This is a genomic window from Bythopirellula superficialaquae (assembly GCF_059632245.1).
Map to the genome: position 1 here is coordinate 4035649 of NZ_CP197426.1, position 57671 is coordinate 4093319.

The 57671-nt window shown below is 54.6% G+C and carries 44 protein-coding genes (2 of these 44 only partly in view); 11 read left to right on the forward strand and 33 right to left on the reverse strand.

Translation table 11 applies throughout. The features are described 5' to 3' along the window. The 4 genes from SH678x_RS16645 to cls all read left to right on the forward strand — a co-directional run. Positions 1 to 176: the final stretch of a cation-translocating P-type ATPase gene (locus SH678x_RS16645; RefSeq protein ID WP_496919580.1), read on the forward strand. 2671 nt of this gene lie to the left of the window's left edge; 176 of the gene's 2847 nt are visible here — the last part of the coding sequence; its start codon lies off the left edge, out of view; its stop codon occupies positions 174 to 176. Between the two features lie 130 nt (positions 177 to 306). Further along, a complete protein-coding gene (locus tag SH678x_RS16650) occupies positions 307 to 1662 on the forward strand; it encodes a serine/threonine-protein kinase (RefSeq protein ID WP_496919581.1) in 1356 nt (451 codons plus the stop codon). Between the two features lie 107 nt (positions 1663 to 1769). Further along, complete coding sequence (locus SH678x_RS16655) at positions 1770 to 3833, forward strand: pyruvate kinase (RefSeq protein ID WP_496919582.1); 2064 nt, start codon at positions 1770 to 1772, stop codon at positions 3831 to 3833. A gap of 427 nt (positions 3834 to 4260) precedes the next feature. Next, entirely contained in the window at positions 4261 to 5676 is a 1416-nt protein-coding gene (gene cls, locus SH678x_RS16660; RefSeq protein ID WP_496919583.1) for a cardiolipin synthase, read from the forward strand. Positions 5677 to 5821: 145 nt separating this feature from the next. Here cls and SH678x_RS16665 read toward each other — a convergent pair whose 3' ends face one another. The 5 genes from SH678x_RS16665 to SH678x_RS16685 all read right to left on the reverse strand — a co-directional run bounded on the left by SH678x_RS16665 (position 5822) and on the right by SH678x_RS16685 (position 12562). Next, positions 5822 to 6106, reverse strand: coding sequence for a histidine kinase (locus SH678x_RS16665; RefSeq protein WP_496919584.1), 285 nt, complete (start codon positions 6104 to 6106; stop codon positions 5822 to 5824). A gap of 313 nt (positions 6107 to 6419) precedes the next feature. Next, on the reverse strand, positions 6420 to 9974 hold the full coding sequence (locus SH678x_RS16670; protein WP_496919585.1) for a PQQ-dependent sugar dehydrogenase: 3555 nt from the start codon (positions 9972 to 9974) through the stop codon (positions 6420 to 6422). A gap of 203 nt (positions 9975 to 10177) precedes the next feature. Further along, positions 10178 to 11650 carry a cryptochrome/photolyase family protein gene (locus SH678x_RS16675; protein ID WP_496919586.1) on the reverse strand — a complete coding sequence of 491 codons (1473 nt, stop codon included), beginning with the start codon at positions 11648 to 11650 and terminating at the stop codon, positions 10178 to 10180. 49 nt (positions 11651 to 11699) lie between these two features. After that, complete coding sequence (locus SH678x_RS16680; protein WP_496919587.1) at positions 11700 to 12152, reverse strand: hypothetical protein; 453 nt, start codon at positions 12150 to 12152, stop codon at positions 11700 to 11702. Beyond that, positions 12149 to 12562, reverse strand: a complete 414-nt coding sequence (locus SH678x_RS16685; protein ID WP_496919588.1) for a thiol-disulfide oxidoreductase DCC family protein — start codon at positions 12560 to 12562, stop codon at positions 12149 to 12151. The genes SH678x_RS16680 and SH678x_RS16685 overlap by 4 nt, the downstream gene beginning before the upstream one ends. A gap of 68 nt (positions 12563 to 12630) precedes the next feature. Here SH678x_RS16685 and SH678x_RS16690 point away from each other — a divergent pair, with 68 nt between their 5' ends. Continuing rightward, a complete protein-coding gene (locus tag SH678x_RS16690; RefSeq protein ID WP_496919589.1) occupies positions 12631 to 13041 on the forward strand; it encodes a hypothetical protein in 411 nt (136 codons plus the stop codon). Between the two features lie 40 nt (positions 13042 to 13081). On the opposite strand, the gene SH678x_RS16695 is transcribed toward SH678x_RS16690, so the two are convergent. From SH678x_RS16695 to SH678x_RS16705, 3 genes are all read right to left on the reverse strand, one after another. Continuing rightward, the gene (locus tag SH678x_RS16695) at positions 13082 to 13897 is read right to left on the reverse strand and encodes an efflux permease Rv1217c-related protein (RefSeq protein ID WP_496919590.1); all 816 of its coding nucleotides are present in this window, start codon (positions 13895 to 13897) and stop codon (positions 13082 to 13084) included. Next, positions 13894 to 14793 (reverse strand): ABC transporter ATP-binding protein, encoded by a 900-nt coding sequence (locus SH678x_RS16700; RefSeq protein ID WP_496919591.1) that lies wholly within the window; start codon positions 14791 to 14793, stop codon positions 13894 to 13896. The genes SH678x_RS16695 and SH678x_RS16700 overlap by 4 nt, the downstream gene beginning before the upstream one ends. A 110-nt stretch (positions 14794 to 14903) precedes the next feature. Next, positions 14904 to 15914 carry an inositol monophosphatase family protein gene (locus SH678x_RS16705; RefSeq protein WP_496919592.1) on the reverse strand — a complete coding sequence of 337 codons (1011 nt, stop codon included), beginning with the start codon at positions 15912 to 15914 and terminating at the stop codon, positions 14904 to 14906. A 251-nt stretch (positions 15915 to 16165) separates the two neighbouring features. Here SH678x_RS16705 and SH678x_RS16710 point away from each other — a divergent pair, with 251 nt between their 5' ends. Genes SH678x_RS16710 through SH678x_RS16720 form a run of 3 tightly spaced genes read left to right on the forward strand, consistent with a single transcriptional unit; the run spans position 16166 to position 19147 of the window. Beyond that, positions 16166 to 17614, forward strand: a complete 1449-nt coding sequence (locus tag SH678x_RS16710) for a PQQ-binding-like beta-propeller repeat protein (RefSeq protein ID WP_496919593.1) — start codon at positions 16166 to 16168, stop codon at positions 17612 to 17614. Between the two features lie 12 nt (positions 17615 to 17626). Continuing rightward, the gene (locus SH678x_RS16715; RefSeq protein ID WP_496919594.1) at positions 17627 to 18319 is read left to right on the forward strand and encodes a methyltransferase domain-containing protein; all 693 of its coding nucleotides are present in this window, start codon (positions 17627 to 17629) and stop codon (positions 18317 to 18319) included. 24 nt (positions 18320 to 18343) lie between these two features. Next, positions 18344 to 19147, forward strand: coding sequence for an ABC transporter ATP-binding protein (locus SH678x_RS16720; protein ID WP_496919595.1), 804 nt, complete (start codon positions 18344 to 18346; stop codon positions 19145 to 19147). An 18-nt stretch (positions 19148 to 19165) separates the two neighbouring features. On the opposite strand, the gene SH678x_RS16725 is transcribed toward SH678x_RS16720, so the two are convergent. The 10 genes from SH678x_RS16725 to SH678x_RS16770 all read right to left on the reverse strand — a co-directional run bounded on the left by SH678x_RS16725 (position 19166) and on the right by SH678x_RS16770 (position 29576). Next, entirely contained in the window at positions 19166 to 20854 is a 1689-nt protein-coding gene (locus SH678x_RS16725; RefSeq protein WP_496919596.1) for a glycosyl hydrolase, read from the reverse strand. A 100-nt stretch (positions 20855 to 20954) separates the two neighbouring features. Next, positions 20955 to 21416, reverse strand: a complete 462-nt coding sequence (locus SH678x_RS16730) for a YraN family protein (protein ID WP_496919597.1) — start codon at positions 21414 to 21416, stop codon at positions 20955 to 20957. Between the two features lie 466 nt (positions 21417 to 21882). Continuing rightward, on the reverse strand, positions 21883 to 23016 hold the full coding sequence (locus SH678x_RS16735) for a hypothetical protein (RefSeq protein ID WP_496919598.1): 1134 nt from the start codon (positions 23014 to 23016) through the stop codon (positions 21883 to 21885). Positions 23017 to 23390: 374 nt separating this feature from the next. After that, a complete protein-coding gene (rplS, locus tag SH678x_RS16740; RefSeq protein WP_496919599.1) occupies positions 23391 to 23789 on the reverse strand; it encodes a 50S ribosomal protein L19 in 399 nt (132 codons plus the stop codon). A gap of 38 nt (positions 23790 to 23827) precedes the next feature. Continuing rightward, positions 23828 to 24508 (reverse strand): tRNA (guanosine(37)-N1)-methyltransferase TrmD, encoded by a 681-nt coding sequence (gene trmD, locus SH678x_RS16745; RefSeq protein ID WP_496919600.1) that lies wholly within the window; start codon positions 24506 to 24508, stop codon positions 23828 to 23830. A 16-nt stretch (positions 24509 to 24524) separates the two neighbouring features. Further along, positions 24525 to 24983, reverse strand: a complete 459-nt coding sequence (gene rpsP / locus SH678x_RS16750; RefSeq protein ID WP_496919601.1) for a 30S ribosomal protein S16 — start codon at positions 24981 to 24983, stop codon at positions 24525 to 24527. Positions 24984 to 25178: 195 nt separating this feature from the next. Continuing rightward, positions 25179 to 26663 carry a signal recognition particle protein gene (gene ffh / locus SH678x_RS16755; protein ID WP_496919602.1) on the reverse strand — a complete coding sequence of 495 codons (1485 nt, stop codon included), beginning with the start codon at positions 26661 to 26663 and terminating at the stop codon, positions 25179 to 25181. 139 nt (positions 26664 to 26802) lie between these two features. Further along, positions 26803 to 27702 (reverse strand): aminotransferase class IV, encoded by a 900-nt coding sequence (locus SH678x_RS16760; RefSeq protein WP_496919603.1) that lies wholly within the window; start codon positions 27700 to 27702, stop codon positions 26803 to 26805. A 40-nt stretch (positions 27703 to 27742) separates the two neighbouring features. Further along, positions 27743 to 28810, reverse strand: coding sequence for a hypothetical protein (locus SH678x_RS16765; protein WP_496919604.1), 1068 nt, complete (start codon positions 28808 to 28810; stop codon positions 27743 to 27745). Between the two features lie 298 nt (positions 28811 to 29108). Beyond that, a complete protein-coding gene (locus SH678x_RS16770) occupies positions 29109 to 29576 on the reverse strand; it encodes a hypothetical protein (protein ID WP_496919605.1) in 468 nt (155 codons plus the stop codon). A 58-nt stretch (positions 29577 to 29634) separates the two neighbouring features. Here SH678x_RS16770 and SH678x_RS16775 point away from each other — a divergent pair, with 58 nt between their 5' ends. Continuing rightward, positions 29635 to 29778, forward strand: coding sequence for a hypothetical protein (locus SH678x_RS16775; RefSeq protein ID WP_496919606.1), 144 nt, complete (start codon positions 29635 to 29637; stop codon positions 29776 to 29778). 319 nt (positions 29779 to 30097) lie between these two features. After that, on the forward strand, positions 30098 to 31222 hold the full coding sequence (locus SH678x_RS16780; RefSeq protein ID WP_496919607.1) for a transglutaminase-like domain-containing protein: 1125 nt from the start codon (positions 30098 to 30100) through the stop codon (positions 31220 to 31222). Positions 31223 to 31306: 84 nt separating this feature from the next. Here the strand turns inward: SH678x_RS16780 and SH678x_RS16785 are convergent, their stop codons facing one another. The 13 genes from SH678x_RS16785 to SH678x_RS16845 form a co-directional block, all read right to left on the reverse strand. Next, on the reverse strand, positions 31307 to 31840 hold the full coding sequence (locus SH678x_RS16785) for a TlpA family protein disulfide reductase (RefSeq protein WP_496919608.1): 534 nt from the start codon (positions 31838 to 31840) through the stop codon (positions 31307 to 31309). Positions 31841 to 31966: 126 nt separating this feature from the next. Continuing rightward, the gene (locus SH678x_RS16790) at positions 31967 to 33871 is read right to left on the reverse strand and encodes a PEP-CTERM sorting domain-containing protein (protein ID WP_496919609.1); all 1905 of its coding nucleotides are present in this window, start codon (positions 33869 to 33871) and stop codon (positions 31967 to 31969) included. 277 nt (positions 33872 to 34148) lie between these two features. After that, positions 34149 to 41264, reverse strand: a complete 7116-nt coding sequence (locus SH678x_RS16795; protein WP_496919610.1) for a hypothetical protein — start codon at positions 41262 to 41264, stop codon at positions 34149 to 34151. Between the two features lie 130 nt (positions 41265 to 41394). Continuing rightward, positions 41395 to 42687: a type IV pilus modification PilV family protein gene (locus tag SH678x_RS16800; RefSeq protein ID WP_496919611.1), complete on the reverse strand. Its 1293-nt coding sequence runs from the start codon at positions 42685 to 42687 to the stop codon at positions 41395 to 41397. Further along, on the reverse strand, positions 42687 to 44120 hold the full coding sequence (locus SH678x_RS16805) for a hypothetical protein (RefSeq protein ID WP_496919612.1): 1434 nt from the start codon (positions 44118 to 44120) through the stop codon (positions 42687 to 42689). Before SH678x_RS16805 ends, SH678x_RS16800 begins: the two co-directional genes overlap by 1 nt. A gap of 130 nt (positions 44121 to 44250) precedes the next feature. Beyond that, complete coding sequence (locus tag SH678x_RS16810) at positions 44251 to 45276, reverse strand: type II secretion system protein (RefSeq protein WP_496919613.1); 1026 nt, start codon at positions 45274 to 45276, stop codon at positions 44251 to 44253. Continuing rightward, a complete protein-coding gene (locus SH678x_RS16815) occupies positions 45273 to 46427 on the reverse strand; it encodes a type II secretion system protein (RefSeq protein WP_496919614.1) in 1155 nt (384 codons plus the stop codon). Before SH678x_RS16815 ends, SH678x_RS16810 begins: the two co-directional genes overlap by 4 nt. Positions 46428 to 46723: 296 nt before the next feature. After that, positions 46724 to 48052, reverse strand: coding sequence for a type II secretion system F family protein (locus tag SH678x_RS16820; RefSeq protein WP_496919615.1), 1329 nt, complete (start codon positions 48050 to 48052; stop codon positions 46724 to 46726). A 134-nt stretch (positions 48053 to 48186) separates the two neighbouring features. Beyond that, positions 48187 to 49902: a GspE/PulE family protein gene (locus SH678x_RS16825; RefSeq protein WP_496919616.1), complete on the reverse strand. Its 1716-nt coding sequence runs from the start codon at positions 49900 to 49902 to the stop codon at positions 48187 to 48189. 71 nt (positions 49903 to 49973) lie between these two features. Next, on the reverse strand, positions 49974 to 51077 hold the full coding sequence (locus tag SH678x_RS16830; protein WP_496919617.1) for a type IV pilus twitching motility protein PilT: 1104 nt from the start codon (positions 51075 to 51077) through the stop codon (positions 49974 to 49976). A gap of 98 nt (positions 51078 to 51175) precedes the next feature. Beyond that, positions 51176 to 52882 carry a GspE/PulE family protein gene (locus SH678x_RS16835; protein ID WP_496919618.1) on the reverse strand — a complete coding sequence of 569 codons (1707 nt, stop codon included), beginning with the start codon at positions 52880 to 52882 and terminating at the stop codon, positions 51176 to 51178. 356 nt (positions 52883 to 53238) lie between these two features. Beyond that, complete coding sequence (locus SH678x_RS16840; protein ID WP_496919619.1) at positions 53239 to 53697, reverse strand: hypothetical protein; 459 nt, start codon at positions 53695 to 53697, stop codon at positions 53239 to 53241. A gap of 129 nt (positions 53698 to 53826) precedes the next feature. Next, positions 53827 to 55047: a ZIP family metal transporter gene (locus SH678x_RS16845; RefSeq protein ID WP_496919620.1), complete on the reverse strand. Its 1221-nt coding sequence runs from the start codon at positions 55045 to 55047 to the stop codon at positions 53827 to 53829. A 167-nt stretch (positions 55048 to 55214) separates the two neighbouring features. Here SH678x_RS16845 and SH678x_RS16850 point away from each other — a divergent pair, with 167 nt between their 5' ends. After that, the gene (locus SH678x_RS16850; RefSeq protein ID WP_496919621.1) at positions 55215 to 55565 is read left to right on the forward strand and encodes a hypothetical protein; all 351 of its coding nucleotides are present in this window, start codon (positions 55215 to 55217) and stop codon (positions 55563 to 55565) included. A 642-nt stretch (positions 55566 to 56207) separates the two neighbouring features. On the opposite strand, the gene zigA is transcribed toward SH678x_RS16850, so the two are convergent. Continuing rightward, positions 56208 to 57446, reverse strand: a complete 1239-nt coding sequence (gene zigA, locus SH678x_RS16855) for a zinc metallochaperone GTPase ZigA (RefSeq protein ID WP_496919622.1) — start codon at positions 57444 to 57446, stop codon at positions 56208 to 56210. A gap of 62 nt (positions 57447 to 57508) precedes the next feature. Further along, positions 57509 to 57671, reverse strand: the 3' portion of a protein-coding gene (locus SH678x_RS16860) for an all3515 family Zur-repressed PEP-CTERM protein (protein WP_496919623.1). The gene runs 647 nt beyond the window's last position; 163 of the gene's 810 nt are visible here — the last part of the coding sequence; its start codon lies off the right edge, out of view; it ends in the stop codon at positions 57509 to 57511.

Below are 57671 nucleotides of genomic sequence, written 5' to 3' on the forward strand. Positions count from 1 at the left end.
CGATGTCGTGTGTCGAATTGTCGAAACTGGTCTTGGGCTGCCGCTACGTTGGAGATATGAAGTGGAGGAAGCTCATTATGCCTCGGTCCCTTTCCATGCCTGATGGATGCGGAGTTCCAGACGGTGAAGATTCGAAATCCGTTGAGGAACTTATGATAAAGAACAGATCGGTCTAGGCCTTTAAAGAAATGGCCGTTTCCACATGTTATCAATTCTCATATTTAGCGTGCTACTCGCGAGGCAACCTTGAATAACTTTGAGCGATTTTGTACGCGGTGCAGGAGACTCTTCGTCGCAGAAGTCGCGATGCACGCTTGCCCAGGTTGTGGATGTTTAACATCGGTGGTGGACTCTGCCCCTACCTTAGATTTGACGAATTTCTCTTCGATCGGCAACAGCGCAGCCCCTCTTCCTGGCGCCGAGGGTTTCCCTGAAAGTTTACTTGACCGAAGAATAGGACTATACGATATCGAATCGCTCTTGGGAAAAGGTGGAATGGCATGGGTATTTCTTGCTCGACACAACACTTTGCACCGGCTCTGTGCGATCAAAGTGCTGTGCCCCGAACTTTTTGGTCGCAAAGCCGATTCACTAGACTCTTTCATGGCGGAAGCCCGTGCAGCCGCATCCCTGGTGCATCCCCACATCGTCGCGATCCACAACCTAGGCGAATTAGAATCACACCACTTCATCGAGATGGAGTACGTACCCGGCTGCTCGCTGGAGCAACTCATTTCCGAACGACCCTCGCTGCCGCTCCTCGATGCTACCAGCTATCTACTGCAATCCTGTTCGGCCTTGACTGCTGCGCACCGACAGGGTCTGGCGCATCGTGATTTTAAGCCCGCCAACATCTTGGTAAGTTCGGATGGAACCGCGAAGCTTGCCGACTTTGGGCTCGCCAAGCAACTTTCCAGGCAACCTGAGACGTTAGACGGCGGCCTGGCGGGCACTCCCCACTTCATGGCGCCGGAACTCTTTCAGGGCGAGCAGGCCAATCAGCAGAGCGATGTTTATGCCGTCGGCGTTTCGTACTTCCGCTCCTTAACCGGGCAGTTTCCCTTTGTCCACAAAACGATTGCGGGACTAGCCCAAGCGCATGCCGATCAGCCGATTCCAGATCCCCGATCATTTCGCGATGACATTCCCGCAGAGGCGGCGGAGATAATCGCCCGTTGCCTGGCCAAGAATCCGCAGGATCGTTTCCAGGACAGCGCTGCCCTATTGAGTGAAATGCAACGAGTATTCAGTGGAATGCGAGACTTTCCCGCGCTTGTTGCTAAGGCGCTTGCCGACCTGAGCGTGAATCTTAAATCCAGTGCCGGCCGAATCATTGCCACGATGCGACTCGCGGGGGGCCGAAGCCAACGCGTCCACATCGAATTTTGTCCTGCACAATTGGGCGAATCGAGTCTGATTCGCATCTATAGCGTTTGCGCGCCGATCGACGAGACTTATTTCCGGCGGGCATTGGAGTTCAATGCCGCGATGCCGCATGGGGCACTAGCGATTCAGGATATCGACGGCGAGCCTCATTTTGTGATGCTCAACAGCTGTTTGCAGGCCACTTGTGAGGCTGAAGACATTCGCCGGAGTGTTCAGGAGGTTGCCCAATGGGCGGATGACATGGAGCAGATGTTGACAGGCAGAGATGAGCGTTAGCTTTCGCTGTGGTGCATCGCGATTGCTAGGAGTATTCCGTTCGTGCCGGCCGTGGAACGTACAAGTGACGGTAGGCAAAGCGAACAAGTCTATGCGAGAAATCAACTATGAAGCGTAAGAGAAGAAAAAGCGTGACGAAACACATTCTCAATGTCCAAACAAACTCAGGAAGTTCGGCGGACGCTTCCCGCACAGACCTAAATGCGATGGTAACGTTGCCCGGAGAACAGGGGTACGAAGCTGCGTGCCCGTCGAACCAGCAACAGTCGGTACACCATTCCATTGCAGGGGCCGCAGGGACCCATCAATCGGCCGAACTGGAGAGTCTGATCCTCGAGCTTAGCGCAATCCGCCGGCAAATGCTCGATCTGGAGGCATTGGGGCTGCAGAAAGCCACGCAAATTCATCCAGCGTACCTACAGAGCGTGCGCAACTTATTTCATTACCTTGCTCTGCGGCGTTGTGAAATGCGTCCTATTCAGGAACGTCTATCTGCACTTGGACTTTCGTCGCTGGGACGAACTGAGTCACACGTTTTGACAAGCGTCAACAAGGTGCTGGAGGCCTTGCACCGCTTAGCTCAGATCCCTATCCCCGAGTGCCCCGTTTCGGCTCCAATCAACGGTTTTGAAGAGGGCAGGATGTTGCTCTATCAGCACACCGAAGCGTTGCTGGGACCTCCCCCAGCGAAGCGAAATGCTCGCATTATGGTGACCATGCCGAGTGAAGCGGCCGACGATCCTAGGCTAATCGAGCAATTGCTGGCAAACGGCATGGACTGTATGCGCATCAACTGCGCGCACGACGATGCTTCCGCATGGAAACGCATGATCAGACATCTGCGAGATGCCGAACAGTCCCTCGGACGGAAATGTCGCATACTTATGGATCTCGCCGGCCCCAAGTTGCGGACGGGACCCATTGAAGCCGGTGCTCAGGTCATTAAGTGGCGCCCTCGACGAAATCTACTTGGCCAGATAACGGCGCCCGCGAGAATTTGGTTGTTTCCTGAAGACCAGCCGACCGCCGCTCCAGTACCGGCAGATGCCTGCTTGCCGGTACTGGGTGCTTGGTTAGACCGCTTGAGCATCGGCGATCGAATCTTTTTTAACGACCAGCGAGGATCACGCCGCAAGCTTTGCGTAATTGAGTCAGTCGGTCGTTGCCATTGGGTGGAAGCCTTTCGTACGGCTTATGTCACCCCCGGGACAAAACTTCGGCTAATAGCGGGCAATAAAAAGCAGCGAGATAACAAAGGGGACCTAGAAGTGAAATTGGGGCCGCTGCCGGCGCGAGAGCAGGTATTGATTCTCAGGGCAGGCGACACACTCAACCTGACGCACGATCAGGTCGCGGGTAGGCCGGCGCAATTGGATCTCGAATTAAAGGTGGTTGCTCCTGCCCAAATCGGCTGTACGCTGCCGGCCATCTTTGCGGATGTTCGGGTAGGAGAGACCATCTGGTTCAATGACGGAAAAATTGGAGGTATTATCGAGTTGGTGGAGTCTCAGCAAGTAACTGTCCGGATCACCCAGGCACGGGAGTGCGGGGAGAAACTGAGGGCAGACAAGGGGATCAACTTGCCCGACAGTGCTCTGCGACTGCCCGCCTTGACAGAGAAAGATATTAGAGACCTTCCGTTTGTCGCAACTCATGCTGATATGGTCGGATTTTCGTTTGTGCGGGACGCTGCTGACGTCGATGAATTGGAGACTCGGCTCCTTGCTTTGGGTGGAGAGCACGTTGGTATCGTTCTAAAGATTGAAACTCGTAGAGCATTCGAACAACTTCCGTCCTTATTGGTGGCATCTATGCGAACGCCGTGTGACGGTGTGATGATCGCTCGCGGCGACCTAGCCATTGAGTGCGGTTTTGAGCGACTGGCTGAGGTTCAGGAACAGATTCTATGGATTTGCGAGGCTGCTCATGTGCCGGTGATTTGGGCCACCCAGGTCCTGGAGAGCGTAGCGAAAGACGGATTGGCATCCCGTGCCGAAGTTTCCGATGCCGCGAGCAGCCAGCGCGCAGAGTGCGTGATGCTGAATAAAGGGGAGCATATTGTGAAGGCATTGCAAACCCTGGACAACATCCTCCAACGGATGCAATCGCATCAGCACAAGAAACGCTCAATGCTGCGCCCGCTTGAAATTGCAAGCTGCTTCCCTCAATAGCAATCAGCTACAAAATCTTAGAGTGCATATGCGAATTGCCCAAAACCCTTTGTGATTCTAAAACTTAGAGAATAGTGGCTGCGATATGCTAAAACTCTTGTCAATGCGACAGCTGCGCTACGCTTCGCCAAAATTGAGTGAGCAAATCTGTGTATTGGCGCAACTACATCGTCGCGCCAGCCAAATCACCTTTCCAGCCCGCGTTCTTGTCCACGAACGCGCAATGAAGCCGGCCGGAAATCGCGTGTCTTTGTGCCGTGCAATCGCTCACAGAGTCGGCCGAGAGAAGGAGTGTATTCCACGATACAATCAAAAGTCGCAGAAATTGGATTTGTGATGCTCTAAAAGACGGGCGTGCTGGTCAGAGTACCTGCACGTCGTGTCTCGTCCGTCGCTCACTTTCTCACAGAACGATCGGAAACGGTTTATGGCCGCGTGGATATTTTTTGTTCTCGAGTGGGGGATACGATTGGCCATGCTGTTGGTGGTTCCCTTTCGACGGACGCCGGCTGCCGCTAAAGGCTGGCTTCTGTTGATATTCTTCGAGCCCTTCATTGGCATGCTCACGTACCTGCTAATCGGCCGGGCGAAGTTGCCACGCTGGCAAGTGCAGCAACTAGCCGGACTGCCGAAGGCGATGGCAAGCGTCGTCGAGCGGCTCGCGGTTCATCCGCGTATTTCTCATCTTCAACTATCGCCTACCCTTTCCCAAGCCGTAACGCTTGCGGAAAACCTCGGTCAAAGCCCCATTCTCGGCGGCAACTCCCTGGAAATGGTCGTCGATTACGACGTTCTGTTCACTGAACTTGTCGCCGACATCGACCAAGCCAAGCAGCATGTTCATCTGCTGTTTTACATTTTCTCAAATGACTCAGCGACCGCGCCGGTGATTGCCGCCTTGGGTCGAGCCGCAGCGCGGGGAGTTCAATGTCGCGTCTTGGTCGACGCGTATGGATCTCGGTCAGGCTTGCGATCTTTGCGGCGCAAGTTGACGACGATGGGGGTTATCGTCCATGTCATGCTGCCGATTCGCCTGTGGCCATGGCGAAAAACTCGCTTAGACCTTCGCAATCACCGTAAAATCGCCGTTATTGACGGAAAGGTTGGCTACACTGGGTCGCAAAACCTCGTGTGCGCTCAGTTCAAACGTGGGCTCGCCTACGAGGATTTGATGGTCCGCGTGGCCGGACCAGTTGTTTTGGAACTGCAGTACATCTTCGCCTCTGACTGGTTCCTCGAAACCGGTGAGATTCTTGACGGAAAGACAGAGTTCCCGGATCCCGCATCTGCGGGACTAGTTCCGGCTCAGGCGCTTCCCAGCGGACCTGCTTTCCCGACGCAAAACAATCAGCGGCTCTTCGTAGCCTTAGTTCACGGCGCACGCGAACAGCTCGTGTTGACCACTCCATATTTCATTCCCGATGAGCCGCTGCTGCAGGCGATGCAAACAGCCGTTCTTCGCGGCGTTGACGTGCATCTGGTCGTCTCCAAGTTCGGCGATCATCGGCTCGTCCTCTTGGCGCAGGAATCTTATTATGAAGAACTGCTCGAAGCTGGAATTCAGGTACACATCTACGACAAGAACTTCCTACACGCCAAGCATATGCGCGTCGACAAATCGGTCGCCGTCATTGGAACCAGTAATTTAGATATCCGCTCGTTTTCCTTGAACGCTGAGCTAATGCTGATCGTCTACGACGAGGGCGTGACGTCCGAACTCGCAGCCGAGCAGGAACGGTACTTCGAGCATTCCCACTTGCTCGATCTCGCTACTTGGGAGAAGCGACCGTTCCATCAGCAACTTGTTCAAAACCTAGCTCGGCTGCTTAGCCCCCTCCTTTAATGAGAAGCTTCTTTAAGGTCGGATCGATAAAGTTTCATCTGTCTGCGCTAGATGCGCAGCTTTGATCACAAAACGCAGGTCATCACTATCGAGCCGCTACGCGCGTTACTTCAAGCAAGCACTTCGGAAGAATTGTCAGAGGAAATCAATGGTCATGGGCCGCCTCGATCGTTCCAAGTCCCACTAGCAAGGCAGTCAATTGTTGGCCGATTTCGTCATGTAAATCACGAGCGATACGCATGCGCTCTAATTCATGAGCCCCAAATAATGCGTGCAGTAACTCGCGACGGGACTTCGACAATCGTTGAAGCGGCTTCACAACCACCCACCAAATGACTGGTGCAATCACAAAAGTTAGGATCGAGGCATCGATAAACCCCTGCAATAGTTGTGTATTCGACCAATCAGGAAGATACTGCAAAAGGTACATGATGCATCCTTCGACAGTAAATGTCGTTAGGAGCACAAATACGAAAACCTTGAGTGGAGCCTGGGGAGTCCATGTAGTAGCTGGAAATCTATTCATAGAACATACTTCTACTCCTACTGACTGATGGACACTATCATCTCAAATTTGCGTTGGTATTTCTATTTTTTTCAGTGCCTAGATAGTGACAAATTGCCTCGGCATTCCGCAATAGAGGTTTGCTGAACAACGAAGATCAAGACCGCAGGTCGCAGGTTCGAATCCTGCCTGGGGCACTCTTAATTAGTTGCGGGTATGAGCATTATTGGTGGTCGCGTTAGATCGCGTCGACCAATTCCTCCCAGTCGGCATACAAATCGTCAATTAGCTGCGACTCCTTTTGATCGTCACTGTACGCCAGTGGATCGCTCTCGACGCGGTAGCTTGCCGTGACCGGCCCTTCTTCAAAGACCGCATCGACGATTTGTTCGAGTGGTACGAATTCATCGTTAATAGGAATTTCGGAAGAAGAACCTTCAATCGTCACTGGAATTTCGACCCAAAAATATGGAAGCGATGCAGAGATACTTTCCTCCTCCACATCGACATCTGCTTCGGCGTCACTCTCGGCATGTGTTGACAACGGTGCGGTTGATGCAGAATAAGCGCTCACGAGCGAACTGACCGCCGACAAGTTTGCATTGCCATACTCGGCTTGCCATATGGCTAAATCGGCACTGTTGACGACATCGTCGTTATTGGCGTCCCCAGAAGCCTTCGTGGGATTGGCACTCCCCGCGCCGCGTTGCCAGGCGAGAAAGTCACGGCCATCGACGTCGCCATCCAAGTCGAAATCGGCATCGCCACCAGCCGTGAAGCGAACTCGAAAGATGCGTGCGCCAAAATCAATCGGCGACACGGGATCAAGGTCTTTATACAACTCCGTGAAATAAAGACCATCGGGTCCGGCGATCAATCCCGACACTGTGCCACGCCCTATACCCACATATTCCACCAGCGTGGTCGGCGAGCCAACGACGTTACCGTTGGCATCGAAAACAAACTCGATGATGCGTTTGCCAGCCGTCTGTTGACCCAAGGCGTAGGTTGGTCCCGATTCGCTGACAAATGCGTGGCCCTGTTTGGAACCAGGAAATTGACTGCCACCAAAAGTCTCGGGCTCGACAAATGTTATATTGACTGGGGCATGGGCGGGATTCCACACGTACCGTGCTTGCGGCAATAACGACGAGTCTGATCCATTCCAACCATAGTTTCCACCACTATCAACACGGGCTAAACGGTCGAGGGCATTGCCGTTCTCCACTGTATAGTGTTTGCCGTCGGCTGCGCGCCAGGCTCCACCAAACGGATTGCGGAATCCGTAGGCATACACATAGTCACGGGCATTAATGCCATTCGATGCATTATAGAAGGGATTATCACTCGGTGCCGTGCCATCGAGATTCATTCGCAGAACTTTTCCGCGGTAGGAATCCAAGTTCAGCGCCGTAGAAGCTGTGAATCCATCCCCATTGTGCACATACAGTTTGCCATCGGGGCCAATCGTTAGATTGGAGATTTGATGGGATTGGCCTTGGCTCTCGCCGACCATATCGCGAATCACCGTGATCGTCGAAGCGGTTCGCCCACCATTGGTGCTGCTCAATCGGACAACCTGCGGATGATGAACGCCACCTTCGATGCCATCGGTATCCGTCACTCGTGTGACGAAGACGTCTCCTGTGAGCGGATCGACAACCAGTCCCGCTAAGCCTTGTTCCCCTGAGCCTGGAAACGCCCCCGTCGGATTAAAGTTCAATAAATTCGTCGCATAGGTGCTCACAGTGAAATCGTTGCTCACCACTTTGATCGTGCCGTAGAGCTCGTTGACGTAGAACAAAGGATCATCGGGATCGGAACCAGGATTAGGCACAAACGCGATGTTCACTGGCAATTGCAAACCGCCAGCCACTTCGTCGATTTGATAGCCGGGCTCAAATGCAATGAATGGCACGGGCAGTTCCGCTTGTCGCGCCAAACTGGTAAAGACTGGCTCGGTTTGCGATTCGATGCCGTAGTAGGTCGAGCCATCAGCGGCGATCCACAAGTCGAGTCGCCCGTTGGCGCCCAAATTGATCGCTGGTAAATAGACGGCCCGTTGTTGACCTGCATCATCAGCGAACCGAATTTCTGTCGGTCCCAGGTTCAAGCCATTCGAGCCCGCAACAATGACCGCACGGGGGTTCACGTGTTCGTCGAGCGTACCCGGATTCATGATCGTGTTCGATACGCCATTGTTTCCGGTAAAGGAAAGTAACAGATCGCTGAGCGGACCTTCCAGACGTAGCTGCGATTGATTGGGGCCCGCAACGGGCAAGATGATCGGATTGTCATTGGCAGTGGTCCACGTGGGAGTAGGTGAAGCAGCTATTCCCTCCAATTCGAGCGGGAACGTCGTTGAGGCCTCGTCCACAATGAAATTGCGCGTGGCATACGCACTCACAGCTCCAACGGCATCGCGGAATCGAACTCGCAGTTGGTATTCCGGCGCAAAGGAATTCAGTAAATCGATAGTCTTCATGCCACCCGAACCGCTGGACGCGATACTTGTGCGAAACGCACCTACCGACGTAGGAAAATTCTGCTCAATCTTAGCGGCAAACGTGAGTGTGTAATCTCCTGAAGTTGGCGCAGTCACTACCTGAGTTACCGACGCATCGACCGGAACTCCAGGAGTGCCGCGGTAACCTTTGAACCAAACGCCTGTGTTGCCCGATGCGGCGGCCCAGGTTGCAGTTTGAAAAGCGCCGGCAGGTTCGACGCCATCCGATTGAGCCGTCATCACCCAAGCACTATTACTGGTTTGCGTGTTGTTCGTGGCCAACTCAAAACTGCCATCGCTAAGCAAATTGCCACTGGCGTTTGTCGTCAACACAAACGAATCGACCATGGCCGAGCGATTCGCTCCCCCTCCGCCGATCGCGTTAAGCATATCCGTAGAGATCGTCAATTGATCTCCGGCGGACACGCCAGGTATGGTGATCGAATATGTGTTGAAATTGAAATTGGGGATCGGCGTTGAAATGAGATCGGTTCGGCCTGCGTGGGAATTCTCAAAAATGCCATCGCCTAAATGAGTATGCAGTCGCTCGACGCCTGTAATCCCCAACGTATGCCACACACGCTGCGGGGAAGGACCCGTGGTCCAGATTTCCCAATCCGTAGAATAATGCTCATCTCCTTCGGCATCGACATAATCGACTGCTTCCATGTGTACGTCGGCAGGATTGACGATGTCACCTTCGACAACCGGCTCCATGATTGTCGGTGCGGCGGGGCCGCTGTTGGGGCCACTAGGCAAACCCACAACATGAATAAAATTAATGCGTGTCGCCATCTCTGCGGCAGAACCTTGATTTAATGTGAGCCGGCCGTCGTTGACCGTCACGGTCCGCGTGTCGGTAAGGAATGCGCCCGATCCGAGTGCGACGGAGTTCCAAACATTCACGCCTTCGACGTTTAGCGTGTGAGTGCTGCCAAACGACGGATCACCTATCGAGACAGTGACCTGATACTGCCCGTTGGGTAGCTGCAGTTCCCAAGACTGGTTTTGATGAAAGTGAATTAGTGTATCCAAACGTTGATCGGCATGGGTGTTGCGTTCGCGAGCTACGCCCGTGTGATCGGTCGACCAACCATAGCTCCAACCATTATTGCGCAACCCAAAAACTTCGCCCGTATCAGCCGCATACCGCGTCGGAGTCAATGCCGCTTCAAGCTGAAAATTGATAAGGTACGTATCTGCCGCCAACAGTTCGCGTTCTTCCAAACACTCAAAATTTAATCGACGGCTTCCCAGTGATTGTGAACGAGTTCGATAGCCCAACATGCGCGCACCCTCGAATGAAAAAAATCGCAGTACGTGAACTTCCCGCGATAATTCATGAAGCAAATAGCGTATTGGGTAGCTCACCAGAGAAGAAGCTCGGCTGGCACACTCAAACGCCTGAAAAGACAGCGTTCATTGTAGCCCTGTTAGAAATGGTTGCACAATGTTTGGACAGTGAGAAACATGTTTCCAAGAGTGATCGACTAGGACGGATCACAGTGGATTTTGCGTAAGAATTTGTCGGCGATCTCCTGGTGTTTGCAAAGTTTGTCGCCCATCTTATCGAGTTGACCCACCAGCACACTCATACGGTGATTCGACGCAAAAAAATCCCTGTGCTTTGCCATAAAGCGCCAAAAGAGGGCGTCCCAAATTTCGCACCAAGGCCCTTTGCGAAAGTCGCTCATGCGTAGTACATAGCTCGAGCCACTGATGTAGGGCTTGGTTGTGATCAGCCCGCCGTCGGCATGTTGGCTCATACCATAAACATTCGGCACCATGACCCAGTCATACGAATCGATGAAGAACTCCATAAACCATTGATAGATAGCATCGGGATCAATCTCGCAAAGGAGCATGAAGTTGCCGAGGATCATTAGCCGCTCAATATGATGGCAATAGGCATGACGCAAAACACGCTGAATCACGATGTCGACGGGTTCGATGCCTGTTGTACCCTCGTAAAATACGTTCGGCATGGGCTGAGTGTGTTGCCAGAAGTTACGCGTGCGCTGTCGGCGACCATGAGTGACATACACTCCCCGGATGTATTCCCGCCAACCGATGACCTGTCGCACGAATCCTTCAAGAGAATTGAGTGGCACTTCGCTAGCTCGGTCAAGTGCGGCGTCAATCACCTGCCGTGGCGACAACAAACCTATGTTGAGCGCCGGCGTTAGAACCGAATGAAACAAGAACGTATCAGTTGCGCTGATCGCGTCTTCGTACTGGCCAAAGTATTTGAGGCGTTGGTTGAGAAAATCGTTGAGAGAAGCCGCCGCGTCTGCGTGATTTGTGGGATAACAAAAACCCTCAGCTTCGCCTATCGTGCGCGAAAAATTCGTTGTCACGTATTCTCGGGCTTCCCGGACTGCGGTCGATAACTGTGGCCAAGTTATATCTGGCGGCTTTAAACCGCGGGGCAGTTTTTTGCGGTTCTCCGTGTCGAAGCTCCACTTCCCACCCGCCGGTCCGCCATCTTCATCCAAGAGCACACCGAGTCGTCTACGTTGGCACGCATAAAAATCGGCGAAGAACAACTTCTTCCGATCGTGGGCGAATTCCTCAAAGTCCTCGATAGATGTCAGACAACAAGGATCGGCAAGCATTCGGTAGCCAATGCCACCCTGATCTAAAGCCGTTGTCAGTCGCTGCTGGAGCCAATCGTCAGCCGTCTCGACGAACTGCACTTCCTTGATAGCGAGTTCTCTTAGTACCTTGATAATCGAGCCGGTGGTGGTTAGTTCGTGGCATTCGACATAACGGACCTGTTCACCCTGAAGCCGCAGCATGTCAGCATATTGGCACAGCGATGCCCGGTGAAGCGTCAATTTTTGTTGATGGAAACGATACTGCGTAAAAAATAACGGTTCTTCAATCAACACGCAAAAATCCACGCCACGGATGGCTGGATGATCGATGAAGAGTTGGTGTGGATATATCAGTGCAGCGCGCATGGTATTAACCACTGCCATATTCCATTTTTCCAAATTTCACAAACACGAACTACCACAAAAGTTGCCGTGCAGTGAATAGGCAACACAAGATGATTGAACGCAACGTCCAGGCAAACGTACGAATCCAATTCGAGCGGACCAAGCGCTCTATGCACTGCGGGTTGTGGCCGAGCAAGAGTTGGCGGTGCAAGGGCATCTGTCGGAGCGCTGTTGAGATCCAGATTGCAATGAGCAAAATCACGCTCGCTTGATAGACCAGCGACTGTCTTAGCATCGTGCTACTCACAGCTAACCCCAGCGAGGTGGCTAATTCTAACAACATCGGGCCAGCGACAACCCAAGTGGTTCGGTTCTGATGAGCTGCCGAAAAAGTAGGAAACTGGTCAGAGGCCGCTAGTTTCATCAATGGATAGTGGACCAATTGCACAAACCAGATTAGTCCCGTCATAAACAGCGTGCTTGCGAGTTGCAACAACAAAAAAAGTTCATTGTTGGCGGTCATGGCTGTAAACCACCCACGCGTTTTTCAGGCACTCGGCAGGTCTCGGTCGTGCAGCGCCCGGTGAGTGCGAGTCTGTACTTAGCGAAGATCACATATCCAAGGTCCATTAACTGAGAAACCACTGGCAAGCGAGTCAGCGCGACCAGTTTGTTGAAGCCGATGGCTCGGTATAAATGGCGAAATGTCTCGACGCCTCTAACCCAACTTCCGTCAGGTAACCGCCCATGGATCTGAGCCATCAGTTGATCGTAGCTTTTGCCGACCTCAGCGGGATCAAAACTAGCATCGTCGATATTGGTGAGGCGAACTCGGCTATGCTTATCACGACGGCGGATCATGTCGATCTCGCGGCGACACAAGGGACAACCCCCGTCGAAAAATACTTCAATGTCGTACGATGATGTGGTCACGATAGGGATATGCGTATGAGTTAAGTTGAGTCAGCTTGTGCGGTTCTACACTTCGAGGACCGTATAAAATGTCGCATGTTAACTCTACTCCACCCCGCTGGATGAAGGCCACGCTCTTCCTGGCGGCCATTTATAATCTGCTTTGGGGGAGTTTTATCGTTTTTCTGCCGGTTTCGCCCTTTCTCTGGGCGGGGATGACACCGCCCAATTACCCCTCGCTCGCCCAATGCATTGGCATGATCGTCGGCGTTTACGGCGTTGGCTATGCCATTGCCGCAACCAACCCGTTGCGGCATTGGCCAATCGTGTTGGTCGGGCTACTGGGGAAAATCTTTGGCCCCATTGGTTTTGTCTGGGCAGCCAGCCATGGAGAACTCCCTTGGATCGCCGGTCTCACAATTCTCTCGAATGATCTTGTCTGGTGGGTGCCCTTCGCGCTGATTCTTCATGGCGCATGGAAGCAGTCTGGACACAAATAGCAAGGAGTGGTGGAAAGACTGATTTTCATACCATGAGGCCTCAAACCGTGCAAATATTTCGCCGGGCAAAAATCTCACAGGCCGAGACCCACGCAACCCCACCGACGCTCAACAGAATTGCCATGTCTGTGAGCGGCATTGCACCGGTCGCCAGAATCGCAGCGGGGCGGTAGTAGTGCAGAATTCCAAACGGTGCGAGGCCAGAGATAGCTTGCCAAAACTGCACCACGAAATTCAAGAGAAACGATGCCAACAAAATTGTAAAAATCACGGCAATCGCACGACCCCGGTGACTGCTCATGGCCGATACGAAAAATGCCAAGCCTCCCACGGCCAGATACAGGCAATAAAGGTTGGCCAAGATGATAAGCACACGCTGAGGTGATGTTGGCACACTGGAGGGGGCAAACTGGCGGGCCAGATAATGACCCGTGAACATCATCACGCAGAGGCCTACGCCGGTCGCCAACCAGATCAGCGACTCAGCACAATACAGTTTCCTGCGTGAAACAGGCCAACTTAATAAAACATCAATCGTACCACGATCAATTTCCCCCGGCGGTAGACGCGTGCAGAACACAATTTCTTGCGCCCAGATCAATGCCAAGACCGAGGGATGGACCCAGATGATCGCTTGCAAATTCTGTGGACTTAGGTTCGCTCCCAAATCCTCTCCGAGCAATGCTTGAATAAAGTCACTGACAAACGGAAATGCCGACAATACCTGGGTCAGCCCTTGCTCTAACTGTGGTAACAACATTGTAAGCACAGCAGGCACAATCAGCAGCGCCACGCCAAATAACATTAACTGCACCCAAGTCTCATGGAGCGTTTTGCGCAATATCCCACGAATCATGCAGGCTCCTGTTCGTGCTGGTAGTAGGCGTGGAACAAACTTTCCAAACTCGGCGGGCTCAATTCGAGATCGTCCAGCGGCTGTGCAGCGGCCCATGCCACCAACTCAGAAACCGTGCCGGTAAGCTCTCCACTCCAAACATAATTGGTCCGCTGCTCGATTTTCAGGAAATTTGGCAGCTGCATTCCAGCCATGCTTGCGTTTGAGCGGAACCGTAGCATCACCGTCCGGTGGGCGTTTTGTCGTAAGGCCTCTATCTTTTCATCGGCAACAATTTGCCCAGCCCTGACGATCGCCACGCGCTCACAGAGGGACTCGACTTCACTCAAAGTGTGGCTGGAAAAGAAAACGGTTGTCCCTGTCGCGGCTGCCTCACGCAATGTCCGATACAATTCGTCACACATCAAGGGGTCAAGGCCCGACGTGGGTTCATCCAGAATCAACAGCTTTGGCCGATGCGCCAAGGCCAGCACGATCCCCAACTTTTGTCGCATGCCGCGCGACATTCTTCGCACTGGCACATTTTCGTCGAGTTGAAATTGCTCCAAAAGTGCGCTTCCGCGCTGCCTCACCTCGCTCTGGCCGCGAATTTCGCTGACAATTTTGAGTGCGTTTTTGCCTGTAAACCAGGGATAGAGTCGCAGGTCGCCGGGGAGATAACCGATGTGCTGCTTGATGAGGGCGCTTTGCGACCAGCAATCGTGGCCCAATATTTTCGCCGTGCCCTGGCTGGGTCGCAACAGTCCGAGCAATATCCGGATCGTGGTTGTCTTGCCCGCACCGTTGGGACCTAGAAAGCCAAAAATCTCTTCCGCGTTCACCGAGAGATTGATTCCCTCAATTCCGCGTCGCTGCCCATAACTCTTGGAAACCCCTTGTAGCTCGAGAACTTCCACATCATGCCTCAAATTGCTTGCAAAGATTGACCACGAATTCACAGTCTCCACGTCGGATATGTGTTTCGTCTGAATTGTGGTTTCGCTTCCAGGCTTCTACAAAGCGCAGTTCAATCCAATATATCACGGAGGACAGTGAGGAGAACCGGCTCGATCAGCGTTTGTAGGTTGCCATTGGCATAGCCCACCCAAATCACGTCGGTGTGAGTATCCAAAGGCACATCCACCGGCTGGCCATCGGGCAAGCAGACAGTTATGCCTGCTTCTTCGGCGATGAGTTTCGTGCAAAGATCATACGGGTGGCAGCAGTGTCCTAATGTCCCGCCACGCTTCTTGACTGCATCAGCCAAAAGCGGCCGCACATCGGCGACAAAACGATCTTGCCCCAGCATCAGTCCGGCGATTTGTCCGGCCGTGGAGGCGTATTGATCTTCAAAGATGCGCGCCTCGCTTTGCTGATTGCCTCCCAATAGTCGATGCGAAAGCTCGTCGGCGATCGCCCCCAACAAATCACGACCACCGGCAAAAAAGTTGCAGACAGTTGCATAGCCGTGGGCCACTTGAGTTGCTGTCGAGGGCTGCAATGGGAATGGCTTCGCTTTATTAGTAAATCGATCAAAACGCTCCGCGTGTGCCCCTTGTCCTTGGATGGCCCAGAAGTTGTCACACAGATGCTGTTTCACCAACGGCAGTTCCGTCTGCACGGCGAGTTCAATGTCTGACAAACTCGTGCCCGGACCGAGATTTTTAGCCACACCGGTGAGTATCCAAGCCGACCGCTTTTGAAACATCAGACCGCGTGTACCATCGATGGGGTCAACAATCATTCGCCACTTGGCGTCGGCTCCCTTGGTACCTGTTGGCAAAACAATTTGTCCATCAGGAACTCCTTCGCCAATGAGAACGACTGGAGTATTCGTGGCAATCTTTTTTTCGATACCGGCTAATAGAGCTTCCTCGGCAGTGCGGTCGATGGCATAAACGGTGTCCCCCGCGGCGGCTGTTGCTTCACCACACAGTTCTTCAAACGTGTGGGATTCACAAGCGGCAACGACCTGCTCACGAACATCGTCGTGTACTTCACGAATTGCTTGAAGAAGTTCTTCCAGGGAGAGTGTCATAGTTGCCTGCATACGCCATATTGAAGGATGAATTGGGCATATTCTACGAGCCTTTTGCATACAAACGCAAATCCAATAGCTCGCGGCAAGAAAAACTCACGCAAGATTTTTTGCTGCATTTTTCGCCCGCCTGTTGGAGACTGCTGGCCGATATGCGATGATTCTCAAGTAGACCCACCTCATGGCCGCGGCTAGCTCCTACCTCGCCGACGGCGTTGCTCTTGTCACTACCAGTTTACGGAGAACAGGTTATGTGGAGACATCTTTGCTTGACGATTGCCTTGTTGGCAACGACGCATCCTCTGCTGGCTGAGGAAACCGCCACCAACTGGCCTAACTTCCGCGGCCCCGAATTCACCGGCATCTCTTCCACGGCCAAGCCTCCTACCACTTGGAGTGAATCCGAAAACATCAAATGGAAGGTCGAACTCCCCGGCCAAGGAAGTGGTTCTCCGATCGTGTGGGGTGATCGAATTTATTTGCAAACCGCCATCAAAACCGATTATACGGCTGAAAACCCACCTGAAGGCCTGTCGTTGAATAGCAAGCGACGATTCCACTTGGTGGCGAACGAACGATTACTCGCGCAAGCTGAATCGACGCCTGTACCACAACCCGAACCACCTGCTGACAGACCTCGGGAAGGCCGTCGCGGTGGCCGAGGCGGCGGCGGTTTTGGCGGCTTCGAGATTGAGACGCCGACCAACTACTACCAATTCGTCGTGATATGTCTCGATCGCAAAACGGGCAAAACGCTTTGGCAACAGGTCGCCACGCAAGCGATTCCCCATGAAGGTCACCATGGCACGGCCAGCTTTGCCTCGTCGACTCCTGTTACTGACGGCAAGAATATCTACGTGTCGTTCGGCTCGCGAGGGGTTTATTCCTACACGATGGACGGCGAGTTTCGCTGGAAGAAAGACCTGGGCATCATGCGAACGCGGCACATGTTCGGCGAAGGCTCCTCCCCTGCCCTGCACGGCGATACGTTGGTGATCAATTGGGATCATGAAGGCCAATCGTTCATCACGGCGCTTGACGCCGACACGGGCGATACTAAGTGGAAAGTCGATCGCGATGAAGAGACGACCTGGAACACCCCGTTGATTCTTGAACATGACGGCAAGACGCAAGTTGTCGTCAACGGCATGAATCGCGCTCGCGGCTACGACCTCGAAAATGGCGAGATCATTTGGGAATGCGGTGGGCAGGCGATGGGAGCCGTTCCAACTCCGTTGGTTTATAAGAATTTGGCTTTCCTGATGACCGGCCATCGAGGCGCGGCGTTGTATGCTATTCCGCTCAGCTCGAAGGGTGATATCACCGACACCGATCAAGTTGCTTGGAAGTTGGATCAAGACACACCGTATGTCCCGTCGCCGTTGCTCTACGACGATCAGCTCTATTTCACGAAGTCGAACAACGGCATTTTGTCGTGTTACAAAGCCGAAACGGGCGAGCAAGTCTTTAAGGCTCAGCGTTTGACCGGCATCGATATGATTTACTCCTCGCCCGTGGGTGCCGACGGCAGGATTTATTTTGCCGGTCGCAATGGTGCCACCTCCGTCGTCAAGCACGGCTCGGAACTCGAAATTCTGGCCACCAATCAACTCGACGAAGCGATTGATGCGACACCGGCACTCGTGGGCAACGAAATCATCATTCGTGGCGAGAAGTCGCTGTACTGTATCGGGGAATAGATCGGAGCCGGCATGAGCCAACAAGGATGGAATCGCCTGGCGGCGGAATTTGAAACGTCGGTTTGCGATATCACCGCCACGAGCGGTCCGCAAATCGCCAGGTTGGTCGCGCTCAGCAAGCCCAACCGCCGTAAAACGCTCGTTGACGCGGGTTGCGGCATCGGCACGTTCGTCGAGCGATTTGGCCAATCCTTCGGCAAGATTGTCGCGTTTGATTTCGCGGCTGCGATGGTGAAACGGGCCAAGCGCCGTTGCCAGGATACGAAACACGCCGAATGGCACGCCTTGCCCTTGGAAAAAGCTGGCGCGAAGTTCGGGTCGATTGCGAACCTGGCCGTTTGCTTGAACGTCATCACTGCACCCAAGCCGCGGCTGCGCGAGCAGCAATGGACCAGCCTCGGCCAACTCGTGAAACCGGGTGGGCATTTGCTCGTTGTCGTTCCCGCGTTGGAATCTGCCCGATACGTAGCCGAGATGGATGCCGAAGCCTTTCATGGCTCGGTCGATATCGAAAGCGAGCTCGTTCGCCGCAACGACACTGAGCAGAAGCACTACTCGCGGCAAGAATTGCGAAAGATCGTGACCCAACTTGGATTCGAAGTGGTCGCGCTCCGCAAGGCCACGTATCCTTGGGGAGAAGATGGCCTGGAACTGACCGAGCGAAAGTCGCCTTGGGATTGGGCCTGTTTGGCACGCAAAAGTTAATCGTCGACATCGTATTGAATCGCCATGCCTGCCGAACCCATCATTCAACTTGCGAACGTCAGCTACGTTCAACAAGACACGCACATTCTTACCGACGTGAGTTGGTCGCTGCGGCCCGGAGAGCATTGGGCCGTATTGGGACCGAATGGCTCCGGCAAAACGACGCTGCTGAAAATTGCTTGCGGTTATCTTTGGCCTTCGAGCGGTCAAGTGTTGCGATTGGGTCAGGAACTGCTCGACTTGCGTGAGTTGCGTAAACGTATCGGCTGGATCACCGGCAATCTCGCGGCAGAAATTCCCGCCGAGGACACGGCTCTGGAAACTGTGGTCACGGGACGGCTCGCGCAGTTTGGGCTTAAGATATTCCTTGGCTTTGAACCGACCGACCAAGATTTCGCCGATGCCCGGCAAATGCTGATCGATTTGCGGTGCGAAGACCTGATCGACAAACCATTCGGCGTGCTCTCGCAAGGAGAGCGCCAGCAAGTGCTGATCGCCCGCGCCCGCATGGCCGAACCGCTGCTCATGGTGCTCGATGAACCGTGCGCGGGAATGGACCCCGGCGTTCGCGAGCGGTTTCTTGCTTGGCTGAACGACGCTGTCGCCACAACCGGTGGCCCCACCGTCATCCTCGTTACCCATCATGTTGAGGAAATCGTTCCCGGTATTCGACAAACTTTAATGCTCAGCAACGGCCGAATTCATGCCAGCGGTCCCACGCGCGAGATCGTCACGCAAGCGACCATCGAGCACGTCTACGGGTTGCGTTTGCACGCGCTCGAAAACTATGCGAATCGCTTGTGGCCGATTTGGCAATCGTCGACCTGATTCTACCACCCTTTGATTCTACCACCTTGAGCGGCCAAAAACGACGAACGCTGTTGCGAACCAAACCAGTGACATCGCACCCGGCTCGGGGACGTTCAATGTCTCGGTCAATTGTCCTGCTTCCGTGACCTGCCGCATCCACAGCAAGAAGTCGCGGCCGTCGGAGTCGCCATCCAGATCGGCATCGCCCACGGCCGTATCGCCATAAGCGGCTTGCCAGATTGCGAGATCAGCGCCGTTCACTTCGCCGTCGAAATTCAAATCGGCCCCCAGAAAACCACCGCTTTGCTTCCAAGGCGTGATCAACAGCTCATCGAGCGTGATAATGTCTTCATGACCCAGTGTGGCTTGCAGTTGCGCGGGGGTCATGGCATCGACAAACGAGCCACTCCAAGGGGAAAAATAACTCCACTCGATCCCCCATTGATCCATCACGTCGGGATTGGGCAGCGTGCCGGTCTCGGAAAGGGCGATCAACTTGTCTCCATTAAACACTTCGAGCAAATCCTGCCATTCGCCGCTCATGCTGGAAGTCGGATCGGTGTAAATATCCGCACCAATCATGTCGACGTATTCATCGCCCGGATACCAATCCAAAAACTCGTCATTCACGCCGGTCGACGTGTATTCCCAAATCAGATTGTGCAGGCCATGCTCGTTCGTAAGTCGGTCGTGCATCAAGTGCCACAAGTCCTTGAACGTCTCCGGCCCGTGTGCCCCCCACCAAAACCATTCCCCTTGCGCTTCGTGCAGCGGCCGCCACAGCACGGGGATATTTTCGTCCTCAAACTTTTGCAGCTGCACGGCAATGGCGTCGATATCCCTCAGCAACAGTTGATAGTCGTTGCCATTGGGATTAGCCAGAGCACCTGGCAGATCGAATGTCGTGGCATACGTGTAAAAACCACGCCACCACTCTTTGTCGGTCTGATTAATAAGATTGGCAGGGGCATTCCAGTGCCACATCATCGTGACGATGCCGCCGGTCTGCTTCGCCCACTGAATAGTCTGCTCAGTTTCGTTGCGAGGATTCGAGCCGTACTGCAAACGCGAAGGAGAATACTCCATGAAGTCGCTGCCCCGGATCGCAGGAATCAATCCGCCGGATTTGCTGAGGTAGGAGCTGACCGGGAACGAGAGATTCTGACTCACGCTATGCTGCTGCCCCGAGAACGTCTTCTGACCATATTGGCTGTTCATGTAATTCATCAGCCACTGCGTCCGCGGGCTGGCTTGCGGATCGGAAAGCTGCGTGCTCACCGGCAACACCACGGGCGGTTCATAGGGACGAAACTCCAAGTAGTCGATATCGTAATAGCCCCAATTGTGTTGGATGCCGAGCGTGCTCGTGCTGTTCGGGATACTGAACAACCCCGCGCGTTCTTCGGACCAAGTCGACGTCTGCTCAAACATGCCGCTCCCCGTCTCGCCGTTGACGTGATAGGTGTACCCCTTCTCGCCATATTGCGAACGGTAACCAATCCACATTTCATAAAGACCCGCGGGAATGTTGGCTTGCAGCGCGAAGCGATCGTTGGCGTTGGTGAAATCGGTGACGTAGCCCGTGCCAGAATAGCCAGGCACGGTGTTGCGAACCAACGTGCCGAACATCTGACCCGCTTCGGCCTCGAAGCGATAGGTCTGGCCGTAAGAACGCTGCGCTATCAACGCGCTGAGAACCGCCAACAGAATGATGAAACGCCGCATATTATTCCGCCTGGAAAAGTTCGCCGCACCAAAAACTTTGAATTCAAGTGCTTTAACACGTTATTTTACACAAATCCTACTCTTTCGCAAACTTGGAATGCTAATTGTAAAACTGCCCCCGCCCCACGGCCGGAAAAGCATCCTCGATGTGCCGAATCGTCGGCAATTCGGCATCACTGGGCCAAATGACTTCGATCACGTCAAACCGGCTGGGATACTCCAGCAATCCGTGGAACTTCAGGAACGCAAGCGCCGCGCGGGTCAGCCGTTGCTGCCGCTGCGCATCAACGGCATCCGCAGGTTGCGTCGTTAAATCCAACCGCCGCGTTTTCACTTCAATAAACACGACGGTCTTCGCTTGCACCGCGATGATGTCAATCTCGCCATACCGTTGACGCATGCGCGTTGTGACCACGCGATAGCCGGCACGCTCAAGAAACTTCGCCGCCGCGACTTCGCCCCGTTCCCCCAACGTCAGCGCGCGGCTCGACATGCGGAGCGATGAGCGCACACTGGCCGCGAGTTGCAAAAGTCTCTGAGATAATGCGTGAGCTAGTTTCATTATTTTATGATTTCGACCTCCAACTTAGCCAACCTGGCCAAGTTGATTCCTGTTACCAACGTTCGTTTTTCTCGGGAATGACGCAAAGGTTTCCAACTTGTCCAACTTGGCAGGCTTTTTTGCGCACTTCCAAAATGAATCGTTTTTTTTTCATCGTTTTCGCCATCAGCGCGGACCTTCGGCGTGGCCAGGATTGAGGGTGTGAAGCCTCCGTCCCTCGTAATGGATGTAATCTTGTAGGCCGGAACAAGCAGTGCGCAGTTCCGGCAATTCATCATAGGGAAAGTATTTGGCGTTAACGTACTGCTTGCCGGAACTCGTGTTACTCGTTCCGGCCTACAAAACAAACCAATAACAAGACCCCATTATCGTGATTCGTGGGCTGGGTGCCACAACTATTTTTGGCCACCTTCCGACATGTCATTCTCGCGGCATAGCCTGGCCTTACGAAAATGAGGTCGGGAAACTAGCTTTCCGAGCAGAGGCGTTCGTGTTCAGTAGGTCGAGTGGCGAACAGACCGGCAAACAATACCGCGATAAAGAGGACTAGGCTTTGCGGCTCGGGAACGATGATTGAAGGATCTCGTGCACCAAAGAGAAAAGTACCGTCGCTGCCGCGAACAGTCATGTAGACTCGGCCGTTGATGGAGGCGAGGTTGGAAATCCCGTCGATGTCGATGGCGGCCAACTGCGGGAAGATGTCGAGTACCGGCAGCGTGCGATTTGCGAATCCGGGAACGATACCTGGGAAGAAGCCGTAAAGTTCCAGCGGCCCAAATGTTGTTTGAGTCACCACAAAATCGCCGTGTGAAACAATAACCTCGGCGTCACCCATGCCGGTTCCGTCAGGACGCACTAAATATAAATCTTCATCGTCGATGGCATAGTTGGGAAACTGTACGAATTCGTTGGGGCCCAGTTCGAAGAGAGGGTCCAAGTCACCGCCGATGTTAATTCCATCACCATCACTGCGTTCTCGAATTGAGCCTGCATGATTCCATCCAAAGACAAAACCTTCCAAGTCCCCTTGAGGTGACCACAGCATGGGCGAAGAACCGATGGTGCCTGGAATTCCTCCATCACCCAATGTGTATCCACTTGGAGTTACTTCGATGGCATAAGGGTACGACCCGGGCAGAAATTCGCCACACACATCGTTGACACAGCCCCCAGGAAACAGCTCAGCAGCACCTTCAAAGAAACCAAGGTTAGCGATAACCCGCAGTTGAGAATCGACGCCAACCACATCGCCATATTGCCAGGTCATCACCGGACTACTTAACTGATCGAGTTGATAGAGCGCAGGCCCCAACGACCCTCGATTGGCGGCGACATACAGTTCGCCATCGAAGGCTTTCACGACGCGTGTGACACTCGTTGCATTGGCAATAGGCATAAAAGAGCCAGCGCCCGAAGGTCCGAGAACCCACACTCCGTTGGAGACATTGAGATAGGCCGAGCCATCGATGATCTCAAGATTGGTGCGGACATTGGCGGCTGTGATCTGCGTGAGCCCCATCGGAGGCAGGGCATGCGTGTTTGCACACAGCGCTGCGAAGGCAATGAAGCAAGCAAACGTGTAGTAGGCCAAACGAAACATGGGCGACTCTGTAGAAAAGTGCGTTTTCCCCAATAATAACCTTAGTCAAAGAAACACTCAAACAACCCTAGGCAGGAAGCGTAACTCGAAGTGCATTGCCGGAACTGTGCACGGCTTGTTCCGGCCTACATCACGCTTCATCCGCAGCGCATTGTGAGTTCTCGAAACTCGGGGCTCGAAACTCGCAACTGACAAATCATGAACGAAATGCATCTGCCCCGGGTGTCTTGTCGGCGGGACCGACAAATCACCCGGGGCTAAATTTTTCGTGTGGTTGGTGTGTTTCGTGGTTTTCAATATTCGCGCAACAAAAAACGCCCGGGGATGGTGATCCCTGGGCGTTGTGTTTTTGTCGTTAAGCCGCGAGCGGCTGGTTACTTGCCGGCTTTGGCTTTGGCTGCTCTGGCCTTTGCTTTGGGCGTGTCGGTGCGGCGTTCCTTGAGGCGGGTGGCCTTGCCGGAAAGTTCACGCAGGAAGTAGAGCTTCGCACGACGCACTACCGCGCTGCGCTTGACGTCGACCTTGGCGATGCGGGGTGAGTGAATCGGGAACTTCCGCTCGACACCTTGGCCGTCGACGATGCGACGCACGGTGAACATCTCCTTCGAACCCGAGCCGCTGCGAGCGATCACCACGCCGGTGAAAATCTGGATGCGCTCCTTGTCGCCTTCCAGAATCCGGGTATGCACGTCGACCGTGTCGCCGATTTCGAATTGTGGAACGTCCGTTTTCAGGCTCGATTGTTCAACGAGTTTGAGAATTTGTTGGCTCATTGGTTTTTCCTTTTATTAGGTCGCTAAGCCGCAAGCGGCTAGAGCAGATCGGGTCTGCGCTGGCGTGTTCGTTCTTGACTGTTCTGTTGTCGCCAGGCGGCAATCTGTGTGTGATCGCCACTTAGCAAAACTTCCGGAACCTGGTGGCCCCGATACTCGCGTGGCCGCGTGTATTGGCTGTGTTCCAGAAGCCGGTTGCCGGTGGAAAACGAATCGTCCCGGCTACTGTCTTCATCCCCCAAAACTCCCGGCACGAGTCGAATCACCGTGTCGATGACCGTCATCGCCGCGACTTCGCCTCCGTTGAGCACGAAATCACCGACCGAAATCTCTTGGGGTTGCAAAATCTCGCTCACCCGTTGGTCGAAGCCCTCGTAGCGACCGCACAACAGTAACAGCCGTTTGTGCGTGGCGAGTTCTTCAACCACTTTTTGATTGAGCGTCTTCCCTTGGGGAGTCAGCAAAATCACATGTCCTGGGCCATCGCCCTGGGTTTGTACTTCTTCGACCGCTTCCACGGTGGGCTCGGGTTTGATAACCATTCCCGGCCCGCCCCCGAAGGGTCGATCGTCGACACATTGGTGTTTGTCTCGACTCCAATTTCGTATGTTGTGCAGATTGATCCGCACCAGGGAGCGTTCGATGGCCAGCTTGAGCAGGCTTTGCGTCATGTAACCGGAAAAAATTTCCGGAAACAGCGTCAATACATCGAATCGCATTGTTTGCTTTAGTTCATTATTCCGCGGCCGCGGCTTCGGGAGCTGCTTCAGCGGGGGCAGCAGCTTCTTCAGCAGCGGGTGCTGCTTCCGCAGCAGGAGCGGCTTCTGGAGCTGGCTCTTGTTCTTCGCCCTTCTTCTTGGGCTTCGAAGCAGGGGCACCAGGAGCAGGCACAACCTTGGGAGCAGCGATCTTATCGAGCGCAACCTTTTGCTTATCCAAGTGCGTGCCGTCCTTGCCGTACTTCTTGATCAGGATAGCGACCTTTTCGCTCGGCTGGGCACCGACGCTCAACCAATAGGAGATCCGCTCGCCATTGAGAACTGCGCGGGCATCTGAATCGGGAACGCTCGGGTCATAGGTGCCGAGTTCTTCCAAAGCCTTACCGTCGCGCGGTGAATTTTGATCAAACGCACACACACGGAAAAATGCCCGATGGGCCCGACCCATCTTCTTCATGCGAATTCTGACTGCCACGTAGTTCTCCTCGCTGGCTACTGCAACGCGATCAATGGGAAATGTCTGTATAGGAAGCCTACCGGTAGACGGGTCTACCAGCCCAGGCTCAGGTATCTCTTGGAAACCCGTAATTTTGCCAGATTTTGTCCTGACAGGGAAGGGGTGATGTGGCCGCAAATCCCGGCTCGCGTGGCGAGCCGGCTGGGACAATCACTACCCGCCGCGTTGGTCGCGTTTTCGCTTGCGTAGCTCTTTTTCCCGGTCTTTTTTGAGTTTGGCCTTCTCCGCGGGGGAAAGTCGCTTGCCGGTGTGCTGTTTTTTCTTGCCCAGGCCCGCTGCGTTGGGGTTGGTGAGGCTCGATTGCATCTCGCGGACCATCTTCATCCGCTCGCGCATCCCTTTGCCGGCCATGGAGGTCATCATCGTCGACATGACGGTGAATTGCTTCACGAGATCGTTCACTTCGTGCGGTTCGACCCCGGAGCCGGCCGCGATTCGCCGTCGTCGGCTTTGGTCGATCACCTTCGTCGGATTGCGACGTTCGTCGGCCGTCATCGAGTCGATGATGCCAAACAGTCGCCGCATGTCTTTTTCGGCATCCATGTCCCCCAGGGCATCTTTAAACGCCCCCATGCCGGGAATCATGCCCATCACTTTTTGCAGGGGACCCAGTCGCTTGATTTGGCTCAACTGCGATTTGAAATCGTCGAGCGTGAATTCGCCCTTGCGCATCCGCTCTTCCTGGCGGAGCATTTCGTCCTGATCGAATTCGCGCTGCGCTTTTTCAACGAGCGTGAGAATATCCCCCTGCCCCAAGATTCGCCCCGCCATGCGGTCGGCGTGAAATTCTTCGAGCGCGTCGAGATGTTCGCCCGTGCCGATGAACTTGATCGGCACGCCCGTGACTTGCTTCACCGAAAGGGCCGCACCACCGCGGGCATCGCCATCCATTTTGGTGAGAATCACGCCGTCGAGTTCCAAGGCTTCGTTAAAGACCTTGGCACTGTTCACCGCGTCCTGGCCGGTCATGCCGTCGACGACCAGATACACTTGATGAGGCGCGCATTGGCGGTCGATCCGCTCGAGCTGCTCCATCAACTCGTCGTCGACGTGCAATCGGCCCGCCGTATCAAGGATCACGACGTCGGCGCCCAATTTCTTCGCTTGTTCGACCGCTGATTTACAAACAGTGACCGGATCTTTCTGGGCACGGTCCGAAAAGACCGAGATCCCCAGTTGTTCACCCAGCACGTGGAGTTGGTCGATCGCCGCGGGGCGCTGTAGGTCCGCAGCAACCAGCAACGGCTTGCGGCCCGCTTCCTTGAGCATCCGGCCGAGCTTGCCGCAGGTCGTTGTTTTGCCCGAACCCTGCAGACCGCACATCATCAGGACGGTCACTTCGCCCGTGGGCTTCAGATGCAGCGAGTTGTCCACGGGGCCCATCAGGTTAATCAGCTCGCGGTGAACAATGCCGACCACTTGTTGATCGGGATCGAGCGATTTGAGCACCTTTTCGCCGACGGCTTCCTGCGTAACGTGAGCCATGAATTCCCGCACAACAGCAAAACTCACGTCGGCTTCGAGCAGCGACTTTTCGACCAGCTTCAGGCCGTCGCGCATGTTGGCTTCGGAAAGCTTTCCTTTGCCGCGCAAGGTCTTAAACGCGCTACTGAGTCCATCCTGCAGGGCTTCAAACATGGTGTTTCCTTAACAGCCGCAAACCCGAAGGCCACGGCACGAATCAATGAAATCAAGCGAATTCATGATTTTAACCAATTCGCCCAACAGGGGGAACCGGCCGTAGTAATGGAGTCAACTAGCAAGCGATGATTCAAAATCAGCGAATCGCGAACTTTTGGGCCTGGGCCGCGATGTCGACGCCGACCTGCTCGGACCAACCGGTGAGCAATTTCTGAAAGATGGGCCCGGGCTGGCCGCTGCCGATGGGGAGGCCATCGAGATTCACCACCGGCAATAGGCAAATCGACGTGCTGGCAAAAAACACCTCATCAGCTTGCGACAAATCGGCGGGCTGCAGATCGCTTTCTTGGTGTGTGATTCCCATCCGCTTCGCCAAATCGAAGATGACTTGCTGACTCACACCAGGAAGGACTTTTTCAATCCGCGGCGTCACCAAACCACGGTTCGCGAAATACGCGATCACATTGGCGGTCGAGCCTTCGCAGACGTAACCATCTTGATCCAACAAGATGGCCCGAGCCTTGGAGGATTGCCGAGCCGCGTGTCGATCTGCCAGATAATAGTGCATCCGGCTACGGCACTTCAATGCAGGCGGCCAACAGTTGGGTGGCACCTGCCGTACGTCGACAATCACCGCTTCAACACCCTGGACGAATTGATGCGCCCACTGATGAAACGGAATTGGATAGCCATGCACGCAGACCGTGGGGCTCAAGGCCTCCGCCGATTTGCCTGGAGTAATGAACAACGAAACGTTCCAGTCGTCCCCCTCGGCAATCTGGGACGCATTGCGCGTCATGTATTCATCAATCGCGCAACCCGCTTCTCGGCAAAGTTGGTCAGCGGGCCAGCCGACGATTTCGAGCGAGTTGCGCATCCGCGCGAGATGGGCCTCAGCAAGATAAGGCCGGCCGCCAAAGGTCCGCAACTTTTCGGTGAGCGTGACGCCCAGCACGAAGCCCAAATCTTGAACGGAAATGGCAAGCTCCGCGCTCGGAATCCAGGCACCATTGAAATAGGCCACGCTGTCGCTCATGCGACTGATTATGACAGGCTTTGGCCGACAACGGAATAAGCTACCGCCGCGTACTTTCGGTGCGCAAATGCGCGTAGGCGGGGATCGCCAAGTCTTGTATCGGACGGGCGTCGTCATCGATCATTTGGGCCCACATCCGATTCATTTTGGGCGTGTCGGCCAAATAATCGTAAATGATGTGGCTGCGGCCAACCTCGTGGGTGACATCAATATATTGCACCCGCTTGCCAGCCGTGCCCAGCTTTTCCATCTGCGGAATCCCTGCCAACCCCAGGGCATCGACCCGGCTGTTCTTGGTGCTTAGCTTAAAGAACTTCATGGCCGGGTCTTGCTTGTTGGTAACGACGACCATGCGTTCCACTTGTGAGAGTGCTTTCTCGTGAACCTCTCCGGGCTGCAGCCAATCAGCATCGAAGGCGGCCGCCATCAACGCCGTACGCACCGGGGGACGGTTCGGATGCTTCCGGTTCGTGAGTTTGAGCGTTCCCAAGCTGCCACCGCCCAGCAAGTGTGTCGCGCCACTCACGGCCCGAGCGCCATAGCTGTAGCCCATCATGGCCACGGGCGTCTCCGCGGGAAGTTGATCCAAGAACCAAGCCAACTGCCAGGCCACGGGGTTCGTGCGAACCGCTTTGACCTGATAGTCCTTAATCAAACCCGGAATTTGCGACGACGGCCACGACCAAATGACATAGCGCAGCGGCAGCCCACTGGTGCGGGCACCAATCAGCGATTGATATACGGCCATCCCTTCGGCGGCATCGACCCCTTCGGAGACGCGGTTGCCATGGACGTACATCACGGTTTGCCGCTGGGCGCCAAGGGGAGATTGTAAATTGTGCCAATCATAGGCCACCCAGGTCGGCTGCCCCGCGGCATCGAATGTTAGCCGCCAACAATCCAGCTCGCGGTCCATGCGGTTGGGGTCGCAAGTCGTGCCGAGCTTGCGGGTGCTGATGAGCAGAATTTCGTCGGCTTGCGGCGGCGCAGGAGGGTCGGCAATCGACGCGCCGAAACACGGCGCAGCAACAAGCGGTAACCAGGCCGCCATAAATAACGAGACGAAGCGGCGGCCAATCGCTGGGCGCAATTGGATCAACGCAAACATGGGAGGTTCCATCCAACTTCAGGTTTTCGGACGCGGGAGTTCCACCAAATGTGAAGCGGCAACACAACGAAAAACGTGCCTGAACGACGCATTCCATTGTGTCGGATCGTGCCGCTTGGCCTTGGCGTACGGGAGTGCCTTGGCCGTCCTCTGCGGTTATAGAAATGTAGCATTCTTTCAACGTGCGCGCCGGGAAAATGTTGCAAAAAATTTTCGCGTTGCGTTTGCACATCGCTGGGTGTGTTGTAGAGTTGCTTGACCTTAATGTTTCGTAGTTGGTTTTAGGATTGGGAAGGCTTTACGGCCACTCGATCACACTTGCGAGACCCGTGCGATTGCACCAAACGTTGCAATCGCACCCCCACCAACAATCCCGCCACGAAACTCTCCACACTTCACCCGCCACGGGTGCCAAGGAGACTCCGATGAGAGCGAATGTAATGATTGCGCTGGCGTTGGCCGCTGTAACGGCTGCCAACACCGGCTGCTGTAGCCGTACCCGTAACTGGCTCCACCGCGGATCCATTTGTGGTACGACGACAGTTCCCCCGACAACGATGGCCACCCCCGTCGCGTTGGGAACCCCGTATGTCCAGCCCCAGATGATCGCACCCGCACCGCAGATGATGATGCAGCAGCCCAACTGCCAATGCGTCCCACAGTGTGTGCCGGAATGCGTGCCGATGTGTCCCCCCTGTTGTTGTGATCCGTGCGCCTCGATGTGCTCGCCTTGCGAGTCGTCCGGCAGCTGGTCCGGTGGGTACATGGACAGCGGCTGTTGTGAAGGAGCGGCTCCTGCAACCGGGTACGAAAGTGGCACCACCATGGGTCCCGCTACCCCGCAGCCGTCGCTCACTCCTGGTACGACTTACGGCCCACCGAGTACCACGCCGCTGACAGGCCCTGATCCAGGACCATCGAGCCGCGCGAACTACCCGGAACCTGCTAAGGAAGCTGACGAAAACTAAGTCGACCGACGAAAACTAAGCCGCTCCGCGTGGCTGCTGCAGAGAGCTCAAGCTCCCACCACCCAATCGCTGGGTCTGCCGCATACGCCGAGCAATCGCCAAGCTGCGTCCCCTCCGCAGTCCTGGCGACGATTCAACGTGCAAACCTATCTTGCGCCCGCTCGGCCGTGCCATCCTGAACACGGTCGAGCGGTTTTTTTGTGGCTGGGCTGAAATTTCCGAGGTCAAAGACCTCGGCTACAGACGTAGAACTCGGCCACAGACTCTTCTTCTAAGCTACAATTAAAGGTAGCTCCATCACTCCTGAACAGAGAAACCGATGTTTGCACGATTGTTCTTCGCCGGTTCGCTTGCGCTCGTTTTCACTCAAGTCACGTTCGCCCAACTCACTGCAACCGACACGGCGACCGATCCCTACCGCCAATATGGCGACACCGTCGCCGTGCGCTACAAAGTCGGCGCCTCGGTCACGGCCATTGCCGGTCCTGTGAAAGACGTCGTCGCGATGGTGGCGGTCCCCTTTGAATGCGACGAACAGGAAGTGCTCGTCATCGACGAAGATATCTCGCCAGAGATCGACTCGGTCGACTACCGCGTTCTCAACAAGGGTGCCCGGCAGATGGTGATCAATATCCCGTACCTTCCCGGCGGGGTTGAAGCGCACGCGCTGCTGACGTTTGAAGTCCGCACCAAAAAGATCCTGCCGCCGGATGAGACGCTCACGGCCGAGTTGGTTCCTCCGAAAAAGCCCGACCGCGATCTCAAGCGTTATCTCGGCCGCAGCCCCTACATTCAATCCAGCCACGGCAAGATTCGCCGCACGCTCAAAGAGATCTTCGCCGAGGCCAAGCCCGACAAGAAGAGTTTAGCCAAGAAGAAGTCCAACGATAAACAGTACGAAGAAGAAACCAACAGCGATGCCGTCGAAATCACCGTCTTCGATGACAAGGTTGAAACAGCGGAATCGGCCGAAGAAAAAGTCGCCGACGAAATCGATCCCGCCAACATGACGACTTGGCAGCGGATCGAAAAAATCTACGACTTCGTACAACAGAATATCGAATACGAAGAAGGGGAAGACCACAGCGCGGTCGAAACCTTGCAGCGCGGCAAGGGCGATTGCCACGACGTGAGTGCCTTGTTCGTGGCCTTATTGCGGGCCGACAAAATTCCGGCACGGATGGTTTGGGTCCACGAACATCAATACCCAGAATTCTGCCTGCAAGACGCCGAAGGCAACCTGCATTGGTTCCCCTGCGAATCAAGCGGCATGCGGGCCTTTGGCGAGATGCCCACGGCGCGGGTGATCATGCAGAAGGGCGACAACTTCGACGTCCCCGAACGCCCCCGCGATCCCTTGCGTTATGCCAGCGATTACCTAATCGGCAAGCCGGTCCCCGGCAGCGGCAAACCCAAAGTCCGGTACATCCGCGAATTGAATTAAGATTTTCTTCGGCGAATCATCGAAAAAACGCGAAAATCCAATTCCATTCTCTTCGTGTCTTGAGTGTGTTTCCTGATTAAACTCCTAACGCGTCAGCGCTTCATCGAGCGCTGCTTCTAGACCTTGCGTCGACGTGCTCGACCAGGTGGCGCGGCCATCTTTGCCGAACACCACCAGCGTGGGAAGCATGTTCACACCCAGCATGTCGAGCGTGGGATTCGCCCCGTAACCCACCGGCCAGTCAAAGCCCTTAACTGTGCCGACAAACTGCTCGATGCTCGCGCGGCTTGATTCATCCTCGGGGGTGAGCCCGACGAACTCGACGCCCAGCTCGGGATACTTTTCGTAAAGCTTCGCCAGCTTCGGCATCGATGCTCGGCAGGGTGGGCACCACGTGGCCCAAAAATCCACGAGCACAACCTTGCCCTGCAGATTCTCGCGCGACGGTATCGCCTCGGAATTCAACCACCCTTCGGCCATCAGCTCCGGCAGCGGCGTCCCCACGGGAACAGGATTCGTGGCCCCACCGCCAGTGCGAAAAATAGTGACCAGCACCACGAGAATGATCGCGATGCCGACGATCTCGCCGACTCCAATCCCCGGCTTCTTGTTTGCCATGATTTCTATCCAAGTCGTTTCATAGAAAAAGCCACAGAGGTCACAGAGCAACACAGAGAATAAACTCTGTGACCTCTGTGCACTCCGTGGCTAATCTTAGCAAATCTTGTTATCTGCGTTCTCGTTTTAAGAGCGTTTCCGACGAACGGCCAAGCCACCCACCAGCGACAGCAACAACACCATCGATGAAGGCTCGGGGACGGCCGTCAGGCCACCCGTGATGGGTGCTGGAGAGGGGAAGTTGGCTTGCCAATCGGCAAGGTCACCCAAGCTCGGATTGCGTTGCCACGCCAGAAAATCTCGTCCGTCGACGTCGCCGTCGCCGTCGAAGTCGCCGGGGGTTGTTGCCGACAGGCCGTCGAAAACGACGAACACCGAATCCTCATCATAATCGATCAGCCATTCGTAGCCGCCGGCGATCACGCTAGTGTTATCAAACGCACCGAAGTTCGAGGAGGCACCGGGGATGGTAATGATCTCAAAGATATCGCCCATGGTCGGAGTGCCGAGCGACGACACATCGAGATCAAGCTCACCACCGGCGAGATTCACATCGCCGATGACGGTCAAGCTGCCGGGATTCACACCAATGGCAATCGAAATACCGGGGCCTGTCAGCAGCGGCGACGAAACATCGCCATCGCCAATAGCCGCAACGAGGGGCGAGGAAAACTGAATTCCACCGACAACGCTCCCCACACTGCCAGGAAGCACGGTTATAGCATTACCGGAGATAAAACCGTGCACAGTGGTTCGACCACTGAGAACCAAATCCCCTGTCCCGGCCGTGCCGATCAAACCATCGTTGAAATAAAGGAGCGCGTCATCGGCCACAATGTTGTTTGCATTGTCGACTATCGTGTCGAACACCATTTCGCCACCATTGGATTCGATCAAACCCAAGTTGAGTAAGAAATCACCGTTGAGGGGAGTACTTGTGAAGACGAGCCTTTCACGCACATTGTTATCGAATTTGTTGGAAATTTTTCCACCAGGAGCGTTCAAAAAAGTAAGCGCCCGAGACGATTGCGAATTGGTCGGACCATCAATCACTCCCACGAAATCAACATGTCCATCGCCCGATATGACACCCTGATTGGTGATGACATCGAGCACACTTACGTTCGTGCCACTGATCGACTCCGACGTGGGTAAGATTCGCAGGCGTCCTTGAGTTTCAAGTTTTAGCCATCCTCGGGGACCGATGAGAACCTCATCACTCACCTGAACCAAGCCTTGATTGGCGATTCTTAATGTCCCCTGCCCTCGGCCTAACTGAGCGTCATTATTAACTTCCCCGATATCACCAATTGCCACCAAATTGCCGATGACGAGCCGGCCATCAATCGAACTGCGACTATCACCGACAGTCCAGCGAGTTCCTTGATCAGAGACACTTACGTATCCGACCGAACCATCGCCATTTCCAATGTAACCCGTTTGTGTAAAGACGCTTGCACGAGAAGAAGCAATCAGGTCACCGACACCCAAATCACCAACGATCAAGTCTTGGACAACCAATCGCGAGCCGGCTATACCTGACAACGTGACCGTTCCTTGACCGGTTTGCATCTGTCCAATTGTGGCAAGACCGCCAGAGTCGATAATGACGGTAACCGGGTCGATTGGATTGTAATTCGAATTGCCAACTTGAACTTTCGCGCTATCCTTGATGTCGATTGTGCCGCTGCCAAATTCTCCCACGACGAGGTCGCCCGACATGAGCCAGTCGGCACCGAAGTCCGTGAGATCCACCGCCCCGATGCTCCCTTCCGCACGGCCCACAAAACCATTGCCACCATTGATCAATGGCCCCGGTTCGAATTGCAGATTGATAAAGAGGCCGCCCACTTCGGTATCGCCGATAATGACATCACCGGAAATAGATCCCGGTTGTCCCGGAATACCATATCCAAGGGGATCAATCACCGGCGACACATCGCCCACTGTTGATAATGCCGCCTGAAGGGGTGCGGTAAGAATTGCACTCGCGGCGAAAACCGCCAAAACAGTCGTACTAAAAAATCGCATGATGTCTGTTCCTCTAAAATATAGGCGGGTCCGGCCCAAGGACCTGCCACGGAGCGCCCGCTCCGCAAGCTTCTATTTTCCCACGGCCCGCGGGAGTGTCAATCAAATAGTCGTTAGGGATTAGTCGTAAGTCGTTAGTAGCGAGGGATTAGAGGCTAGGAGTTGGGGGCGGGAGGACAAAAGTATCGATAATTCATCTTCCCCTGGTCATTCTGCAATCCACATGCCTTAGCCTTTAAAGCTCAAGCCCCCAGCCCCGAATCTCCAGTCCCCAGCACTAATCCGTCTTGATTTTCCTTCGGAGCCTGATCATCTCGTCGATGTTGTGGTTGGCCCCCGGCTCGAACGCCACGGGAATCGTGCGGTCGACGATGGCGAACTCCCGCACCCGCTCGACTTCGCCCGTCTCGATGCCAGCTTCTTTGCCGAAGCGGTACCCATCGGGATAGACGCGGTTGTAAACAGCCGGGTCGTCTCCGTACCTCTCACGCTGTGTCGAGTCCAGCTCCGCCCACGGTTCAACTTCTTCGACTTCAAAGAAGCCTACCGTCACCCAGATGGCAAACACGTTCGAGCGGTTGGTCGTCATGCTCGACAGGCGTGAGATTGGGGAATAGCGGAAGTAGGGGTTGCGAGGTGCATCGCGATACATTGCGCTCTGATCCTCGACAGTCGTCAAATCTGTGTCCGTATTAGCCGATGTTGTTGCTCCGTGGAGCGGTACAAAAGAATCGGGCAGTTGCGGCATCGGAAGGACTGAGCTATCTCCGCCAAAACCTTGCTCAAGTAAATCGTCGACAATACCATTGAAACCGGGATCAATATTCATCTCGGCCGGCAGATCGTCGACAGACCCGTTGCCATCGTCATCAATGCCGTTACCATCTTCCTGCCCCGCGGTGCCCCATTCCCCATCGTTGCCTTTGATAGGGTGGTCGTGGCGGTGAAGTGTGCAATCCACACCCATCAGCACCATGTTATTGAGTGGCACCAGAAATCCGCCATCACCATGCCGGAACGGATTGGCAAAGATCGTCGGATAGGCTGCATGCAGATAGGTTGGTTGCGACGTGCTGAAGTAATCGGCAAAGTTAGGATCTGAATTTCCTACCTCAGGCCATTGGGGTCCATAACCCCGCCGACTACCAATCACTGACCGATATTCAGCAGCGGCGTGCGAAAAGTCATCGAGGGTGCCATCATTATTGTTGTCGTCCTTACCAGTTCGATTGGCTGCATCAAAGCTATGGTAGAGGGCATTCCAGACCGGCGAGGAAAAGCGCCGACGATACCACAAATCTGGATTGAAGCTCGTATCATTGCTCGGGCGATTGATACTCATTTCATTTGTACCAGGGATGGTATTGATGTTCACCTTACCCGGTTCGCGACGGCTCGAGAATTTATTGAACGGCGGCTGAAGACCGTAGCGTGGATCAGCAGTCGATGCCAACGCAGGAGTCGTATTGCCAAACGTCGTCGGGTTGAGCCAGGTTTCGCCCCCAACATAGAGACTAGGAACCGTCACCAAATCGAACACACGATGTATCCCGGCAAAACCTTGGAAATAAGGTTTGGGATTAGGCTTCTTGGAACCATCTGTCTTGTAATCGCTTTCTCTCAAAGCCAGCGGGCTATGATTCATCAAGGTGCGAAAGTAGTTGGGCAAATGACCAAACGGTCCATCAGCAGCCAGTGGCGGGAATGCCACGTTGAAATCGAGACGGCCTGGATCAATACGGAAAGTATTGAGTAACTCGGCCGGTACAGGATAAGAGCCGCGACGGATGTAGCCGCGGTATTTCTCGACATACAAGCCCTTAGGATCTCCTGTGTTGGGCACAATGGCGCTCTTGGACATGCCAGTGACTTTCAGAGCCTGAGAAGATCGGAACGCGGGCACCTGCATCAATTCGCCTGGGTTGGCAAAGGGCCGATTGTTCCAAGTAAACCAAGGAAATGGTTGAGTCGGGACAAACTTTTTATCGAAATCGGTAGTTTTAAGGGGATCGCGATAAGGCTCGTTCATGAAGCCGAGGGTGCAATCGGGAAGCGAATGGAAATAATGCGATCCTGTAACTGCCGCTCTGTACAGGCCATCTCCAGTCGGTCCCGCCTTATTGAGCCATAAGCCGGCGGGCTTTTTGAGGGCGGGATTCATGTCTTCCCGTCCTGAATCAACTTTACCAATTTGCTCCTCGCCCCAAAGGTTCCCGGGAACATAAGCAAACGGACGCCCATCGGGCAAATGCGGATCACGAACAAATGCAGGGTTCGTCGGCGTACCTGGGGCATAAGCCATCCCCTTAGGCAAATTACGGAAGCCAGAATCCTGCACCCGTTGGGGTATGCCATCGTTCGTAGCAGGTTCACCGACAAATCCTTGTGTGTCGCGAAGACGACCACGGAGCAATTCGATATCATCGACATTCATTCGGCCGCGCTGGAGACTGGCAAAGGCACGAATAGCGTCAGCGTTGCCGTAGTCTCTCACCACCTGGGTGGTGATGCCATCCATGAGATCAAATCTTCTTTTCTCGTCTTGATCACGCCCGTTGAAGACCGTGACATTCACCCCCATGGAATCGACGGTCATATACGGATTCACAATTTCGTTGGCGCGGTGCTTGGGGTCACCGGGCAGCGGGTTCCAGGGAATAAGGGGATTGGCGAGCCTCTGCAAGTAGAGCCAGCTGAATGCCGGAATCGTGCGCACCGAAGTCTTTTCTTTTTCGGGGAGCGTCAACCGCAGTTCGTTGTCTTTTATCAGTTCGAGTGTGGCCGTTCTGTCCGCAGGGCCGGATTTACGCATCCAGCGTACCTGAGAACTACTCATACCCTCGATAGTTTGACCATCAACAATGTTGCCCGAGAGATAACTGGTCTTATTCCATCGTTGATTGTCGAGTGGGATATCAAGGGCCGGCTTGTATTGCCCATCAGGATCGTTGTAATACTTGCCCTTCCAGTAGCTATTGAAAGTCGCGAGTGGATAACCCGTGGCCGGCTCGGATACTGAGAACGGCCGATATTCCCATCCTTCTGCCCGTACAGTGGGCGGAGAAGCCGCACGATCGATATTGCGGAACCAAGTGCTATCGATAACTGCCACGGAAGTATAATCGGCGGTGGAAGAAACATCGAAGTTCCCTTGATCGCGAAGAGCTGTATCCGGCCCCGGATCGGGAGTGCTATTACGAACCATAACACTTGTCTGCCCACCCGTTGCAAAGGGATTCAAAACAATCGCATGTTTCTTGACCTGACTGGTACGCTTTTTATCGCCTACCCATGTCTCATATCGAGCGATATTTGTGTTTCGAGCCGGAACAGTACTTGGCAGTGGTGATGGATCAAGAGTTGGAACCACAGGCTCTCCGGCTGCGTCCACGGGAACGCCGGAACCAACGACCATATAACGGCCTGGTCGAACCACAGCATGGTTTTGGATATAGGCGGGATCGCTTCCGTTGACTGCCGCAGACGGGTTGGTCAGCGAACTAAAGAAGGCTACACCATCGTCATCCCAAGTCGTTTCCCATTTAGGAATCGAATCTCCGGGGGGAAATTTGGTCCTAGTCCGGACTTCGAAATGTTGCTCGGGATCAAAGGGGGTGAAATAAATCGTGCGATCGGGGATCTGTGGCTGAACGCGCTGATCAGGGTCGTCGGGATCGTGGTCAGGGCCACCCACATAGCGACCGAGCTGATACGGCACACCATTTTTGATGGAGTAATCTACGGACTTGCGAACATTGATACGCCACACGGGGGATCTGCGATCCGGGCCACTGGGATCGGTATTGGGGATCGTGACAGCAGCTAGATCGACGCCCAGGTCATTGCCGTTCGCCGGGTCGATCAAATGCGTGTCGTTGCTCGCTCCTGCGGCAGGTCCCCAAGGATTATAAAGCTCGATGAAGGTAGCGCCCTTGGGTTTAGCGTATTGATCGTAATCTTTGTCATTGGCGCCGCTCCCCACCCCGACACGACCTTCGTCGTCTTTATCGATCTTGCCATCGGCGTTTTCATCGGTCACGGCATCTTCCACGCCCGTGCCCAAGTCCTCGGTAGCACGATCGTGCCAGGCGAGAGTCTCGGTCATAAGAACTTCCGGGCGTTCCATCCCCCAAACGACCTGCCGCTCCGCAATCTCATCGGGGTCATTGTCGTCGGTCTGACCATCGAAGTCGTCATCGATGCCGTTGCGAAAAGCGAGTTCTTCCGGATCGTCACGGTCAATGAGACCATTTCCATTATTGTCGGTACCATCGTCCGACCAGTTGGGTATGTCTGTTGTGGTGCGAATATCTCCGTCGACCTGCCAACCGTTAAAGGGAATGGCATCGTACTCAAAGGCGGTCATGATATTGTCAGGATCGCGGAAGTCGACCACGTTGATCGCCCACTGCGCCAGCTTGCGCGATTGCTCTTCGAGAGTCTCACGATGGAGCTTCATTTTCTCTTTGCGCAACGTTGCCGGAACTGCTGGGATGCTGTTGACATCGAGCGGCGGAATCGGATCGATCAACGCCAGCGCCATCATGTACAACTGCCGGGCGTAGAGTTGCCGCTGGTAGTTATGAAGGTTGACAAGTCCAATGAGATCGGTGGGGTTGCTGTTAGACCGCTCAACATTATCGATGTCACCATCCCCATTGTAATCGTGGTCGTAACGTACCTTGCCGAGTTGTGTATCTTGGAACGAATCCTTGGCCGTGTTATTTGCCTCGTTGGGCGAGAGGCGAGCTGCCTGGATGCTCCAATAGATATCTCCTTCACCAGCATCAAATCGCCCGTTCCCGTTCGCGTCGAAAAACTCGCCTGGCTCATCGACGACAAGATTTCCGTTGTCATCCCGACCGTTGCCGAACGGGCGGTTAAGATCGAACCTTAAACCCGCTAACATTTCAGGAGCGATGACTCTTCGCAATTGAGTTTTCAAAGCCTGAACACGCGCCGGTGTATCTGCCGACTTATACCAGATCGGATACTGGGCAAGTCGATAGCGATATTCCATCAGATCAACAAAGGTCCCATTGACTGGTTCGTTGTTCATCACACGAAAGTAATCATCGGGAGCCGGATCGGTGTCGGGGTCAAGCACACCGTCGATTCCCAAACGGACCCAAGCAGGCATTTGAAAAGATGGTTCTGGGAGATCATAGCTATCGGTGGTCAGCAGCGTGCGCCAGTTCTTGATATCGTTGGGGTTGGCGCTTGTTTGATCGCCTATAAGAAGTTCAAGCAACCTTGATGAGAGCGTGCCAGCATCAAGATCATAAACGCGCAGCAGTCGCTCCAACTCGGCGGGTGAGAAGGGATTGTCGACACTCGTACCCTCGCCGCGGGCTCCCGTCATCGAAAGATCGAGTTCATAAGGTGAATCCTCATCCAACCGAGCTTCGTCAACGCCGTAGTCGAAAACACCGTTGCCATCGTTGTCGACGAAATCTTGATAGTTCCATTCGAGAATGGACTGACCAAATGAGTTCAGACCCATGGCATAACGCGCACGAAGGTCTGGCAGAGTTCCAAAATTACTACGATACAGCGAAGCCGTGCCATCAACATAGAATGGCATGCCTTGCATTTTAAGCTGTGCGTTTAGATCGTATTTGTTTTCGACACCGGGCTCGCGATCGCTGCCATAACGGCCAAGATAGTTCTTGCCAAAGATGTTGTCACCATTAAGTAATTCGCCAAGGCGGTTATCAACAACAGGCCGTAGACTAATTTCAGCCACACCAAAGGCCTGGCCCTTCGGAACAACACGAGAATTTACCCCACTGGCAAAGTCAATGTTGAAGTTTGTAGGACTCTGCATATCCCGTGTATTGTGCGCATTCACGTTCAACCGGCCATCCATGTCGAGGACCATGATCGCGGCGAGCGGTTTGACGAGCCGGCCCTTCGAGCCGACCATCACCGGCGCGCCGAAGTCGACCCACACGCTGTCGCGAATGCCGTCCATGTCGTTGTCGACGTCCCACGGGCCGTAGATCATGCGGAGCAGCTGATCAGGATTGCCTGGATTGGCTTCCGCGTAGGCCTTCGCCTGGGCGAACTCGGGATTGCTGCCGTCGAAGGCGGGATGGTCGTGCCAGTTGGGGCGGAGCATCACCTTCCGCAGCAAGGGCACGCCGCCGACTCGCCCTAAGGTCAGATCTGTGCCGGATTTGGTTTGTTGGGCCCAATAGTTGATGAGATCAGGCCGATGGAACGAAGGGAGGATAACATTCCCCAGAAATGGCGGGAGGTTTGTGCGCGTCCAGTCCGGCAGCGGATTGGTGGGGGCAGGAGTTGTGTTGTTCCTGATATCTGTCGTAGCGTCGAAGTTCGGGAATATCGTCTCGACTGGATTCGTTGACGTCCAAGCCAAGAACATGTTTTGGAAGTCGGGTGCATCATAAGATTCGTCGCTGCCGCCGAGACCTTCGAGCCCAACGTGGAGGGCAACTTGCGCCTGTTGTTGCGGCGTGAGCGAAAGATAATTGGGTCCATAGTAGCTTTCGGTTACGCTGATCGTCCCCGCCGCATCGCGCAGGTTGGCTGTGGCCAGTGCCGGGTTGAAAAACACACCATTGGGCATCAGAGCGATTTCGCGACGTGTTCCGGCAACTTCTTCCAAGGCATCCAATTTCGCCAAGCCCGGGGCTGCCAGCGCGTTGTACCCCACGCCCGTGCCGTTGAATGGTCGGCCGTTGATGAGAATCCGCGAACCGGCCAGCACCGTGGGATCGGTGATTTGCAGGCCGTTCGACAGCGGAAAATTGAGCACGCGGATCACGGCAGGATCAGTTGGCGAAGGATTCGAACCCGCTTGGAGTCGGTAATAGCCAACGATGCGCGTGGAGCTGCCTTCCGCGGCGCCGTCCAAAAAAGTCAGAACTTGGCCGTTGTAGAAATTCTGAAAATGGCTGAGTCGCTCGGGCCCCAGTTGATTGCCAAAGTAATCTCCGAAATTTTCCACGGGGATTTGAAACTCAAGCATTTGCCCGGCGGTCAGGTTGTTGGTCGATCCCCCGATGTCTCCCGCCCAAGCGGGAAGTGGAGTCACTGTGTCGGGCGGAATGAGCGCGACCAAACCTTCGGTGCCATACAAATCCCGCAGCAGGCTGTGGAATCGCAGCGAGGAATTTTGGTTGGCCGTGTCGCGGATGATCTGGTTGATCACCTCGGTGAGAAAGCCTTCTTGCGAGGCTTTAAGGTTCTTTTGCTCGCCGACTTTGGAATAGGTCTTGTTCGCGCGGCGGTATTGGTTGCCCGACATGATGAAGGCTGTGCCAATCATCAGGAACAGCGTGAGCATGCCCAGGATCACGAGCAGCAAAACCCCGCGGCGGGATGAGTTGCGAGATGTGAGTAGCGAGCCACGAGAGCCACGACTCATGCGCGCCTCGTTACTCGGAACTCGCGAATACCTTTTCTTTGCTTTCATCATTGCCTCTTCAAACACAGGTCGCTCATTGTCACGACCCGCTGTCGCTTTTCTCGTAACTCGAAACTCGCAACTTGAAAACTCACTCCACATCCACCTGCATCACGCGGGTGTAGGCGTCGATCGCCCCGGGGAGGATCGCGACTTGGAGGTTGTTGTAGGAGCTCTTGGGCCAATCGGCACCCTGGACCATCACGTAGCGGCCTTGAACCGTTGAACCATCTTTAAGCTGCACAGGACTTGTTTCATCATCCATCGCTTGCACTTTGTACCACTTCATCATGAACGTGCCGGTGATTTGGTTTACGCCCATCACGGCGATCCAGTTTGTTGGCTTGATTCCATCGAGGGCCGATTCGATGGTTTCGCTGTCGGTAGTATTTGCGTCGTAAATCGCCAGTTCGCTTTCGTTCAAAAATTCCGCGGCGACCAAACGTTCGCTGCCGGGACTGCCGGGGGCGCTGACCGAGGGAACGATATCGCGTTTGTAAAACACAACGGTGGTGACTTCGTATTGCTCGTCTTTGATATTTGCCGCCGGTTGCAAACCCGTGAGAGCGTGGCTATTGGTGGGGACGACGGTCGCCAGCCAGGAGTAATCGCCCGTGTAGTCGCGGCTCAAAAGTTGATCATCCGTCGGATCGCTGGGTGTGCCATTCGGATCAGCCTTGGCCCAACGCTGAATGCTCGGCCGATCCCCGGCATCGGGCTGTTCGACGGCCAGGTCATCGCGGAGGCGGAAGATGGTATCGGCGGTTTGCCGATCCAGGGGCCCACCATTGTGCGGCAACGTCATGCGGCGTACTGGCCAAGTGACACCGGCAAAACCGTTAACAGTCGGTTGGTTATTGCTCACCCACGGATTAGAGTCGTCGTTAAGCGTTGGATAGACATACATTGGAGAAGTGGCAACTGGAGCATTTGCCGCTCCCAGCGGATCAATCACGAAGGCATGACCGGGGCCCACTACATCTTCAGGCATCGTATTGTTGTAGTCAGGAAGTGAATTAAAAAATTGCGCCGCAGGATTCAAAAGCGGATATAGATTTCCGGGCAGAGAATTCGCATATAACCACAACCGGGGCCGCAAGACTTTCCGCGCTTGAAGTTCCTCAAACGCCAACTGTGCCAGGCCGCTGCTGCGATCGCGTTTGTCCCCTTCGAGGATGTAGTGGCTCGCCACAGGAAAAATCGCCGCCACGCCCATCAGGCCGAACAGCAGCACGAACATCGAAATGAGAACTTCGATGAGGGTGATGCCGGAGCGACGAGGGACGGGGGACGGGGGAAGGGGGAAATGATGCGCGCAGCGAGAAGGGTGGAAACAATTTCCGCCTTCCGCCTTCCGCCTTCCGCCCTTCTTTAGCAATTTCATCAATGCTCCTCACCATGCCCGCCGTGGGCGAGCTCGTGCGCGGCTTCGATTTGGGCTTTCATCGCCTCCAAAGGATCAGTACTCCGCATCTCGTCGTCGTGGTCGGTATTGTCATCCACGACGGTTGGATTAACGAGCGCGTTTTGACTCACCGACAAACGGCCATCATTGGCGTTGATCAACAGCCAGCGACTGTCGGGATTGAGCCAATTCACTTTTGCTTGCCGGTCGCGGAACTCGTCGTTCGATAGCTGCTGGGTTGTGCCCCCCCCGCTGCGTTCCCAATTTGTGAACAGCTCAACTGCAGGATTGCCGTTTTCGACGCGGCCCAAAAGGAAGAACACCCGCGATACATCCAGGTAACGCTGGCCATTCAACCAATAGCTATCAATGCCGCCGTTGGGCGAGAATAAAACACCTGTGATGTAGGGAAGTGCAACATTGTCAGCATCCACAGGGCGCGGAGCATCCTGGACAACCGACATTTCTCCCGCCTCAATGCCCGAAGCCAATAGATCGATAGATACCCCCGCGGGGAGTTGTAACGGCGGTTCTCCCGAGCTGATGACCCGCTCACTGGGGCTCCCGTTGGTGCGCTCGGCCCCCATCGGCTGCCGATGAATGCCGTAGGTATAACCATTGGGTGGCACAGACAGCGGCGGCACTCGGGTCCCTTGCGACACTTCGTCTAGGCGAACGCAAATAAGGGTGTCGGTGTAGGGTTCGGCATACAGCTTGGGGTTGAGATACCATGCTCCATTAGGAAACTTTTGAATCGCTTTGTTTCTGTCATCGCTCGGGTTTCCATCATCAATGATAACAAATCGATTGCCTTCAGCCTCAATGATATCACCTATCTGAAACATATTTGGGGGCAAGGAGTCGATTCGACTCCCACCTACCTCGACTGCCAATTGTGTCCTTACGGCATATAGAGGCGCGCCTGTGTACGAGGGAAAACGGACAATCTGTTCTTGCTGTGCGTCAAAATTACCATCAGGATTGTTAGTACTCTTCGCGCCGTAGGTCGTCGGCGAAATTGTCAAGGGTGTGACCATCACACGCGAGAGCTGACTAGACCCAGGATAGACAGGGGGTACCAACATTTGAAACGCTTCAACGGCAACGCCGCTACCGGCCGTCGATTCGCGAAAGCCAACACCCACGGGGCGACCAATCCGAGCCGCCTCGGCCTGGGCCTGCATGAAGTAGGTCTGCAACATCCGTGAGGATTCGGCAATTTTGCGGGCATCGTTATTGGGCGATACCAAGGGCAACACACCGGCCACGAGCGTCACAAGAATGACGATCACGACCATCAACTCGATGAGAGTCATGGCGAGGCGCGAGTCGTGAGGCGCGAGGCGCGAGTTAGCCCCCGCCACGTTCACTCGTAACTCGCAACTCGTCACTCGATACTTTTCTGCGTTCATGGTTTCACTTGTTCCTTCGTCAGGATCAGCCTGACGGCTCGCTGCTGCACGCCCCTGCAGTGTTTTTCTCTCGCGATGCAACATCGCGGCCAAATAATCTAGCGACTAACGTCTTGCCACCAATGGTTACCTATCTTGCCTCTTGGAGGTGGTTGTGGATGTTGTCGAGATATTCATTTGTCATTTTACCGTCTTCCACAACGGGAGAACCAATCAATCCAACAGGAGTCGCAAGGTAAGGATCTACTGGATCAACCAAATACTTTGCGTTAGTCTGCAACGCATAAGATTCATCTGGACCCGCGGAGTATAAAAGCGGCACTAAACGGAATGCATCGATGTCATATTGAAAAGGATCAAATGGATCGTGGTCTGCAACAGAATCACCTGTCATGAAATCCGAATAAGGGACATAACCTACTGGCCAGCGCAAGAAAGCAATTGGTTGCCCCCAACCATCAAGAAATTCAGGAGCCCCATCCTCATCAACGTCGCCAATGTCTTGTGCGGAAAACATAGTCCGTGCTTCACCATCGCCCGTCAAATACATGATTAACATGTAAAGGCATTCTGCGCTTTGATAGGACTCAATTTTATCTTCATCATTCACAAGGTTGTTGTAGCGTCGAAAGTACATCTTTGAGACAGTTGGAACATTTACGCGAAAGCCATTCAATGTAGTATCCGGATGTGGAATCACGCGTGTCGTCAAAGCAACTGGATTGCTGCTAGGTGGTATTAAAGCAACACTGTTCCCTAATATATCACTCCAGCGGTCGGGCATTTCCATCTGCATCGTCATTCGCAAGGCAATCAATCTCAGTTCACCAAGTTGCTGAGGTGTTGGATTGACATTTGGAGGGGAAATAATAGTCACCCGCCGCGTCTCATAACTCGCCCACTGTTCCATCAACAGCGTGTGGAGCTTCGAGATCGTCGTCTTGGTGCGCGAGGCCCGTGATTGCTCCATCGCTGCCCGCGAGGCCCCCAGGAACATTGCGCTAAGCGTGGCGATGATTGCAACGGCGATCAAGAGCTCGATCAAGGTCATACCAAGGCGGAGGGGGGAAGGGGGAAGGGGGAAGTTATGCGCGCAGCGCGAACTAGGGAATTGAATTCCGCCTTCCGCCATCCGATTTCCGCCTTTCGCGATCATTCTTGTTCACTCTCCAGCGTACCGGTCGTGAAGTTGGTCAGCGTGTCGGCCAAGTCTCCGGCGAAGGGGCCGACCGGGTAAAGCAACTTTGGAATGAAGGTACCGTCCTCCACGTCAAGCGCCGCACTGGCGTTTCCATCCGTAGGGGCAAAATTCCCCCAGGCATCGTCAACACCCGGATGGAAAATCTGGAACTTTCCTTGATTCACATATTCCAGATTCGCAACCGAAGGTGTGCCAGTCGTTGGAGCATCTTTTTTGAGCTGCTTGAGCGGCACCATCACCTGCATATTGTCCTGCGGATCTTGGTAGTAAAACTCGTCTGTTTCCCAGCTCCGTACGACCATTTCTGGCGAATCGACCGTGTTGAAATAGACGTAGGGCTTTTCACTTCCCTTGGGGAAATACTCGTAGAGCAGCAATTGTGCGGAATCTGTTCCGCCCTGATTATAAACCAGCAGGGAGCGTGGAGTTCCATCGTCATTACGAGAGATCTTAAGCCTTGCTTTGTCGAATTCGAAAAATGGGCTGTCAAAAGCGTCAATCGTAATTACGTCATTGATATCTGTGTCGGATTCCTCATCATGGATCGAGGTCACTTCTAGATCGGTGCCGCTTAAAGGACGTGTTTGATCGTTACTGAAGCCCGATAGCCATAAAACCAGGGCTTCGGAAGGTCGTATGCCTGCGGTGGTTAGCGGAAAGACATTATCAACGCCATTGTTTGGCGAACTATTGCGTGCCAACGGCGGACTTACATCAGCATCCAATTCCGTACTTCGCGGGGATGCCTTTCTTAAAAATCGCACAACGTTTTGCGTATTGAGAAGCTTTTCATTGTTAGTCATTCCAAAACTGGCAATGTCGTTCGGATAGATATTCGGAGGATAAGCTCCCCCCTTTTCGGTCTTGAAACGTTCCATGGCGTCGTTCAGTTGACCGATTTCGAGCGTGATCGAAGCTTCGCGGCCCCGCCGCATGGCGTTCATCGCCCCGGCGGTGATCAGGCTGGCCAGGATCGCGATGATCGTGATCACGACCAAGAGTTCGGTGAGCGTGAAGCCGCGAGTTGCGAGTTGCGAGTTGCGAGTTGTCATGAATCGATCTTTCTGTGCTCGAAGTCTCGTGACTCGAATCTCGATACGTTCCATCGTGTGTCTCCTACAGTTAGCTAGCGAATATGTTGCAAATCATGTGCGCACTCGGGAATTTCCCGGCGAATCGTCGATTCGCGGCGATTTTGAGCCATCATAGCCGCTTTTCGTCTCAGAATGCGACCAAAACGGCGATCCACCCCCCCGGAGTGGTGATTTTTCTCACCATGAGACCCCGGCCAAGTCGCTCCGGCGCCACAGGTGATTGTAGCGAAATAGAACAGTTGCGAGCGGTGAGTATCGAGTTGCGAGTCTAAAAACTCGCAACTCGCGGCTCATTACTCGTAGCTCACTTAGCCCGTCAAACCGTTGATCAGTTCCACCAGCGGGATGAAGAGCGCGATCACGATAAAACCGACCGCACCACCGAGGAACAGAATCAACAACGGCTCCATCAGCTTGGTGAGGCCGTCGGTGAGCACCGCGACTTCTTCGTCGTACGTGTCGGCCACTTTGTAGAGCATCGTGTCGAGTTCGCCGGTTTCTTCGCCGACGTCGACCATGTTCACCACAATGTCGTCGACGACGCGCTGGCGATATTTCATCATGTAGATAAGAATTCCGACCGGCCCGCCGATGAAGCAGAACCAGAAGAACGCGGCCACGGGATGGAAGCTCAGCTTTGAGTATTCCTTCAAGGGCTGGGCAATCGCATCGCCCTCGCGGATGCGTTCGCTCACGCGGGAGTAGAGTCTTTCAAAGACCGCGTTGCCGGCAGTTTCGCGCGTGATGTTCAAAGCTTCCAAAATCGGCACGCCCGAGGAAATCAGCGTTCCCAAGGTTCGCGATGTACGGGCCATGATGTTCTTTTCGATCAGGTTGCCGAAGATCGGCACTTTGATCGCGAACTGATCCCAACCCATGCGGCCCGCTTTGAATTTGCGGATCAATTTGATCGTCAGCCAAATCGCGATCGGCACACCGGGTATCAAATACCAATAGTTCACGCACCATTGCGAGAAGGCGATCAGGTAGACTGTCATCGCCGGCAGATCGAGTTCAAAGTCGTCGAAAATCGCTTGGAAACTCGGTACGATCTTGATCATGATGAAGGTCAAAATACCGACCGCCACCGTCACCACGACGACCGGGTAGATCATCGCGGACTTCACTTTGCGCTTTAATGATTCGGCTCGTTCCTTGAAGTCGGCCAAGCGTTGCAGAATGACTTCGAGCGCACCGCCCGCTTCACCGGCCTTGATCATGTTCACATACAAGCGGTCGAATGCCTTGGGCGATTTGGCCATCGCTTCGGAGAGCGTGTCGCCCGCTTCGATCGCTTCGCACGTATCTTCGAGCGAATACTTCAAGCGGCCCGGCTTGGCTTGTTCGCCCAAGATGCGCAGCGACCGCAAAATCGGCAGGCCCGCGTCTTGCAGAATGGACAACTGCCGCGTGAACGCGGTGAGGTCTTTCGACTTCACGCCACCGAAGGTGAAACCACGTTTCTTTTTGACGCCGCCGCCTTCGGTTTTCTTCCGCGCTTTTTTGACGGAGATCTTCGTGACGAAGTATCCCATCTGGCGAATCGTCGCTTGGGCATCTTCTTCGGTCGGAGCATCGATCACGTCCTTGATCTCGGCACCGGTCGAATCCATCGCTTCGAATTGAAAAGTGGGCATGGCTGTGGCCGCTTGAAAAGCTGTTCCGAAAATCTTTTACTGAACCTTCGACGACTGGGCCCGTCCTGGTGCTGGCAAAGCAGCGGGGGACGAGAGCTGTCGCAAAATCAAACACCTGAAGCTCAATTATACGGTTAACCTTCGATAATTGTCTCGCGTACGACCTCTTCGGGGGTTGTGATGCCCTCGAAAGCAACTTTCATTCCCGCGTCTCTCAAAGTGAGCATACCCCGCTTCTGGGCGGCGTTGCGGAGCTCGTCGGTCGAGCAGTTCTCCATGATCAACTCCCGCAGCTCGTTGTTCATGATCATCAGTTCGAACAAACCGACACGGCCCTTATATCCAGTATTGTTACAATTTTCGCAGCCGGAGCCACGATAAAACTTCTTTCCCTTTAATTGCTCGGGTTTAAGTTCCAGATCGTCCAAAATTTCCTTGCTGGGGACGTACTCTTCCCGGCATTTCGAGCAAACCCGCCGCACCAGCCGCTGGGCCAAAATGGCCTCGACCGTGGCCGTGATTAAAAACGTGGGAACCCCCATATCTTTGAGGCGGGTGATCGTGCTGGGGGCGTCGTTCGTGTGCAACGTGCTGAACACCATATGCCCGGTCAGCGAGGCTTGAATGGCAATTTCGGCCGTTTCGTAGTCGCGGATTTCGCCGACCAGAATTTTGTCGGGATCCTGCCGCAAAATGGCCCGCAAACACTGGGCAAACGTGTTCCCAATCGAGGCATCGATCGGTACCTGGACAATCCCTTCCATGTCGTATTCCACCGGATCCTCGGTGGTAATCAGCTTATCTTCAATAACGTTGAGCTCGTTCAGGGCCGAGTACAACGTCGTCGTTTTGCCCGAACCAGTGGGGCCGGTTACCAGGACAATGCCGTTGGGCTTGGAAATCACGTCCCGGAACTGGGCCATCAGGGCGTCGTTCATACCGACATTTTTCAGATCGAGCGACACGACCGAGCGGTCGAGTACCCGCATAACGACGCTTTCGCCGAACATCGTGGGGAGCACGCTCACCCGCAAGTCGACGGGGTGACCACCCACGGTCAGTTCGATACGGCCGTCCTGCGGCAGGCGGCGTTCGGCGATGTCGAGGTTCGCCATCACTTTGATGCGGGTCGTAATCGCGAAGGCTAAGTGACGGGGCGGCGGCACCATTTCGTAGAGCACGCCGTCGGCTTTGATACGGATGCGGAATTCGTCTTCAAACGGCTCGAAGTGTAAGTCGCTCGCGTGGTCTTTGATCGCCAGCAGCAACACCATGTTCAATAGCTTGCGCACGGGGGCGCTGTCGGCCATCGCTTCGACGCTCGCCAGGTCGACCGAGTTGCCTTGCGCGGCAGCCACCGCGGCGGCGAGGTCTTTGTCGTTTTCCAAGTCGGAAACGATCGATTCCACGCTTTCGCTGCTCTCGCCGTAGTAGCGGTCGAGCGCCGCGAGAATGGCCGGTTCGGTGGCCACCACCACGCGGATGTTGTAACCCAAGAACGTGCGGAGCTCGTCTTGGACACTCAAGTTTTGTGGATCGCACATCGCGACCGTGAGCGTGTCGCCATCGAATTCCGTGGGCACAATGCGATACATCTGCGCCATTGGCTCGGTGACTTTGGAAAGCGTTTCCGGCGTGATCGTCAGATCGCCCAAAGCCACGGTTCGCAGCGACATTTGCTCGCCCAAAGCCTGGGCAAGTTGATCGTCGTTGATGAGGCCCAAATCCATGGCCACCTGACCCAAGAGCTGGCCAGGGCGTTGTTCTTGTTCCTCGATCAACAGTTCCAACTGCTCGTCGGAAATGTAACCGAGGTCGACCAGGATTTGTCCAATGCGACGTAGGGCCATAAGAAGGGGTCAGTGGGCTAGGGTTCGGGGGCTAGGGACTTTTTAGCCGCGACTCAACGAGTCGCTGGAATTTATTCTTCCGGCGTTGTGGGTTCGTCGAACACGCCGCGTTCGGCACCTGCGATGCGGCGGGCTAATTCTTCGGGCGAATTCGCCTTCGCAAGCACGTCTTCCTTGGTCGCCATTTCGCTCTTCCAATGTTCGAACAGGTGATCGTCGAGCAACTGCATGCCGTGCTTCGAGCCGGTTTGAATCGACGACGTGATGCGGAAAATCTTGTTTTCGCGAATCAGGTTTGCGATACCCGGCGTCACCACGAGCGTTTCAAAAGCCGCCAAGCGGCCGCCGCCGATCTTGGGAATCAGCTGCTGGGCGAGAATGCCAATGATCGAAGTCGCCAGCTGCGTGCGGATCTGATCCTGCTGGTTCGTGGGGAACACGTCGATAATACGGTTGATCGTACCGGCGGCACTACTCGTGTGGAGCGTGCCAAACACGACATGCCCAGTTTCCGCGGCGGTGATCGCCGCTTCGATGGTTTCCAAGTCACGCATTTCGCCCACGAGAATCACGTCGGGGTCCTGACGCAACGCACGGCGAATCGCCTCGGCGAATGATGTGACATCGACGCCCACTTCGCGTTGGTTGATCGTGCTCTTGCGGTGGTTGTGATAAAACTCGATCGGGTCTTCGATCGTGATAATATGATGGTCGACCGTCGTGTTGAGGTAGTCAATCATCGCGGCGAGCGACGTACTTTTGCCCGAACCGGTCGGCCCGGTCACGAGGATCAAACCGCGGGGCCGCATGATCAGGTCTTTGAAAATCGTGGGCAGCTTGAGCTGATCCATGCTCATCAAGTGGACCGGAATCTGCCGCAACACCATCGCGACGTTACCGCGTTGGCGGAACACCGACACACGGAAACGGGCTTGATCGCCGAAAGCGAAACCAAAGTCGGTACTGCCCGTTTCTTGAAATTCCTGCTGACAACGGTCAGGCGTGATGCTTTTCATCAGACCCATCGTGTCGGCCGGCTCGAGCACCTTGGTCTTAAGTTTTTGCATGTGGCCATGCAGACGCAGCACGGGAGGTTGTCCCACCGTGATGTGCAAGTCGCTTGCTCCCTGCTTGACCTGAGCGGAGAGCAATTTGTCGATTAGAATTGTGCCCATAAATTCTCTATTCCGTTGCCGCGAGGTTTCTAGTCCGCGGCGCTAACTTCTATCTTAACTGGCTCGAATTCTTCTGTGGTTTGAAATCCAATTCCGGCCTATTGTTCGACCTTTTTGGCCACGCGGAAGACTTCTTCAAGCGTGGTGACCCCCATTAAAGCTTTGCGGATGCCGTCATCATAAAGCGTAGTCATGCCTGAACTAATCGCGGCCTTGCGAATATCAGCGGTCGAGGCCCCTTGGAACGCCAGTTCGCGCACTTTCGAGTTCATCATCATCAATTCAAAAATGCCAAGTCGGCCGCGGTAACCATTCTTGCCGCAATGCGAACAGCCCTGCCCCTTCATAAAGGTTGCCCCCGCTGCTTGTTCCGGAGTGATCCCCGCCGCCTCAAGCTGGGCAGGTGTCGGTTGGTAAGGATGTTTGCACTTCGTGCAGACCACGCGTACCAAGCGCTGAGCTAAGATGCCGATGATGCTGCCCGCCACCAAGTAGGCTGGCACGCCCATGTCGACCATGCGCGTGATCGCGCCAGGGGCATCGTTCGTGTGCAACGTGCTGAACACCAAGTGACCCGTGAGCGAAGCTTGAATACCCATCGACGCGGTTTCGTTGTCGCGCATTTCGCCGACGAGAATCACATTGGGAGCTTGCCGCAACATGGCACGAATAATCAACGCGAAGTCGAGCCCAATGGAATGCCGGACTTCGACCTGATTGATGCCGGGCAAGTAATATTCGACCGGGTCTTCGGCGGTAATGATTTTGCGGTCAGGGCGATTCAGTTCATTGAGCGCCGCATAGAGCGTTGTCGTCTTGCCCGAACCCGTGGGGCCCGTCACCAGGAAAATACCGTTCGGGCGGCGAATTAAATTGCGGAACTTGCGGAAGTCGGCCTCGGACAAACCCAATTGCCGCACGCCGACCTTGATGTTGTCTTTGTCCAGCAGCCGCATAACGCAGGACTGGCCGTGCGTGGTGGGGAGCATGCTGACGCGCAAGTCGAGTTCCTTGCCGCCGGCGGTGATTTTGATACGACCGTCCTGGGTGCGGCGCCGCTCGGCGATGTCCATTTTGGCCAAAATCTTGATGCGTGAGAGCAACGCACCCAACAAACGTCGGGGGGGGCTATCGCGTTCGACCAACACGCCGTCGATGCGGTAACGAATTCGCACGCGCTCTTCAAACGGCTCGACGTGAATATCCGAAGCCCGCAATTGCACGGCTTCGGTAATCATCAACTGCACGAGCCGCACGATGGGAGCGCTGGTTTCGTCGACGACGTCGTCGTCACCACCGCTTGCGTCATCCCCTTCAGTTTCGGTGAAGTCGATGGCCGTGTCGGTGAATTCTTGCAGCATCGAGTCGGCCGATTCGCCGTCGACCTGACCGTAGTTTCTGTTGATCGCTTCGAGAATACTTTCGCGGGTCGATATACCGATCTCGACTTTGCGGTTCAGAATGAACTGCAACTTATCGAACGTTTCGAACGCCTCAGGATCGCTCACCACGACCTTCAGCTTGCCATCTTCTTCCGAAAACGGAATCACGGCGTTTTCGCGCGCGACCGATTCGGGCACAAGTTCGACCACCGCCGGCGGAATCGGCACGGAGTTGAGATCGTAGTACTCATACTTGTGCATTTCGGCGAGCGCACGCCAGACTTGCTCGGGCGTACCATAGCCCAATTGCACGATCGCGTCTTGCAGCTTCAGCTTCCGCGAGGAAGACACAGTCTCGGCTTCCTGCAATTGCTCGGGGCCAATGACGCGCTTCTTGATAAGGTATTCACCGAGTTTCGACATCGCACAGCAATCTCTGGTCGGGGGCTCTTCAGGTTCCGGCAGTGAGATCGGGACCACGGCAGGCGCGGCTTCTCATCCACTCGGTGTTATATCTCAACGCAACTGGGAAGAGAAACGCGGGGCGGGACCACCGAAAGCATGCAAAAGTTTCGGAGGCAATGCTGGACAGAAGTCCTCACACACTCGCGAGTTACGCGCGAATCCCCCATCTCACCGCATAACTACTAGGCTACAGGCGGTAGGGGCGAATGTCAATTAAGTGCGGTATTCGCAAACGCGCGAAACGCTCACGCAAAGCGGCAGGTCATGAACATGTTAATGACCGCGCGGCAAACCACCGAATGGCTGATTTAAGCCTATTCTGGCTGTACCGATGTGGTATCGGCTTTCAATTTCCGTGCATCATGGCGGAGCCTTGCCGCTGTTTCCCGCAAGGCGTCGGCTTGGGAATAGAGATCGAGCGATTCCAACAGATGGGCCGATTGTTCCAATTGCCACGACACATCGCGGAGCGCCGACACGGGTGAGCGGGTCGCTGGTTGATAGGGCATCGGCGGTGGACCGGTGGGCGGCGGAGTCCACTGGTTGCCAAAACCCGCGGCCACAGAGCCCCCCATTTCTTCCTGAAGTCGCAAGACTTCACGGGCCACGTCTTCGGTCACCGGGGGCGCGGAGGAAGCGGGCCCGTCGGTCGCAATCGCCGCGACGCGTTCCACCGGAGCCGACTCAACGGCTTCGTTGGCCCAAGCCCGGCCCGACACAATCACTATTAAGATGAACAAGATCTGAAAATCGTAACGACGACTGGCGCGCATGGTAGACCTCCGATGAGAAACAGAGCCTAATTTCTAGCCAGAACGCCACCTTGATGACAAGCTCAGTTCTTGATGGTAGCTAGATCGTCTCTTGGAAAAGATCAAGCAAAAACCACCTCTTTTAGGCTTTCACTTCTTCGCGGGGAGCATCGTATCGAGTACTTGCAAAGCAGCAGCGACGTCTTTTTCGACCTCTGCGTAGGCTTCGGCTGACTTCTCGACACTCACTTTCTTGCCATGCATAGTTTCATCGAGCTGGCTGTAGGCGTCGAACAGCTCTTTGCCTGCATTCTTAACCTGCTCCCGGTCTTCTGCGGACATGGCGGCCTTGTCGGCGAATGCTGGCAGTGATTCGAGCAAGTGCCCCAATTCATGCAGGGATTGATGGGCCGCTTCTGGATCGTTTGAAGTAAATGCCTCAGCCACTTTTGTCCCATGTAACTTTATTTCGCTGATCGCCACCGCGAGAGAAATCGGCTGCTCATCGTGCTCATGGTGATGCCCATGGGCCGAGCCATGATCCTCATGCGAATGTGTCATTTCAATGGCGAAAGCCGTTGCCACCCCGAGCAATAAAGCGGCGGAAAGCTTGAGACGGTCGTGAGAATGGAACTGCACCTCCGGCAGCAAGTCACCGAGCGCGATGCACAAAAAGAATCCTGCGGAAAACGCCAAAGCATATCCAACGACTGCCTGCTGCCCGGCGAGTTGTGACACTCCGAGCCAAAACAACAGTGAGCCCAGCGGACACATCAATGCATAACCAAGATTGACTGCGGTTTGGCTGCGAGCCGACCAACCGCTCGTGCTCATCAGCGAAGTGATGGCAAGCGCGTCGAGTGGTTTGTGTAGAGCCACGGCCAGAAATGTGCCAAGGCCGTACAGCGCAAATTGATGCGACATATGATCGGCATCGGCCACGACGCTGGCTGCTAGGGCCACGCCGTCGAGGAGCGTATGAATCGCCAAACCGAAAAAGAGGCCGACCCAATTGAGACTTGCGTCAGGGGAATGGTCGTGATCGCAGTCGTGCCCGTGGGTGTGGACGTGATCTCCCTCGGACTCATCGAGCGTTCCATGGGAATGAACGTGAAAGACCCGCAGCAGAAAAAACATGACCAACAATCCGGCAAGCAATGCCGCGGAGACACTTGTCATCGATCCCAAGTGCTCTGCCGCCTGAGGCAACATGTGCAGTAAAGCGATACCGAGCATCAGTCCCGAAACAGCGCTCATCATGAGCTGCATACGCGTGTGCGTGAGCTTCATCAGCGTTGGCAACCAACCGCCAGCGAGCGAGGCCAACACGATGACCGAGCAATAAATCAAGAGCAGGACTGGTAATGACATAAACATCAACTAAGCATGAGTAATGGAAATCACAATCGTTATGGTCATGACGATTATTGCAACGATTTGCGAGAAAATCGTCACAGATTTTGAACTATCCTTAGGATAGTTTACAATCCGACAGACATCGTTTTTCGATTAGGCTGATCCAAACAGGAGTTGTCGCCATGAGCAGTTGCGTGAAGGTGGAAGGACACGAGCATCAGCACGGTCCCGATTGCGGACATCTTGCCATCGAACACGATGGGCACGTCGATTATCTTCACGATGGGCATTTGCATCATGCTCACGGAAGCCATGTCGATGAGTGCGTCCTCGAGGTCACCACGACGAATCCTGAAAGTTGCACCCCTGGCCATCACTGTGCTGGCCACGAACAGGGGCATGTTCATGGTCCTGACTGCGGTCATCCTCAGGTTCCGCACGGCGATCACGTTGACTATCTGGTCGATGGCCACCTCCACCATCCACATGGCGATCATTGCGACGATCACGGGCCGGTGACAGTGCATGCTTAATTCGACCTTACGAGAACAGCATCCATAACAGCGCAGCTTAGATATTAGCCAACTAGGCCACAGCGGTCGTCTTTGAACTTTCGTTTGGTATATGCCAAGCACTTAGCATCGTCTCGTAAGATAACCATCGGCTTTTGGCAGTAGCGCGCCATTTCTCAACGACTGCAAGCCGATAGCCGAGGCCAACCGTTGCAAGGACCCACTGCTCGTACGCGCATATCCATTGGCACAGTTCATTGACAAGCTCCGTGCAAACAACAAGTTCTTTGAGGGTTGTGGCCTCTCGCAACGGGGGCAAGTCCTTGATCTCCCAGGGGAAGCTTACTAGATCCGCATGAGGCGTGAGCCTAGGCCGACTGTCATCCCGCTTCACGAAAATCCCGCCCAGTCGATCATCGCCCATAAATACTCCAAAGCCGCGCAAAACAATTCTTGCTGTCGAGCACAGGCGAAGTGCGTAGAGGCTTGAGCAGGTTCTACCCTTGGGGCGCTCCTCACGGGAAAACCCATATCGCACGAGGAGATTTCCCTCGGGATACATAACATCTTGCCCCCAACACCAGAATTGCTGATTGATGCACACCGCTTGCGGTAATCTGTGCTCGAAAACGCCGTCGGAGGATCTCGCACTTCCGAACTTCATCATTCTTGCACTGCCTGAACAGATTGTTCAACTTCTTCACCGCTAAGCGCGGGAAGAGGGTCGCTGATATGTTGCCAACTGTCCACGCCTTGGGCCCATTCCGCATCCGTAAGCAAACAAGAATTAAGTTGCTCTTCAATACGGCCACGCTCTAAATCCATCCCAATAAACACGATCTCTTGCCGCCGATCTCCGTACGCCCCCTCGAAATCTTTTTGGATGTGAGCCAACGACTCCTGATCTTCCGGCCAGTATTCAGGCGGTGTAGCATCCCACCAATTGCCACCGGGGCTCAGTTGGATCGAAACGCCCGCTTGCGACCAGATGTAAACGCAGTCATGACGAGACGCGAGCCAGATAAATCCCTTCGAGCGAATAACCCCTTGAAGTAGTCCATCTTCTCTGCCCAAAGTGTCCCAAAGTCGTTGGGTATGAAACGGTCGGCGAGCTCGATACACAAAACTACCAATCCCATATTCATCGGTTTCGGGTTGTTCGCTGCCCCGGGGAACCGCCAGCCAATCGGGATTCGCGGCTGCCTGATCGAAGTCAAAGAGCCGAGTTCCCAAAATCGCTTTTGGTTCCACATGGCCGCGCTGAATTTCGATGATGCGGGCTTTGGGATTTAGATTACGCAAGATGCCGAGGATTGTGAGCAGTTCTTCGTCGTTGACCAAGTCGCACTTGTTAAGCAGGATCACGTCGGCGAACTCCACCTGGTCGACGAGCAGGTCAACGACATTGCGAGTGTCTTCTTCACCCAAGCCCATCGCACGATCCACCAAATCATCAGCCGAGCCAAAGTCGTTAAGAAAATTTTTGGCATCCACGACGGTCACCATCGTGTCGAGTCGAGCCACGTCGGCGAGACTTCGTCCCTCCTCATCGGCGAAGGTAAACGTCTCGGCCACGGGCAGCGGCTCGCTGATGCCCGTGGATTCAATCAGCAGATAATCAAACCGGCCATCCCTGGCCAACTCTGCCACCTCTTTGAGCAAATCTTCACGAAGCGTGCAGCAGATACATCCGTTGGTCATTTCCACGAGGCGCTCTTCGGTGCGACTGAGCGAAGCTTCTCCACCGGTGACCAATGCCGCATCGATATTGATTTCGCTCATATCGTTCACGATGACCGCCACCTTCAAATTCTCGCGATTTGCCAAAACGTGATTCAACACGGTTGTCTTGCCAGCGCCTAAAAAGCCGGAAAGTACGGTTACGGGTAAACGTTTATCCATAGAATGATCCCCAAGTAAAAGAATCCGCGCCGGAAAGAATTCCGGCGCGGACCCAAAAGTTACTAGCTGCGCTTGATCAACAATCCCAGTAAAGCCAATCCCCCCAGAGCCAGGCTCGTTGGCTCGGGCACATTTTGGACATCGATAAAGAAGCGACCCGAATTACCAAAGTTGCCTGACAAATCGGTGAGCTGGAACTCAGCCCAATAGCTTCCCGCGGGGGCG

Excerpts from the sequence above, each read along its gene's own strand:
- SH678x_RS16790 (WP_496919609.1), bottom strand. The coding sequence starts at position 33,871 with ATGCGATTTTTTAGTACGACTGTTTTGGCGGTTTTCGCCGCGAGTGCA.
- rplS (WP_496919599.1), bottom strand. The coding sequence starts at position 23,789 with ATGAGCCAACAAATTCTCAAACTCGTTGAACAATCGAGCCTGAAAACG.
- SH678x_RS16680 (WP_496919587.1), bottom strand. The coding sequence starts at position 12,152 with ATGACCGCCAACAATGAACTTTTTTTGTTGTTGCAACTCGCAAGCACG.
- SH678x_RS16785 (WP_496919608.1), bottom strand. The coding sequence starts at position 31,840 with ATGGCAAACAAGAAGCCGGGGATTGGAGTCGGCGAGATCGTCGGCATC.
- SH678x_RS16780 (WP_496919607.1), top strand. The coding sequence starts at position 30,098 with ATGTTTGCACGATTGTTCTTCGCCGGTTCGCTTGCGCTCGTTTTCACT.
- SH678x_RS16815 (WP_496919614.1), bottom strand. The coding sequence starts at position 46,427 with ATGGAACGTATCGAGATTCGAGTCACGAGACTTCGAGCACAGAAAGAT.
- cls (WP_496919583.1), top strand. The coding sequence starts at position 4,261 with ATGGCCGCGTGGATATTTTTTGTTCTCGAGTGGGGGATACGATTGGCC.
- SH678x_RS16715 (WP_496919594.1), top strand. The coding sequence starts at position 17,627 with ATGAGCCAACAAGGATGGAATCGCCTGGCGGCGGAATTTGAAACGTCG.
- SH678x_RS16830 (WP_496919617.1), bottom strand. The coding sequence starts at position 51,077 with ATGGGCACAATTCTAATCGACAAATTGCTCTCCGCTCAGGTCAAGCAG.
- SH678x_RS16670 (WP_496919585.1), bottom strand. The coding sequence starts at position 9,974 with ATGTTGGGCTATCGAACTCGTTCACAATCACTGGGAAGCCGTCGATTA.
- SH678x_RS16820 (WP_496919615.1), bottom strand. The coding sequence starts at position 48,052 with ATGCCCACTTTTCAATTCGAAGCGATGGATTCGACCGGTGCCGAGATC.
- SH678x_RS16690 (WP_496919589.1), top strand. The coding sequence starts at position 12,631 with ATGTCGCATGTTAACTCTACTCCACCCCGCTGGATGAAGGCCACGCTC.
- SH678x_RS16850 (WP_496919621.1), top strand. The coding sequence starts at position 55,215 with ATGAGCAGTTGCGTGAAGGTGGAAGGACACGAGCATCAGCACGGTCCC.
- SH678x_RS16705 (WP_496919592.1), bottom strand. The coding sequence starts at position 15,914 with ATGACACTCTCCCTGGAAGAACTTCTTCAAGCAATTCGTGAAGTACAC.
- SH678x_RS16735 (WP_496919598.1), bottom strand. The coding sequence starts at position 23,016 with ATGTTTCGTTTGGCCTACTACACGTTTGCTTGCTTCATTGCCTTCGCA.
- SH678x_RS16725 (WP_496919596.1), bottom strand. The coding sequence starts at position 20,854 with ATGCGGCGTTTCATCATTCTGTTGGCGGTTCTCAGCGCGTTGATAGCG.
- SH678x_RS16710 (WP_496919593.1), top strand. The coding sequence starts at position 16,166 with ATGTGGAGACATCTTTGCTTGACGATTGCCTTGTTGGCAACGACGCAT.
- SH678x_RS16730 (WP_496919597.1), bottom strand. The coding sequence starts at position 21,416 with ATGAAACTAGCTCACGCATTATCTCAGAGACTTTTGCAACTCGCGGCC.
- SH678x_RS16720 (WP_496919595.1), top strand. The coding sequence starts at position 18,344 with ATGCCTGCCGAACCCATCATTCAACTTGCGAACGTCAGCTACGTTCAA.
- SH678x_RS16655 (WP_496919582.1), top strand. The coding sequence starts at position 1,770 with ATGAAGCGTAAGAGAAGAAAAAGCGTGACGAAACACATTCTCAATGTC.
- SH678x_RS16760 (WP_496919603.1), bottom strand. The coding sequence starts at position 27,702 with ATGAGCGACAGCGTGGCCTATTTCAATGGTGCCTGGATTCCGAGCGCG.
- SH678x_RS16800 (WP_496919611.1), bottom strand. The coding sequence starts at position 42,687 with ATGAAATTGCTAAAGAAGGGCGGAAGGCGGAAGGCGGAAGGCGGAAAT.
- SH678x_RS16805 (WP_496919612.1), bottom strand. The coding sequence starts at position 44,120 with ATGAACGCAGAAAAGTATCGAGTGACGAGTTGCGAGTTACGAGTGAAC.
- trmD (WP_496919600.1), bottom strand. The coding sequence starts at position 24,508 with ATGCGATTCGATGTATTGACGCTGTTTCCGGAAATTTTTTCCGGTTAC.
- SH678x_RS16775 (WP_496919606.1), top strand. The coding sequence starts at position 29,635 with ATGGGTCCCGCTACCCCGCAGCCGTCGCTCACTCCTGGTACGACTTAC.
- SH678x_RS16675 (WP_496919586.1), bottom strand. The coding sequence starts at position 11,650 with ATGCGCGCTGCACTGATATATCCACACCAACTCTTCATCGATCATCCA.
- SH678x_RS16795 (WP_496919610.1), bottom strand. The coding sequence starts at position 41,264 with ATGAGTCGTGGCTCTCGTGGCTCGCTACTCACATCTCGCAACTCATCC.
- SH678x_RS16765 (WP_496919604.1), bottom strand. The coding sequence starts at position 28,810 with ATGTTTGCGTTGATCCAATTGCGCCCAGCGATTGGCCGCCGCTTCGTC.
- SH678x_RS16840 (WP_496919619.1), bottom strand. The coding sequence starts at position 53,697 with ATGCGCGCCAGTCGTCGTTACGATTTTCAGATCTTGTTCATCTTAATA.
- SH678x_RS16835 (WP_496919618.1), bottom strand. The coding sequence starts at position 52,882 with ATGTCGAAACTCGGTGAATACCTTATCAAGAAGCGCGTCATTGGCCCC.
- SH678x_RS16770 (WP_496919605.1), bottom strand. The coding sequence starts at position 29,576 with ATGTACCCACCGGACCAGCTGCCGGACGACTCGCAAGGCGAGCACATC.
- SH678x_RS16665 (WP_496919584.1), bottom strand. The coding sequence starts at position 6,106 with ATGTACCTTTTGCAGTATCTTCCTGATTGGTCGAATACACAACTATTG.
- zigA (WP_496919622.1), bottom strand. The coding sequence starts at position 57,446 with ATGGATAAACGTTTACCCGTAACCGTACTTTCCGGCTTTTTAGGCGCT.
- SH678x_RS16650 (WP_496919581.1), top strand. The coding sequence starts at position 307 with ATGCACGCTTGCCCAGGTTGTGGATGTTTAACATCGGTGGTGGACTCT.
- SH678x_RS16695 (WP_496919590.1), bottom strand. The coding sequence starts at position 13,897 with ATGATTCGTGGGATATTGCGCAAAACGCTCCATGAGACTTGGGTGCAG.
- SH678x_RS16845 (WP_496919620.1), bottom strand. The coding sequence starts at position 55,047 with ATGTCATTACCAGTCCTGCTCTTGATTTATTGCTCGGTCATCGTGTTG.
- SH678x_RS16825 (WP_496919616.1), bottom strand. The coding sequence starts at position 49,902 with ATGGCCCTACGTCGCATTGGACAAATCCTGGTCGACCTCGGTTACATT.
- ffh (WP_496919602.1), bottom strand. The coding sequence starts at position 26,663 with ATGTTTGAAGCCCTGCAGGATGGACTCAGTAGCGCGTTTAAGACCTTG.
- SH678x_RS16810 (WP_496919613.1), bottom strand. The coding sequence starts at position 45,276 with ATGATCGCGAAAGGCGGAAATCGGATGGCGGAAGGCGGAATTCAATTC.